Genomic DNA, 57,671 nt, shown 5'->3' with positions numbered 1-57,671 from the left:
ACACCATATAATACTTATACAATTAATGGGTTACCACCAACTCCAATTGCTTTACCAAGTCAAAAAGCAATTGAGGCTGCATTACATCCAGATGACTCAAATAATGTTTATTTTGTAGCAACTGGCAATGGTGGCCATAAATTTACGGCAAATTTGCAAGCGCATAATCAAGCGGTTCAAGAGTATTTATCCGTGTTGAGATCGAAGAAATAAGGAAGAGAGATGTTTATTAGCTTTGAAGGCACGGAAGGTGTAGGCAAGACTACGCTTATTCGAAAAATTCATCAGCATTTTGAAGAACAAGGTAAACAAGTTGTTTTAACGCGAGAGCCTGGCGGTACACCACTAGCTGAACAAATTCGTTCAATGCTTTTGGCTGTTAATCATGATGAAAATATGAGCCATGATACTGAGTTACTTTTGATTTATGCTGCACGCGCACAACATCTTCAGCAAATCATTGTGCCTGCTTTAGAAGCCAATAAAATTGTGTTAAGTGACCGTTTTACAGATGCAAGCTTTGCTTACCAATGTTCTGGTCGTGGTTTAAGTCAAGATAAGTTACAACTGTTAAATACGAACTTTGTTTCACACATGCCAGAAGTGACTTTTTGGTTAGATGCGCCGATTGAATTAGGCATGAACCGTGCACGTGAACGTGGTGCTTTAGATCGTTTTGAACAGGAAAAGTTAAGTTTCTTTACTAAAGTTCGTGAGGGTTATGAAACTTTGTGGAAAGCTGAACCTGAACGTATTAAACGTTTAGACGCTACGCAAAGCCCAGATCAGGTGTTTGAGCAAGCGTTGCAATATTTAGGATAAGCAATTGGATGAGCCACTCTTATAAAATATGGGAGTGGTGAAAAATGACGTTAATTCTGATTTAAAACGTCATAGAAAATATCTGCTATTTTCTTATGCTATCTTACATATGATTTATAGATTGAAGAATAACAAGGATGAAAAGCTCAAAAGAAGAAATCGTGGCATTTCTTGAAAAGGAATTTCCACCCAGTCTTGAACATTGCACGATTGAATCAGTCACGCCTAAAGCTGCTGTTGTTTACTATCACGTAGATCAAAGACATCAACGTCCGGGTGGTACCATATCTGGCCCAACTATGATGACTTTGGCAGACTTTGCTTTGTATATTGCAATACTAGGTGAAATCGGAATTATTGGTTTGGCTGTGACGACGAACTTTAATATTAATTTTTTGCGAAAACCCGCAGGTGATAAAGACCTACGCAGTGAATGTAAACTCATGAAAGTAGGAAAGAGTCTGGTTGTTGGTGAGGTTTGGATTTATTCGGTTGGGCTGGATGAACCCGTGGCACATGTGACCGCGACGTATTCAATTCCTCCTCGATCATGAAAATTAAAGTTATAAAAAAGCACGGTATGAACCGTGCTTTTTTATAACGAGATTATTTAAACGCTGGTATTTACCAAAGGTTGCTCTACTGCAAAGTTTGGAGGTGTTAAAACAGTTTTTCGAATCTCGCTTGAAGTTTCCGGATAATCAAGTGTGTAGTGTAAACCACGCGATTCTTTACGTTGCATGGCACAGCGCACAATCATTTCCGAAACGAGTACAAGATTACGCAGTTCAATCAAGTTTTTACTGACACGGTAGTCTTGATAATATTCAGTGATTTCACGCTTTAACATTTCAATACGGTGTAAAGCACGTTCTAAACGTTTCGTGGTTCTTACAATACCGACATAGTTCCACATGGTTGAACGTAGCTCATCCCAGTTTTGTAAAATCACAACATCTTCATCAGGATTGGTGACTTGAGAGTCATCCCAAGTGGGTACATTCGGTAGTTTAAAACTTTCATCAAACTTATTTTCGATGTCTTTTGCTGCACTCATGCCATAAACGAAGCACTCAAGCAATGAGTTACTCGCCATACGGTTTGCACCATGTAAACCTGTATAAGAGGTTTCACCAATTGCATAGAGACCTTCAATATCCGTCTGGCTATTTGAGTCAACTACCACACCACCACAAGTGTAATGAGCGGCCGGCACTACTGGAATCATGTCTTTAGTAATGTCGATACCTAACTCAAGCAATCTTGCATAAAGTGTAGGGAAGTGCTCTTTAATAAACTCAGGTGACTTGTGCGTAATGTCTAACCATACATGTCGAATACCAAGACGTTTAATTTCATGGTCAATGGTACGTGCCACAATATCACGAGGAGCCAATTCGGCACGGTCGTCAAAACGCAGCATAAAACGTTCGCCATCTGGCAAGCGCAAGTAAGCACCTTCACCACGCATCGCTTCGGTAATTAAAAAAGAACGCGCTTGCGGATGGTACAGGCAGGTTGGGTGGAACTGGTTAAATTCCATATTGGCTACACGGCAACCTGCACGGTAAGCCATGGCAATACCATCGCCTGTAGCAATATCTGGATTAGATGTATAAAGGTAAGCTTTCATCGCACCACCGCAAGCAAGGGCGGTAAATGGTGCAAGAAAGGTATGAACCTTTTCTGAATTTTCATCTAATGCATACAAACCAATAGCGCGATTCGCTTGATCAGTATGTCCCAACTTATGTGAAGTAATTAGATCAATCGCAATATAGTTTTCAAAAATAGTAATATTTTTACGTTCTTGTGCACGCTCAACCAAGGTGGTTGAAATAGCTTTACCTGTTGCATCGGCAGAATGAATAATGCGGCGTTGTGAATGGCCACCTTCACGGGTTAAATGAAGCTGTTCATCTTCATCTAAGGTAAACTGTACACCTTGTTTCAAAAGGAAATCGACAGAAGGACGTCCACCTTCTACCGTATGTTGAACTGCATCCATTTCACATAAATGAGCACCTGCAATCATCGTGTCATTAATGTGTTGTTGAATAGAATCAGTTTCATCAAGAACTGCAGCAACACCACCCTGAGCATAGAAGGTACTTGCTTCGGTTAAGGCAGCTTTAGCTAAAACTGCAATATTAAAATGACTTGGTAACGATAAAGCCAGACTTAAACCAGCGCCGCCGCTGCCCACAATAATCACGTCAAAGTGGTGAATTGTCTGTTGATTAGGCATGTCCATTCGCAACAATTTAAAACGTCCGCTAATGACACCCCTTTTTATCTAAAAAGGCAAGAGCTTAAGCGCTCTAACTCAGAGAAAAATTGCAATTGGTTTAAAAAATTGCAATGCGTAAAATAATCATTGTGATGATATCTGATAAATAAACATATTGTTACGCACAACCCCAAGGCGTTGTGCTACAACAGTTTTATTCTTATTTTCGTAGACCAATTGTGGGTGAGCACCGAATGAAAACTCGCTATTTACAACAAGGAATGTATGCAGCGGTATTTACAGTTGCCGCTGTTCAAGCAAATGCTGCTGTTGATTTTTCAAACCTCGTTGAACAAGTTAGTCCGGCTGTGGTGAGTGTAAACGTCGTAAAAAAAATGACTCAGGATGAACTGTTACAACAGCAAGTACCTGAAATTTTAAAACGTTTCTTTGGTAATCAGGTCATCATTCCGCAGCAACAAGGTCCACAAGAGAAAACCGCGTACGGTAGTGCTTTCTTTATTAGTAAAGATGGTTACTTACTCACAAACCATCATGTGATTGAAAACGCTTCCCGCATTAGTATTACTTTAAATGACCGTCGTGAGATTGATGCAACGGTGGTAGGTAGCGATGAACGTACTGATGTTGCATTATTAAAAGTGAATGGAAGTAATTATCCTGCCTTAAAAGTTGGCAATGTTGACCGCTTACGTGTGGGAGAACCAGTTTTAGCAATTGGTTCACCATTTGGTTTTGACTACTCAGCTTCAGCAGGTATTGTCAGTGCAAAATCACGCAACATGAGTGGCGAAACCTCTGTACCGTTTATTCAAACCGATGTGGCATTAAACCCTGGTAACTCAGGTGGTCCATTGTTTAACCAAAATGGTGAAGTTGTCGGGGTAAACTCACGTATCTTTAGTGGTACTGGCGGTTATATGGGCTTGTCTTTCTCTATTCCAATCGATGTTGCGATGGATGTAGCTGAACAGCTTAAAACAAAAGGGAAAGTTACTCGTTCATATTTGGGCGTCATGATGCAAGACATTGACCGTAACCTTGCCGATGCTTACAAGTTACCTAAACCTGAAGGTGCATTAATTACCCAAATTTCTCCGAACTCGCCTGCACAAAAAGCAGGGCTTAGAGCGGGTGATGTGATTTTGAAATATAACGGCAATCCAGTACCGCGCACCAGTGAATTACTCTACGCACTAAACAAAGTACAGCCGAATCAAACTGTTCAGTTTGAAGTATTACGTGATGATAAAACCCGTAATATTTCTGCGACTTTAACGACCGCTCCAGATGAAACACCTGCCACAGGTGCGCAAGGTGCTGTATCTAAAGGACCAGTTTTAGGCATGAGTATTCGTGATTTGGCTGAACCAGAAAAAAGTGCTTTAAGTGTAAAAGGCGGTATCTATGTGCAAGATGTTCGCCGTGGTGGCTTAGCATCATTGTCAAATATCATTCAGGGTGATGTGATTATTCAAGTCAACAATAACCAGATTTTAAATAGTCAGGATTTTGCAAAAGTTGTTTCTAACTTGCAAAAAAATACAGTAGCACGTGTTGCGATTATTCGTCAGGGACAACGCGCGATGCTTGGTTTGCGTATCCAGTAAACTTAAAAAAGACACAATGAGCCACCCTAAATATGGGTGGTTTTTTGTTATTTATCTTGAGCGTATAGTGATATCTACCTACACTTATTTCAGTTTGAAAGTTAATCAATAAGAGTGAACATTTGTGAGTAGTATTTTTGATTTACATATTCAGGTACAGCCACATCATATTGATGCGTTAGGACATGTGAATAATGTGATGTATGTACAGTGGATGCAAGATGTAGCTGCTGCTCATGTAGAAACGTTAGGGGTAGGGGTAACTAAATATCTCGAATTAAAACATGCAATGGTCGCTGTTGAGCATCATGTGCAATATCGTAAAGCTGCATTTGAAGGCGAACAAATTGTATTACGCACATGGTTAGATGATATCAACGCTCTTTATTCGTTCCGCCAGTATGTATTTTTCCGTCCGTCCGATCAGGCTGTATTATTTGTTGGAAATACGAAATGGGCTTGTATTGAAATCGCATCTGGTCGTCCGAAGCGGATGTCTCCAACTTTTACTCAAGCATATCAGCCGCTTGAATCAAGCATAAATCCTTATGATTTTACCGTTTCTTATGCAAGAAGTTTCTCAAGCTAGAATTGGGTTGCTGGGCCTTTTTTGAACACAAGTAAAAGGTAATGATTATTTTGGATACTTTAAAATATCCATCTGTTATAATCGCACGCAATTAATTTAACTGCTTTGGCTGTGTATTAAAACAAGCTACATAGCACTCTATATTTTCTCAAGGTAACCCATGGCGCAAGCTAAAAAATCCGTCGATATCAAAAATATACGAAATTTCTCGATTATTGCTCACATTGACCATGGTAAGTCTACATTGGCTGACCGTTTTATTCAGATGTGTGGTGGTCTACAAGATCGTGAAATGCAAGCTCAAGTTTTGGACTCAATGGAGCTTGAGCGCGAACGTGGGATTACCATTAAAGCCGCTTCTGTCACGCTATATTATACTCATCCTAATGGTCAGGAATATCAACTTAACTTTATTGATACTCCTGGACACGTAGACTTCTCATACGAAGTTTCTCGTTCATTAGCCGCGTGTGAAGGTGCGCTGTTGGTTGTAGATGCTGCACAAGGTGTAGAAGCACAATCAGTTGCAAACTGTTATACCGCGATTGAACAAGGTCTCGAAGTTCTTCCTATTTTAAATAAAATTGATTTACCACAGGCTGAACCTGAGCGTGTAATTCATGAAATTGAAGAAATCATCGGGATTGAAGCAACGGATGCCCCAACCTGTTCAGCAAAAACTGGTTTGGGTGTTGAAGGTGTTTTAGAGCGGTTAGTCGATGTTATTCCAGCGCCTGAAGGCGATCGTGATGCTCCATTGCAAGCATTAATTATCGACTCATGGTTTGATAACTACCTAGGTGTAGTTTCTCTTGTACGTATTAAACAAGGTCGTATCCGTAAGGGCGACAAAATGTTGGTTAAATCGACAGGACAAACTCATCCGGTAACTTCAGTAGGTGTATTTAATCCTAAGCATACTGAAACAGATATTCTTGAAGCTGGTGAAGTAGGTTTTGTTATTGCGGGTATTAAAGATATTTTTGGTGCACCAGTAGGTGACACTATTACCCTTGCTGCTACACCTGATGTTGCAATTTTACCCGGTTTTAAAAAGGTTAAACCACAGGTTTATGCTGGTTTGTTCCCGATTGATGCGAGTGATTTTGAGCCATTCCGTGAAGCGCTACAAAAATTGCAGATCAACGACTCAGCTTTATTCTTTGAACCAGAAAGCTCAGATGCATTAGGTTTTGGTTTCCGTTGTGGCTTCTTAGGGATGCTACACATGGAAATTGTACAAGAGCGTTTAGAGCGTGAGTATGATCTTGACCTAATCAGTTCTGCACCTACCGTAATTTATGAAGCATTAACCAAGAAGGGCGAAACGATTTATATCGATAGTCCATCGAAAATGCCAGATGGATCGACTGTAGAAGACTTGCGTGAGCCGATTGCAGAATGTCATATCCTTGTTCCTCAAGAGTACTTAGGGAATGTAATGACCCTATGTATTGAACGCCGTGGTGTTCAAAAAGATATGAAATTCTTGGGTAATCAAGTTTCTATTACCTTTGAAATTCCGATGGCTGAAGTCGTTATGGATTTCTTTGATAAGTTAAAATCATGCTCTCGTGGTTTTGCATCGCTAGACTATAACTTTGTGCGTTTCGAAAGTTCAGCTCTAGTTAAGGTTGATGTATTAATTAATAGTGACAAGGTTGATGCCTTGGCTATGATTTGTCACCGTAATGACGCGCGTCATCGTGGTATCGCATTGGTTGAGAAAATGAAAGATTTGATTCCTCGCCAAATGTACGATGTTGCTATTCAAGCGGCTATCGGTGCACAAATTATTGCTCGTTCTACTGTAAAAGCAATGCGTAAAAACGTATTAGCGAAATGTTATGGTGGTGACGTTTCACGTAAGAAAAAACTACTTTCTAAACAAAAAGAAGGTAAGAAACGTATGAAACAAGTGGGAAGTGTTGAAATTCCACAAGAAGCGTTCTTGGCTGTATTGAAAGTAGAAAGATAAGAAATGAGGGTGGGGGAAGTACGAGATTGCTTTTCCCTACTTTAAGACAAGCAGCTAGGCTGCGAGTGAGGTCATGTGGATTTTGATTTTAATTTAATTCTTGTTCCAGTTACGCTGATTCTATTTGCAGTGTGGTTGTTAGATAAACTTGTATTCAAACAGCGTGCAAATAAAGGGCGCGGGAACGAAAATTTTGTTATTACATGGGCCTATGACTTTTGGCCAGTTTTAGCTGTAGTACTTGTGCTTCGTTCATTCCTTTATGAACCATTTAATATTCCATCAGACTCTATGGTACCTACTTTAGAAACTGGTGATTTTATTTTGGTTAATAAATTTGATTATGGTGTGCGTTTACCTATCGTTAATAAGAAAATTATTGATGTAGGAGAACCAAATCGTGGTGATGTGATTGTATTCCGTTATCCACCTCAACCTACCATCAGCTATATTAAACGTGTCATCGGTTTGCCGGGTGATCATATTGTTTACGATCATGGACAATTGATTATTAACGGACAAAAAGTACCGAAAGTATTAACACAGTTTAGTCGTGAAAAAGATGTGTTAGATACCCCAACGTCTATTTACCACAAAGAGACGATTGGTACGCATACCTTTAGAATGCGTGAACTTGAAGGCGTAAATGTGGCGCGCCAAGCACCGTTTATCAACTATGTTGAAAATGGTAAATATTCAAACCAAGACGGTTTATATTGGGAAGTGACTGTTCCAAAAGGGCATTACTTTGCAATGGGGGATAACCGTGATCAAAGTGCAGACAGTCGTTTCTGGGGCTTTGTACCTGAAGAAAACTTAACAGGGCGAGCATTCTATGTATGGATGCATAAAGAACCGGGCTTACATCTTCCTACCTTTGGCCGAAATGGAAAAATAGATTAAAAACAACCATTAGGAAAAAAAGAAATGCGTAAGGCACAACAAGGTACTTCGTATTTAGCAATTTTATTTGGGGTGGTTATATTTGCGGTTGCAGTAAAAGCTGTACTTGCAGTTTGGCCAGCATATTGGGATGATCGATTGATTAATAATCAAATAGAAGAGCTTTTAAAAGAAAGCTCTTCTGAGATCACACCACAGAAGTTTGTGACACAAATGGATCAGCGACTGGAAATGAACAATATTCGTGATCTTCATTTTAAGGAGATCGCACAAGTGTTTAATGAGTCTGGTCTAAAAGTCCAAAAGAAATATGAGGTAAGAAAACCTTTCTTATTAAATATTGATTTAGTTTTAACATTTGAGAAGAGTTTTGATAAAACATCAGTTCAAACTAAGTGATCCTCGCTTATTGAGTCGAATAGGATATCAATTCAAGCAGCTTGAATTGTTGCAGTTAGCTTTGACTCATCGTTCGGTGAGTCATAAATACAATTACGAGCGCTTGGAGTTTTTAGGCGATTCATTATTAGGCATGATTGTTGCCAATTATCTATATCATGCCTATCCAAATGAAAATGAAGGTCGTCTAACGCGTATGCGAGCGACTTTAGTTCGTCAGGAAGCTTTAGGTAAGATTGCAACAGATTTGCAACTTAGTCGGTGTTTAATATTAAGTACGGGTGAGTTGAAATCTGGTGGTCATCATCGCGAGTCAATATTGGCTGACACGGTAGAAGCGATTATTGGTGCAATTTATATTGATAGTGGTGATCTCAACTTACTTACAGATATTGTGCTAAAATGGTATGTACCCTATTTAGACCATATTGAACCTACGGATCAACTTAAAGATCCGAAATCACGTTTACAAGAGTATCTACAAGCACGTAAAAAACCTCTCCCTGTTTACGAGGTTGTAGATATTCAGGGTGATGCACCTCACCAACACTTTAAAGTTGAATGTTTGATAGATGGCTTATCAAAGATTTATGGTGAGGGTTCAAGTCGTCGTTTTGCCGAGCAGGCAGCAGCGGCGGAAATTTTAAAGTTATTGGAGCAATAACCTGCATGTCGATGCATTCTGATCAAATCAATCCAGATTCAAATGATAACCAAGATCCTAATAATCTGATTGATCAATTTTTTAGTTCCAAAGGCGTAACAATTCCTTCGGATTTTAAGAGCGGATTTGTGGCGATTGTAGGACGTCCAAATGTGGGTAAATCTACCCTCATGAATCATTTATTAGGTCAAAAGCTCTCTATTACCTCGCGTAAACCTCAAACAACACGTCATAAAATTATTGGTATTGATTCGCGCGAAAAAATGCAGGCGGTATATGTAGATACCCCAGGTATGCATAAAAAAGAAGTGCGCGCTATTAATAAAATGATGAACCGTGCAGCTCATTCTGCATTGCGCGACGTTAATTTGGTCTTATTTGTTATTGATGCTTATAAGTGGACCCCAAATGACGACTTAGTACTTGAAAAACTCAAGAATGCTGAAATGCCAGTTATTTTGGTGATTAACAAGGCTGATACTTTTGAAGATAAAAGAGATATTCTTCCTTTGATTCAAGAGCGTGCCAAGCTTATGAATTTTGCCGAGATTGTTCCTGTATCTGCATTACGTGGAGCAAATCTGGAACACTTGAGTGAAACGATTGAGAAGTATCTTCCTTATCAAGCGCCTTTGTATTCATTTGATCAGATTACTGACCGTTCTGAACGCTTTTTGGCTAGCGAAATTATTCGTGAAAAAATCATGCGCCAGTTAGGTGAAGAATTACCTTATGATTTAACAGTACAAATTGAATCTTTCAAAACGGAAGAAGAAACTGTTAATGAGAAAACTGGTCGTTTAAAACCAGCTTGTACTTATATTGATGCAACGATTTTTGTAGATCGTGCGGGCCAAAAAGCGATTGTGATTGGCGAAAAAGGCGCCAAGCTTAAAACAATCGGTATGGATGCCCGAAAAGACATGGAAAAGATGTTTGAGCAAAAAATTATGCTCACACTTTGGGTGAAAGTGAAGGGTGGCTGGTCTGATGATGAGCGTGCCTTAAAAAGCTTAGGATATAGTGATATCTAAAGGATAGGATACTGGTATGAAAACAATTACATCATTGGTCGCTATAATTGGATGTACATTGATGTTACAAGGTTGTGTATATAAGCTTGTAACCGTACCAGTAGGTATCGCCTATAAAACTACAAAAGGTGTTGTCAAAGGTACAGCTGCTGTTATAGGTGCGGTGATCCCTGATGGTGATGATGAGGATGACAAAAAAGAAAAAGAATCTAAGGAATAGTTTCTTTTTATGATGCGCAATGAAGTCCTCCATGGATATATGATTCATCACCGTAAGTACCGTGAAAAAAGTCATATTGTGCATCTTTTTACTCAGGAGTATGGGCGAGTTGATGGTATTTTAAGACAGACTCCGCCCCCTCAGTATCAACCTATCCGATTACAGGCAACAGGTAAAAGTGAACTGAAGAACTTTACTAAGCTTGAAATCTTAAATCAGCCAGTTTTCTTTTTTGGTGATGCTTTTTTTGCCGGATTTTATTTAAATGAAGTTGTTCTTAGACTTTGTCCGTTAGAAGAGGCAATGCCCCAAACTTTTGAGCAATATCAGTTAACATTACTGCAATTACAACAATTATCTTCTCACGAAAATCCTGATCTTTTTCTTAGACAAATATTACGACAGTTCGAACATGCACTTCTTCCTGAACTTGGATACGCAATTGACTTTTCAATTGATACTCAGCAACAGTCAATTCAGGAACATCAGTTTTATCAATTTCAAGTGACCGAAGGCTTTGCACCTGTTGCTCAGGCGAGCAGTTCTTCTGTGTCTGGAAAAGCAGTTTTGTCTATGTTGGACTATGAACAAGGGCATGATTTTTCTCACGATCAACTGCAATTATTAGGTAAACTATACCGTCAAATGATTACATCGCTTTTAGGAGATCGTTCCCTAAAAAGTCGACAGTTGTGGATTCAAAATACTCAAACTCAATCGTAATTAGGATTTATTTATGGCTGCATTGCTTGGTGTAAACATAGACCATGTTGCTACTTTAAGACAGGCGCGCGGTACTACTTACCCAGACCCTGTAGAAGCTGCGCTCATTTGTGAACAAGCTGGTGCAGAGGGAATTACCTTGCATTTGCGTGAAGACCGTCGCCATATTCAAGATGATGATGTACGCCGTATGCGACCATTACTAAAAACACGCATGAATCTAGAGTTGGCTGTAACTGATGAAATGGTCGCGTTTGCGAAGGAAATTCAGCCACAGCATGTTTGTTTTGTTCCAGAAAGACGTCAAGAAGTAACAACAGAAGGCGGCCTAGATGTGGTCGGTAACTTTGATAAAGTAAAAGCTGCAACACAAGTTTTAACTGCTATTGGCTGTGATGTGTCTTTGTTTATCGATGCTGATTTAGCTCAAATTGATGCTGCTGTTGCATGTGGCGCACCTACGATTGAGTTGCACACGGGTGCATATGCAGATGCGGCAACAGAGCAAGATCAAGAGGCTGAATTGGCACGTATTATCAAAGGTGTTGAATACGCAGCTTCAAAAGGTTTGATTGTAAATGCTGGTCATGGTTTGAACCTGAAAAATATTGCTCCAATTGCAGCTATTCCACAAATTCACGAATTAAACATTGGACATTCAATTATTGCTGATAGCGTTTTCGTAGGTCTGGTTCAAGCTGTTAAAGATATGAAAGCAGCCATTCAGGTGGCAGGTTAACTGGTTATGTCGAGTATCAATTACGATGAATTAATGCAACCTGTATTGGCTTTTTTAGGCTGTCAAACGCCAAATGCATGGTTAGATGAGGCAATCAATAATTTAGATATTTTGATGCAAGATCATGCTAATTGTGAAAAAAAAGCAGCTAGTACCGCAATGAACTTAATGTTCCGTTATAGCTTTTTCCCTGATTTGCAAGTAAAGCTTGCACAACTGGTACGGGAAGAAATGCTTCATTATGAACAAGTGCTTGAGCTAATGGCTAAGCGTGGTCAGAAATGGGATGGGTTAAGTGCAGGGCGCTACGCAGGTGGGTTACGTAAAGAGATTCGTACTTATGAGCCAGAAGCTTTAATTGATGTGCTAGTGGTGGGTGCTTTTGTTGAGGCTCGCTCATGCGAACGTTTTCATGCACTTGCTCCACGTGTAGATGAAGAGTTGGGACGTTACTATCGCTATTTGCTTAAGTCAGAGTCTCGTCATTTTGAAGATTATTTGTCACTTGCTCTTGATGTTGCACAAACTGCAAAAATGAAAAATCCTAAAGAGGATATTCAGCAGCGCATTGAGCATATTCGCGAGGTTGAAAAGAATCTGATTTTAACACCTGATGATACTTTCCGCTTTCACAGTGGCGTGCCTGCATAATCTTGAATGCTTCAATTTAAAAAAGTTTACCTTTCACGGTAAACTTTTTTATTAGGTGAGCTTTATTTTTTCGGTGGTGGGCATGTTCTGCTTTTAGTTTTTTAATGCATATAATCATTTAATAAATATATTTTTTATAGATTTTAATTTCTCTTAAAATTTTTAAAAAAACTTTTATTTTTTTAGGCTAATAATAAATATTGTGTAAATATAAAGGCTGATATGTTCATCATGAGTTCAACTGAAATAGTTGATCATTTCTAAGGATATAAGAATGTTAGCATTAGTTACAGGTGCATCGGCAGGTTTTGGTTATAGCATTTCAAAAAAACTGATTGAGTTAGGCTATAAAGTTATTGGTTGCGGAAGACGGGCAGAAAAACTAGAAGAACTAAAACAAGAGCTTGGTGAAAAATTCTATCCCTTAGTATTTGACATGACAGATGTGGCAGAAAATATAAATAAGGCATTGGTTGGTTTACCAGCCGAATTTCAAATCAGCCAAATTGATTTATTGGTAAATAATGCTGGATTGGCATTAGGGTTGGAGTCAGCTGATAAATCAGATTTAGATGATTGGTACACCATGGTTGATACCAATATTAAAGGCTTGATTACAGTTACTCGGTTAATTTTACCGAATATGGTGAAGAAAAAATCCGGTTTAATCATCAATATGGGGTCAATTGCAGGTACATACCCATATCCGGGTGGTAACGTTTACGGTGCAACCAAAGCATTCGTGGAGCAATTTAGTTTAAACCTTCGAGCTGATCTATCAGGTACGGGCATTCGAGTAACTAACATTGAGCCAGGGCTTTGTGGTGGTACAGAGTTTTCTTTGGTACGTTTCAAGGGCGATCAAGAAAAGGTAAATAGTCTTTATGATAAAAAGAACCCAATTTTACCCGAGGATATTGCAAATACGGTAGCGTGGGTTGCATCACAGCCGCCACATATTAATATTAATCGTATTGAAATGATGCCGACCACCCAGTCTTTTAATCCTTTAAAAGTTGTTGAAGTGGAATAGGTAGTTTTGAAATGATCTAAGAGGGAATAAAAGGTGATACGCCATTTAGTTTGGAATTGGGTCATTAAAGCAAACGATTAATCTAATAATGAAAATTAAATCCTCTATATGTTGATAGGGGATTTTTTTATAGGTATTGATAATTTTATGGCAAAAAAAAGCCCGCTTTAATGCTGCGGGCTTTTTCGTATTTGGCTCTCCCACCTGGGCTCGAACCAGGGACCTGCGGATTAACAGTCCGTCGCTCTACCGACTGAGCTATGGGAGAATCTGCATGCGATTATAAGGAGATTTTGAGAAGGGTCAAGTCTAAATTGTCATGTTGACTACATTTTTGTGCTGTATGCTTTTTATTTGATCAGTTGAGGGTTGGGGCGAAAAATTTCTTGCGCTTTAAAAATTCAATTGTTAGATTCAATAAAGAACAAACGTTTGGAGAAATCCAGACAGTGTGGATTTAAAACCAACTTGCCAGCACTAAAATGGCTAAATCGGAGATAAGTATGAAAACGCTTACTGTTGCTTCTATTTTTTCTAATTTTAATTTTTATCAACGTAATTATCTCAATATTTTAAGTCGACCAGAATCTTATTACACACCTGTAGAGGGTGCATGGATTGATGCATATCCATTTAAAAAACAAACTTTGTATTTGGGTGATTTATTGCAGCTTTGGCTAAGCTCCAAATGGAATGTGCATAGTTCACTAAAAGTTTTAAAAAGTTCAAAAGTATTAAGCCCTTCTAAATCTTTATATATTTTTCAATTAGAAGGGGAGTTATTGCTTGGCAGAAATAAAGTTCTAGCTTGGTCTATTGAACATCAAGAAGTTATAGAACTTCAACTTAAAAATATTTGGGCACCGTATGTGGTTGCACAAACCTGTGACCGTCCAAATAATTCAGATTACTCAATAAAAAAGGCAGCGGTTTAAAGCTGCCCTTAATGACTAGGGACGGATAACCATGCAGGTTGCTGTTGCATAGGCATACAGTTTACCTTCCTCATCAATAATCTTTCCTTCGGAAATACCCAAATTTTTACTTAAGTTAATGACTTTGCCTATCGCAATTAAAGGAAAGTTCTTAGGAATAGGACGGCACATTTTTACGTTAAGATCGATTGTTCCGTAGCCTACGCCGGCAGGTAACATCGTATGTATTGCACAACCAGTCACAGAGTCTAAAACTGTAGCAGCAAAGCCACCATGTACACCACCGAGTGGATTTAAATGGTTATGATCTGCTTGTGCTTTAAACGTAACAGCCCCTTCTGAAATTTCAGTAGGTTGCATAGGTATGGTTTTACTAATACTTGCTGCTGGAATATGGCCATCTATCATAGCTTGTAAAAATTCGAGACCAGTCATTTCCATAGGATTTTTCATTTTTTGAGTCCTTTAATTTAATAAGTTCTAAAATGGAACTTATTGTTAGCCTATTATTAAGCCATCGATATGTCAATTCTATGAGTGAAGGATTGAACTGATGAGTTGAATACTTAAAAGCTTACCTATTGAGGATAAAACCTCTTTATTCTAAAAACAGGAATAAATTAGTTGCATAATGAATTAGATAGATAAGTGGTTCTTCTTATACACTATAAAAAAAATAGCAGGAGCATAGGGATAATGCTTTTAAAAATTGCACTTGTGATGGTGGCTTTTGCAGCGAATTCTGTGTTGTGCCGTTTGGCTTTAGCAGGGCATCATATCGATCCAATGAGTTTTAGCCTAATACGAGTAGTGAGTGGTGCAGTTGTTTTATTGGGGATGTTTTTTTATTACAGATCGCCTCAAACTCATATTCATTGGAATTTTAAGAACGCATTTTTTCTAGCGGTTTATGTTTTAGCATTTTCATGTGCTTATCTTCAAATAGATGCGGGTATTGGTGCTTTACTATTATTTGGTGTTGTACAACTTACCATGGTGCTTTACGGTTATTGGCATGGTGAGCAAATTGGCATGTACCGTAGTATCGGTTTATGTATAGCTTTAGCTGGAATGATTGTTTTGCTATTACCGGGTACTCATGCACCTCATTGGGGGTATGCGCTACTTATGATGGTGTCAGGTTTGGCATGGGCTGGGTACAGCATTGCTGGTCGTAACATGACACAGCCTGTTGGTAGTACATTGGCAAATTTTATATTGGCTGTACCAATCATTTTGTTGGCAAATATATTGTTTAATCAAGAGCGGTATATTGATTTACAAGGTTGGGTATTAGCAATTTTGTCTGGTGGCGTGACTTCAAGTGGGGCCTATGTCGTTTGGTATGCGATTTTGAAGCATATTGATCGAGTGACTGCCAGTACCGTGCAGCTGAGTGTGCCATGTTTGGCAATTTTAGGTGGTAATCTATTTGTTAATGAAGCTATAACTGGGCGAGTTATTTTGTCTAGTTTTATGGTTTTGTTTGGAATTTTTCTAGTTATTTATATGATGCCGAAAAAAAGAAAAGCATAGATCAATTAAAAAAGGGCTCTCTCCAAAGAGAACCCTTTTTTATACAAAATGCAGATTATTTTGCAGCTTTTTCAGCTTCAATAGAAGCAATTGCAGCATCTACACCGTCAATTGAGTCAGCAGCTTTTTTGATACGCGCTAACGCATCAACGAGTACTTCATCAGCAGTCGCATATGAAATACGCATAAAACCGCCTAAACCAAATGCATCACCAGGAACTACTGCTACACCAGTCTCTTCTAGTAACCATTCAGAGAACTCTGTACAAGACTTTAAGCCTTTTGCACGAATGAGTGGACGAATGTTTGCATAGGCATAGAAAGCACCGTCAGCAGGTAAGCAAGAAATCCCTTTAATGTCATTCAAGCCATTTACAACTAAGTCATGACGACGTTTGAAGGCTTTAATCATTGGCTGTAAAACATCTTGTGGACCATTCAATGCAGCTTCAGCAGCAACTTGTGAAATAGAAGTTGGGTTTGAAGTTGATTGAGATTGGATTTTTTTCATTGCACCAATGATTTTTGCTGGACCGGCTGCATAGCCAATACGCCAGCCTGTCATTGCATATGCTTTAGACACACCATTTAAAACGATAGTGCGGTCATATAAATCTGGAGCAACAGTTGCGATGTTGTAGAACTCATCTTCCCAACGAATTGGTTCATACATGTCGTCAGATGCGACAAATACTTGTGGATGACGACGTAATACTTCCGCTAAAGCTTCTAATTCAGCTTTGCTATAGATCATACCTGTTGGGTTAGATGGGCTGTTTAATACAACTAAACGAGTGTTAGGAGTAATAGCCGCTTCTAATTGTTCAGGTGTAATTTTAAAACGTTGGTCTTCACCACATTTCACAATGACAGGAGTACCTTCAGCAATAATGACCATATCTGGATAGCTTACCCAGAAAGGTGCTGGAATGATAACTTCATCGCCTTTGTTTAAGAGAGCAAGCGCTAAGTTAAAGAAGCTTTGCTTACCACCACATGAAACCAAAATCTGATTCGCTTGATAATCAAGATTATTATCACGTTTAAATTTAGCAATAATTGCTTTTTTTAATCCAGGAGTACCATCTACAGCCGTATATTTGGTGAAACCATTATTAATCGCTTCAATTGCAGCATCTTTGATGTGTTGAGGGGTATCAAAATCTGGTTCGCCAGCACCTAAACCAATCACATTCTTGCCAGCAGCTTTAAGTTCAGCAGCCTTGTTGGTTACAGCAAGTGTAGGGGACGGTTTGATAGCATTGACACGATCAGAAAGACGTACGTCCACGGCAATATTCCTCTTATGGGATTAAAAATAAAAAGCACTCTATCTTATCGCAAAAATTAAGCAATTTGCGGATGTGGGCCTTTTCAGATGTAAAAAAGTTTAGTTTAGTAAGAATGTTAAGCAATATTTATTCAATTGAAGCTTTCTTAGAAAGAAATGAGAAAATCATTTATAATAGGTCGCAATCGAAATTTCGAGAATGAATCATGACTGAGCAACAGCCAAAACAGAAAAAGGCTTTGGTGAAATTGCCATTCCCAATGCCGAATGATAGCAATGACGCTGACGATGTAGCACACAACCAAGTGCGTCCAAAACCAGAGCAGTACGCAGATAGAACTTGGATGCCTCCGCGCGGTACTCGTCGCTCTATGGGCAAACGCTAATCTAAAAAAACAGGCAATATGCCTGTTTTTTTATTAATTAAATTTAATTTCCTGATAATAATTTTTCTTCTTTTGATACATATGATGGTCGGCACGCTTTAACATATCTTCGATTTGTTCATTTGTCTGAGTGGTTGCATGTCCAATTGCAATGCTAATTGGATGGCTTGAATAATATTGGTTGTCGATATTAAAAAGCTCTTGAATGGTTTGAAGCATAATTAAAACATTCGATTCATCTGCACCTTGCATCAAAATAACGAACTCATCGCCACCTATTCTTGAAGCCGTATATGCTGTATTTGTAATAGCTTGATTTAGAATTTTCCCGACACGGCGTAATAAACCATCACCAATATCGTGGCCAAATTGATCATTTATTTCTTTTAGACCATTCATATCTAAGAAAATTGAAGAAACAGGCCTAATAATATTTCGGTTTAAACGGTTGAGTTCTTCTGTAAAGAAAGCTCGGTTATATAACTGGGTAAGGACATCATGTTGTCCCAGATATTCAAGATAGTTTTCGGCTTTTTTTCGAGCTGTGATATCTGTAAGTGCTACCTGAATGAGTCCCCATGTCTCTTCATAACCTGGAAAAACCGTAAATTGGAGTAATACATTTCTTATCTGCCCATCTAAGGCATAGTTAATTGCTTCACGTTTATGGTGAATATTACCTTCCCATAGCTCAATAAGTTGCTCTCGAAAGGTATCAACCATCTCTTCGGCAAAAATTTTATGTGTATTCTTCAATAGCGTAGTTTTGTCAGGGGCTTTAAATAAATCTAAAGTTGCCTGATTCACGTCTAAAATCAGAATATCTTCTATACATTGGCGAACAAATTCAGGATGGACATCTAAAAAAGTTCTAAAGTCTTCAATCCCTAATAGCCTAAGTTGGTCAAGCCTGGTTTTGATTCGACTAAAATCTTCCACCCAAAGTGAAGTAGGAGAATAGATAAACATTGATTCAGCTAGGCGGCGGTTTTTTTCTTCTTGCCGAAGTGCATTTTGATAGGGGGTAATATCTTCTGTCGTAATCAATAGCCTATTAAATGTAAATTCAGAGCCAGTTAAAATAGCTCCTCGTAACTGAACATCAATACGTTTGCCCGATAACGTGTAATTTACAGTGGTACTTGAGAAATGGGTTTTACCATTCCAGAGTTCTTCTAACTCATAGATATGTGACTCGAACATTTCTTTTTTAAAAATAAGATTTAAATTTGAACAGAGTTCTTCTTGTGTCTTTGCTTCGAAAAGTTCTAATGCCTTTTGATTAACTTTAATAATTTTGATTTTATGGGCGCATTCAATCACTAAATTTTTATTTTGACTTAAAAAATCAAGGAGATTTTCAACACCTTGATTTCTCCATACATCAAATTGTTGTTTAACGTCACTGAAATCTTCAATCCACATGGGAATTGGGCTTAAGTCAAAAATCGAAGAATCTAAAGTTTCCATATGTTTCTTTAAGTATTCAGTTTGCCTTAAAGTATAATGAGAAAAATTAAGATTTGGAAAGATAAAGGTTTTAAATTTATTAGAATAGTTAAAAAATAAAAGTATTAACTGTAAGGAAAAATAAAATAATGAGAAAGCAGAGATTATCTGCTTAGCTCATAAATTTTTAAAATAATTTAACGGTTAATTGGATGGTCAATATTTTTCTCACCACGCCAAAGTTTGATGAAGTCTTGCTCGTCAAAATCGTAAAGTTCCATGAGTGCAACGACTGCACTAACAAAAATCATGGCACCCTCAGAATTTCCGTGTAGATCAAAAATTTTACCATTGAGCTTACCTAAAATATCACTAAGCTCATGATCACGGCCTCGCCCGTAACGATCTCGAGGGTACAGCTCTTCATTTAAAACAATAAAGGCAATGGCTTTTTCGGCACTCGATAAATCGGTTTTATCTAAGGCTTCTTCAAAAGATTCACTGCCATGATTGAAGTAAAAAATAACTTCATCATTAATAAAACTTTTTACCATCTTTTGAGTTAATGTTGGAAATTGAGAAACTGCATTATCTTCAACATAAGGCTTAAAAGATTCTGGAAAAATAACGTTGTGATGAATATCTTTAAACAATGGGGCAATTTCAGAAACTTTATAACCCGCAATGCCACAACCTAAAGCAGTGACAAAATATTTCATTTTAGGATGATTTTTGGCATATATTTTAAAGTCTTCAACATAGTGCTCAATTTGTGAAAGAGGCATTTGTTGAATATGTTCATTTAAGGTGGGAATTGCAAAGCTTTGACCAGCCCAGCCACGACCTACACCTTCAACTGCCCCAAAGTGCTGATGTGCAACACGAGCTGCGCCACTACCGTGCTGTCCAGCAAGATTACTTCCAAATACAAAAACTGTATCTTCGGGAAGTTCGGTTACAATACTTTCATCATGATATTGATAGGTCATGGTTATGCTTTTTATTTAATGGATAGCTTCATGTTGCAACTGATTAGGGTATTGGTCAAGTGTTAAGATGCTTAATCTTTTACATTGAATTTCAAGTTCAATTTGCACTTTAAATTAAGATAAAAATCCCCATTAATGAGGGAGACATTCAATTCAATTTTTTCATAAAGAGAGATAACTTTGAACGAAAATCAACCTTTCGATTTGGTCACTCATTATCAGCCTGCGGGTGATCAGCCACAGGCGATTGAAAAGCTGGTAAATGGTATCGAGCATGGTTTTCGTAATCAGTTATTGCTAGGTGTAACTGGCTCAGGTAAGACCTATACCATGGCAAATGTAATCGCCCAAACACAGCGACCTACAATTGTGATGGCCCATAACAAAACTTTGGCTGCCCAGCTCTATGGCGAGTTTAAATCTTTCTTCCCCAATAATGCGGTTGAATATTTTGTAAGTTATTACGATTACTACCAACCCGAAGCTTACGTTCCATCTTCTGATACGTTTATCGAAAAAGATGCGGCGATTAACGACCATATTGATCAGATGCGATTATCTGCAACACGAGCTTTATTAGAACGTCGTGATGCAATTATTGTCGCATCGGTGTCTGCAATTTATGGTTTAGGTGACCCGAATGCTTATATGCAAATGTTGCTGCATGTGGTTGAGGGTGATCGAGTAAGCCGCGATGAAATCATCCGCCGTTTAGTTGAAATGCAATACACACGTAATGAGCTTGAATTCTTGCGTGGTACTTATCGTATTCGCGGCGAAATTATTGATATTTTCCCAGCTGAATCTGATCAACATGCAATTCGCATAGAACTATTTGATGACGAGGTCGACTCAATCCGTTGGTTTGACCCGCTAACTGGTAAAATGGTTCGTAAAGTTTCTCGGGTAACAATTTATCCGAAAAGTCACTATGTGACACCAAAAGATCATTTGACTCGTGCCATTGATACGATCAAGGATGAATTACAAGATCAGCTCAAATTCTTCCGTGAACATGACAAGTTACTCGAAGCACAGCGTATTGAACAACGAACACGTTACGATCTGGAAATGATGCAACAGTTGGGTTATACCAATGGTATCGAAAACTATTCACGTCATTTGTCAGGGCGTCCATCTGGTGAAGCGCCGCCGACGTTATTCGACTATATTCCAGAAGATGCTTTGCTCATTATTGATGAATCACATGTTACGGTTCCGCAAATTGGAGCGATGTATAAAGGTGACCGATCACGGAAAGAAAACTTGGTGAATTATGGATTCCGCTTACCAAGTGCGCTTGATAACCGTCCAATGAAATTTGAAGAGTGGGAGCGTATTGTACCGACGACCATTTTTGTAAGTGCAACACCTGCTAAATATGAATTAGAAAAGTCAGACCAAATCGTTGAACAGGTGGTACGTCCAACAGGTCTCATCGACCCTGAAATTGAGATTCGTCCTGTCTTAACCCAAGTAGATGATGTTCTTTCTGAAATTAATATTCGTAAAAACTTGAATGAAAGGGTGTTGATTACTACTTTAACAAAGCGTATGGCAGAAGACCTGACCTCTTATTTAAAAGAATATGGCGTGAAGGTGGCTTATCTCCACTCAGATATTGATACGGTTGAGCGTGTCAAAATTATTCATGAACTACGTACAGGTATATTTGATGTTTTAGTCGGTATTAACTTGCTACGTGAAGGTTTGGATATGCCAGAAGTTTCTTTGGTTGCTATTTTAGATGCAGATAAAGAGGGCTTTTTACGTTCGGAACGTTCACTCATTCAGACAATTGGTCGTGCTGCGCGTAATGTAAAAGGTAAAGCAATTTTATATGCTGACCGAATTACCGATTCTATGCAAAAAGCAATAGATGAAACGGATCGCCGTAGAGCCAAACAAATCGAATTTAATGAACTGCATGGTATTACACCGCGTAGTGCTGTTCGTCAGGCTGTCAAAGAAATTGACTCGGGTGAAGTACTTTCAGATGACGAGATTGATGAAAAAGTACTTGAACAAGCAAAAGCCTTGAGTGCCGATGAAAGACACATTCTTTCAGATCCAAAATTGTTCAGTAAGCATATTACTAAGCTTGAAAAAGATATGTTAAAGGCCTCGAAAGATTTACAGTTTGAACAAGCAGCGCGTATTCGTGATGAAATTCTTCGGTTAAAAGCGCAAATGTTGCAATAAATGAATACATAACGCTACATAATGTGTTTAAAAAACAAGCTAGTGTAGATATTTAAGTTCTTTTGTATTCACAACTAATCGTTGAGGGCAACAATGGCATTTCGAAATAATGTTCCGCAGGCCAGTTGGCGTTTAGCTAAAATTGCGTTGGGCGGAGTCGTTTTGGCTGGTTTAGCTGTTGGAACGTATGTTTATGCTCAGCCTAAGCCTTTACAAACTGTTTATAAAGTTGAACTGGATCGATATTTAGGTGTCTGGTACGAAGTAGCGCGTAAGCCTGCATTTTTCCAAAAAAAATGTGCTTACAACGTATCAGCTACCTATACATTAAATGAAAATGGAAATGTGGTTGTAGATAATCGTTGTTATGACAATAGAAACCAACTACAGCAATCTATTGGTGAAGCTTTTGTAGTAAACCCACCATACAATACGAAATTGAAAGTGAGTTTCTTACCAGAGGCTGTGAGATGGATTCCGGTCATTCGTGGTGATTACTGGATTTTAAAAATAGATGAAGACTATCAAACTGTTTTAGTGGGAGAACCTTCTCGTAAATATCTTTGGGTTTTATCGAGAACACCTCATCCTGAACAAGAAGTAGTTGATGAATATCTGAATTACGCTAAAACATTAGGCTTTGATATTCGCGATATTATCCGCACAGAACATAAAGAATAACTGTAAATGTGTGCTTAAGAAAAAACCATGTTTTACATGGTTTTTTCTTTTTTATAGTGGATAAATCAAGTATTGTGGTGAGCTGTTTTTACTAAAGTATAAGAGGGTGATGATGTTTAAGGGCGTGAGCTTGTCTGTCATGGCATCTGTCACTTTTGGCGTACTTTATTTTTATACTCAATTGTTAAGTCAGCTTGATAGCCAACAAACTTTTGGATGGCGGATTATTGCAACAATACCATTTTTAACTTTGTTTATGTGGTGGAGTGGTGATTTAGCATATATCAAAAATATCTACCAACGTATTTTGGCTAAACCCTCTTTATTATTGCTGTTAATCACAACCTCCGTTTTAACGTCAGTACAACTTTGGCTGTTTTTATGGGGGCCTATGCATGGGCGAGGCCTACAAGTATCTTTAGGATATTTTCTATTGCCGCTCGTTCTTGTTTTAGCCGGAAGTGTGCTTTATGGCGAAAAAATATCAAAATTTCAATGGGTCGCAATTATTCTTGCCGTCATTGGAGTGGGCCATGAGATATGGCGTTTAGGAAGTATTGCATGGGAAACTGCACTGGTTGCGGTTGGCTATTCTGCCTATTTTTTATTACGTAAGACCATTAAAACAGACAATTTAGGCGGCTTTTGGTGGGATTTAGTCATTATTCTACCGATTGCAATTTATTTAACTCATACAGGTTTACTTCCTTATAGCAAATTTGTAGACCAACCAACGCTTGGTTTAGTCATTGTTGGGCTAGGAGTTTTAAGTGCTATTGGTTTAGGAAGTTATATTCTGGCAAGTCGTTTTTTACCATTAGTCATTTTTGGACTTTTAGGATATTTAGAACCAGTATTACTTGCTTTGGCCTCTCTGGTTTTAGGGGAGAGTATTGGCCAAGAAGAATGGTTCACTTATATTCCGATTTGGTGTGCAGTATTTGTGTTAGTTTTAGAAGGTGCAGTTCACCTTTATCAGCAACGACAAAAAGCCAAAAATTTGCAGCTAAACATCGCAAAATATCAAAAAAGATTAAAAAATGATGAGTTTGATTAGCAGCTGAGAATCTAAAAAGTAAGAAAAAGCAAAAATTTAGCTGCTTTAAACAATAAAATAATAAAAAATAATTATAGGTATTTTATGAATTTATGATGAATTTTAGGAAAATCTAATCACTAACGTCAGCTTTTGATTCATTCTTGCCAATAATTCCATTACAATTACGGGGTTTAAAAAATCACGCCTAGATATAATTAATTAGAGGACGTATCTGTGAGCAAAGACACTATCATCGCCCTGCATGCTGAACACCAAGGCCGTTGGAAAAACCGTGAAGAAATCGCGGAACGTATGATTGCATTAATCGGACAATTATACCGTGAAAAAAATATTGTCGTATCTGTTTACGGTCGCTCTTTAATTAACCGTTCTGTTATTCAAATTTTGAAAACTCACCGCCGTACACGTGTTGTAGACGTTGAGCTTTCTGTTGTAAATACATTCCCAATTTTAGAAGCTTTAGCTCAGCTTGAAAATATCGGTTCGGCAGAAGTTGATATTGGTAAACTTGCTGTTGAATATAAAGAAAAAGGCGGTGATGTTAACGCTTTTGTTGCTCAAGCAGTTGAGTCAATCAAAGGTAGCGCAACTTCTGAACAGCCTAAAGATGTCGTTCTTTATGGTTTTGGTCGTATTGGCCGTATCTTGGCTCGTTTAATCATTAGCCAATCAGGTTTAGGCCGTGGTTTAAGCCTTAAAGCAATTGTTGTGCGTAAATCTTCTGATGGTGATTTAGCAAAACGTGCTTCTTTACTTCGTCGTGACTCTATTCACGGTACTTTCGCTGGTACAATCTCTGTTGATGAAGAAAATGAAGCAATCATTGCAAATGGTAACTTCATTAAAGTGATTTATGCATCTAGCCCAAGTGAAGTTGACTATACTGAATACGGTATTTCAAACGCACTTTTAATCGACAATACTGGTAAATGGCGTGATGCTGAAGGTCTTAGCCAACACTTGAAATGCCCAGGCGTTGCACGTGTTGTATTAACTGCACCAAGTAAAGGCGAAATGAAAAACGTTGTATTTGGCGTAAACAACACAGACATCTTAGATGAAGACAAAATCATCTCTGCTGCAAGTTGTACAACAAATGCAATTACTCCAATTCTTAAAGTATTGGATGACAAATATAAAGTTCTTAATGGTCATGTTGAAACTGTTCACTCATTCACAAATGACCAGAACTTGATTGATAACTACCATAAAGCAGATCGCCGTGGCCGTGCTGCTACTTTGAACATGGTAATTACAGAAACTGGTGCAGCTAAAGCAGTTGCTAAGGCATTACCTGCATTGAAAGGTAAGTTAACTGGTAACTCTGTACGTGTTCCTACGCCAAACGTATCTCTTGCTATCTTGAACTTAACGCTTGATAAAGAAGTTGATCGTGAAGAAGTGAACGAATACATTCGTCAAATTTCGATTAACTCTAGCCTTCAAGGTCAAATTGGTTATACCAACTCGACTGAAGTGGTATCGAGTGACTTTATCGGTTCTCGTACTGCTGGTGTATATGATGCTCAAGCAACGATTACTTCTGGTAACCGTTTAACTGCTTATGTTTGGTACGATAACGAAGTAGGCTATAGCTGTCAGGTGTTACGTATTGCTGAGCAAATGTGCGGCGTAAGCTACAAAAAAATTCCTGCAGAAATGAATGCTTAAGATCATTTAACGATCTATAAAAGTTTTTCACAAAAAGACCCAGTTTAGACTGGGTTTTTTTACAACCGTACAAAATATATGCTGACTATTTTTTGTAAATAAATGAGAATACGAATTAAGGAAAAAAAGAAAATAGTAAGGGATTGGAATTGTCGCAGTTTAAACGTTTACTGGTCGTTTTTATATTCATCATTATTGCCAATTTATGTGGTGTACTCATTGCAATATGGGTTTTTAAGCATTTTAATATTTATATTCCATTGAAAAATCAGGCAGTTGCTATCGATTTACAAGAGCCTCTACAAGTTAAGGTTAAAGTTCAAGATGCGTTAAATGTAGATGTGAAAGGGCGGGTAAATGCAAGTATTCCCATCGATGAGCAACTGAATATTCCTTTAACACAAACGTTAACCCCTCGCGTTTACTTCGATAATATGGTTCCAATTAGCACCACAATTCCTGTCAAAGAAACATTAAAAGTAGAGCAAAATTTACCAATCGATACGAAGGTTCAGGTTAGAGTTTTAGGGCGTGATATTACTTTACCTTTAAAGGGAACAATTCCATTAAAACTTGATGTTCCAATTGATATTCAGGTCCCTCTGGAACAAAAGGTTCATTTAAAATTTGATGCGCCCGTGCGAACGGTATTAAAGGAAAATTTACATATTCCTTTAAAAGCAAGATTAAATACGAATATTCCAATTGAAGGTAATTTGAATGTACCTGTCAAAACAGCGTTAAATGCTTCAGTTGATGTGAAAAATACTTTACCTGTTAAGATCGCAAATGGTGAGTTAAAAATTCCTCTGTCCAGTATGCGATTAAATCGGGTATTAGATTCAGAAATTTCACAGACAAAAACTGATCAATAGGGTGAATGCTAATGTTTCGTTCACTCAAAAGTATGTTGATCAGTTTCTTTTTAATGATGATACTTGCCGCTGTTATGTTTTGGGTATATCTCAATATTCAAGCAAATTTAGTGGTTTCGGCTCATAATGCTGATATTAGTTTACCTGATTCTTTAGAAACAAAAATTCATGTCGGTAATACTTTAAAAGTTCAGTCGATTGGCAAGCTTGATACAATTCTAGATATAAACCGTCAACTGACCCTGCCGTTAAAGGGGAAATATTTAGCAGATATAAGTTTTGCTGTAGAAACGCCCGTTACCGTAAATGTTGATTATACAACGACTCTAAAAATTGATCAGGTCATGCCTCTTGAAACGACTACAGATCTAATCTATCAAAATAAGTTTTTACCTAAATTTCCACTTAAACTTAATATTCCCATAAAGTTAGATGTACCTTTTCAATTAAAGCGTAGTTATACCATTCCAATTAAAATTGTTTTTGATGGTCCTGTTTATTTTGAATTTGATGAGCCAGTAAATTTATCGGTTAAACATCAGTTTAGACCAAGTTTAGAGGTTAACGACCCAATGGAAATGGGAAATGTTTCGTCATTTAATGCGATTATGTATAACTCGGTTCCTAAAACGAAAGCGAATCTTGATATGCAAATGACCTTACCTCTACGGAATGTTCATCCTTAAAAATTAAATCGTCATCCTGCATTTTATTTTCAATATAGCCTGTATTTGTGAATCTAAAATGCTTCTGATGACTTAAATATAAAAACAGATCGTTATAAATGGGAATTGTCCCATTTTCTATTCGAGAATTTTATGAAAATATGGCAGAATAGGCGGTTTTAGAGTTTTTAGAGGATTGGCAGATGCGCTTTGTTGATGAAGCAGTCATTACCGTAGAGGCTGGCGACGGTGGCAATGGCGTAGCCAGTTTTCGCCGTGAAAAATTTGTACCATTTGGTGGCCCAGATGGTGGTGATGGCGGACGTGGTGGAAGTATCTATATTCAAGCTGATGATGATACGAGTACGCTAGTCGATTACCGTTACACACGTAAGTTCCGTGCTGAGCGCGGAAAGAATGGTGCAGGCGCTAACTGTACCGGACGTGGTGGTGAAGATGTGGTTTTAAAAGTACCTGTGGGTACAACAATCGTTGATACAGATTCAGGCGATATTATTGGCGATTTGGTTGAAGACGGCCAAAGAATTTTAGTTGCAGGTGGTGGTGACGGTGGTTTGGGGAATACCCACTTTAAATCATCAACTAACCGTGCCCCGCGTAAATGTACAACAGGCATCAAAGGTGAATTTCGTGAAATTCGTCTTGAATTAAAAGTATTGGCAGATGTTGGTCTACTGGGCATGCCAAATGCTGGTAAATCAACCTTTATTCGTGCTGTAAGTGCTGCAAAACCAAAAGTGGCAGACTATCCATTTACAACTATGGTTCCAAACCTAGGTGTTGTAGATGCTGATCGTCATCGTTCATTCGTAATGGCCGATATTCCAGGATTGATTGAAGGTGCAGCAGAAGGCGCTGGTTTAGGAATTCGTTTCCTTAAACATTTGGCACGTACGCGTATCCTTTTACACATTATTGATGTGCAACCAATTGATGGTTCAGATCCGGCGCATAATGCAAAAGCAATTATGAACGAGTTAGCTAAGTTTTCTCCTACTTTAGCTAAACTACCGATTGTTTTAGTACTGAACAAACTTGATCAGATTGCTGAAGAAAGTCGTGAAGAGTGGTGTCAGCATATTCTAGGTGAACTAGAGTGGACTGGACCTGTCTTTAAGACATCAGGTTTATTAAGCGAAGGAACAAAAGAAGTTGTTTATTACTTAATGGATCAGCTTGAACAACAACGTGAACGCGAAGTTGAAGATCCTGAATATGCAGCAGAAGTAAGAGCTTTCCGTGAACAACTAGAAATTGAAACACGTGAACAAACCATTGCGGCAAAAGAAGCATATCGCGCTATGCGTCGAGCACAACGTCTTGAAGGCATGTTGGGCGATGATGATGATTTTGACGATGATGAAGACGACACTGATGTAGAAAGCATCTACGTTCGTGACTAGAAAACCGAGGAAAACATGATAGAAGTGGTCGATGGGCAACGTCAGCTCAGTGAGTGTAAACGAATCGTTGTTAAAATCGGATCATCTTTACTCACAGCCAATGGGCAAGGTTTAGATTTGAATGCTATTTCGCACTGGGCGAAACAGATTGCAGATCTACACAAGGCCGGACACGAAATTATTTTAGTGTCGTCTGGAGCTGTGGCTGAAGGTATGGTTCGTATGAAGCTTGCGAGTCGACCCACCGATCTACCCAGTCTACAAGCCTGTGCTGCGATTGGGCAGATGGGTTTAATTCATACTTGGTCTAGTGTGCTTGAAGAACATGGTATTCGTACTGCTCAGGTTTTACTGACACATGATGATCTAGCGGACCGACGTCGTTATTTAAACTCATGTGATGCTTTGCAAAACTTGATTGATTGGCATGTAATTCCAGTCATTAATGAAAATGACACGGTATCTACCGATGAGATCCGTTTTGGTGATAACGATACTTTAGCAGCGATGGTTGCAGGTCAGGTTCATGCGGAATTGCTGATCATTTTAACGGATCAGCAGGGTATGTTTGATTCAGATCCGCGTCACAACCCCGATGCGAAATTACTCTCTACTGTTCGTGCTATGGATGATGTTCTATTCGAAATGGCTGGCGGTGGCGGTGTACTCGGCAGAGGTGGTATGGTAACTAAGGTTCGTGCCGCACGTTTAGCTGCTAAGTCTGGTTGTCCAACGCTCATTGCGAGTGGTGAAAGTGATAATGTCTTGTCACGTGCGATGGCAGGTGAAATGTTAGGTACGTTGTTTACTACAGATAAAGACCGTATGACTGCTCATCAACAGTGGCTCGCTGCTCATTTGCAGACAGCAGGCCGTCTCGTAATTGATGATGGCGCTGTTGAAGCGATTAAATTGAAACATCGCAGTTTACTCCCTGTTGGGGTTAAAACTGTTGAAGGGCATTTTGATCGTGGTGATGTGGTTGAATGTGTAGATAAACAAGGTAAACGTATTGCCGTTGGTCGAGTGAATTTTAGTTCACGATCTGCTGAAATTATTAAAGGCTTAGCCTCTGATAAGGTTTATCAAGTACTTGGTGAAGCCCGTTCACTTGAAATGATTCATCGTGATCATATGGCGATTTACTAAATTATTGTAAAACTAAAAAAGCTCGCTTTATGCGAGCTTTTTTTCTGGCGTTAAACGAGGTAGAACACGATCTTCACCCACCATATATGGGTGTGTAGCAAGACTCAACATATCTAGGTCTTCTGAGCTATTACCATAAGCATAAATTTGATGATAATGCTGTAGCGTATATTGCTGATGTATTCGTAACTTCTTTTGTTCACTACTACAATCTGGGGTTGAATAGTAACCCGTTACCATGCCATTTTTAATTTGAGTTTCAGTACAAATTAAATCGATATCGAGTAACTTGCAAAGTGGGGCAAGGTAGACATCAATTGAGGCAGAAACAATTACCACCCGATCACCACGTAACTGGTGCTGTTGTAACTGTGCGAAAAGTTCAGGTGAAAGTGCAGAGACTAACTGTTGTGCGTATTCTTCACCTAATCTTCGCAGTTCAATTGCGGAGGTATCTTTGAACATGCTGCGAAATAACTTGGCGCGCATAGCATGGGCAGGATAAAAGTTAAGATAGTAGGCTTGAATCCATGGCAGGATTTTCAAGCTTTGTTTAACAATATGGCGTTTAGATAAAGCATAAAAGATAAACCCTGTAAAACTGTCTTTGCTACACAAGGTTCCATCAAAATCGAACAGGGCGAGACTCTTTATAGTCTTATTCGTTTCGCTCGTTGCATACATGATTCATATCTTCCGTTTACGCGGGTTGCATACCAGTTGGTATTATAGTCACGACTTAATTTAGGCCCAGAAATTATCACTTGAGGCATCATTGCATAGATAGGTTCTTTACCAGTCTTAGCTTTATAAAGTTTAGTCAAAGCGATATAAGTTTGGGTACTCTCAAACTTTTTCTCTTTTTCTAATTTCAGATCATCACGAAGTTGTCTTGGTGTAATTAAAACATTATTTTTAGTAAATACATTCATTAATTCTTTTTCTGATTCACTCAGAACTGCGCGTGGATCACCAGCTTTATCGTAAAGTAGTAAATCACCATCTAAAGTAAGCTTAGCCTCAGTAAGATCATCTAGCATGCTTTGAAAAGCAGCATTACGGCTTGAATACATGCCTGAGTTATAATCGGCAAAACGGTAAATGGCTTTGTCATAGTCTGCTGGATATACCATCAAGCGATGAATACCATAATATAGACCACCATATTGTGTATAGAGATCATTTCTAAGATCATTAATATTCATACTAGTGCGCTTATGTGCTTTAGCATAATTAATATGAACTTGCATTGAACCCAGTGTAGTGATTGGATTCATTTTTTCACCAATATCTTGTCCAACCAGTTTAGCAGCACCAGTTAAAGCACTGACATGATAATGTTGAGTCATAAAATCAAAAATTTGGCGATAAAGTAAGTCAAGATCTTTTTCAGTTTTAACTTTACCCATCTGACTCATATAGTTGTTGTCAGGAGAAGGCTGGTTTTTTAATACTTCTTCAAAATAGCCTGCGACAGTTCCACCAACTTTCTGGCCAAGTTTGTCTTCAAACTTTTCATTTAAACGAGTACTAACTTCTTCAACTGCTTTTTTACCTAGGCCCGGCACTACAGGGTTAGCGACAAAGTTAGATTCCTGATCCACAATTGCGACGATACTACAGACATTCTGTTTGGTTTTAGGAATTTTTAATTCCTGCATAATATCATCAATATCTTTTGCCCATGACTCGCGATCATGTACACGTGGTGGAATTAATTTTTTAATGTGTTGGCTTTCTAAAGCAGGCTCATCATTTTTTGACCACCAGCCTTTATCTCCACAAGCGGCTAAACTCATGCATACGGCGACTACACCGAATGATTTTAATAAAAAACGGGAAGATAGCGGTTTGTTCATGGCGAGGAGAGCACCTGCATAAAAAGATGAGCCGATCAAGCGGATGAAGTATACTATGTTGATCATCAATTGTATGAATATATATGTATATTGGTCCCTATCAACTGTCAAATAATTTAATCGTTGCTCCTATGGCTGGCGTAACAGACCGCCCATTTAGAACGCTCTGCAAGTATTTTGGCGCAGGTCATGCAGTGAGCGAAATGATGACTGCCGATAAGACTTTGCGGATGAGTAAGAAAAGCCTCTATCGTGCAAATTTTGATGGCGAACTCGCACCGATTTCTGCACAAATTGCAGGTTCTGATCCTGAGCAGTTAGCAGAGGCTGCACGTTATCAAGTGGCAAATGGCGCACAAATTGTTGATATTAATATGGGATGTCCTGCTAAAAAAGTATGTAATAAACTCGCAGGTTCAGCACTATTACAAGATGAAGACTTGGTGGCACGAATTCTTGATGCGGTGGTCGCTGCTGTTGATGTTCCTGTTACGTTAAAAACCCGTTTAGGATTTTTAAATGGACACGAAAATATTTTAAGAGTAGCAAAAAGAGCAGAAGAAGCGGGAATTGCTGCATTAGCCTTACACGGCCGGACGCGTGAAGACATGTATTTAAATACAGCACGTTATGATTTGATAAAACATGTTAAAGAATTAATCAATATTCCACTTATTGCGAACGGTGATATAGATAGTCCTGAAAAAGCAAAATATGTGCTGGATTACACTGGAGCAGATGCAATTATGATTGGCCGCGCAGCTCAGGGCCGTCCGTGGATTTTTCGTGAAATTTCTCATTATTTAAAAACTGGAGAGCACTTAGCGGCGCCTAATATTGAAGAAGTTAAGCACGTGCTACTTGGGCATTTATCAGAGCTTTATCAATTTTATGGGGAATATTCTGGATGTCGTATTGCTCGTAAGCACATCGCTTGGTACACCAAAGGCTTACGTTCGAGCAATGAATTTCGCCAAAATATGTATAAAGTTGAAAGTACTGCTGAGCAAGCATTGGTGGTTGAGAGTTATTTCAATCAATTATTAGCTGAAGGCAATTTGATGAGTGATGTGCAAGTCGAGCAAGTTAACTTATTGCAGACGCATTAAATAAAAAAGCCAGTCATAAGACTGGCTTTTTTATACTTTAGTCATCATCTAGCATTTCTACAACTAGTTGGTTAACTAGATCGGCAGCATCTAATTCTCTTATTTGCGATACGTTGCTACCTGCCCAAAACGCGCCAAAACCATAGTCCTGATGTTTGCTTGCAATTGTATTTAACTGTTTCGCTAAATCATAAGCATATGGATATTCTGGTTGAGGAGGGCGATTAGGTAAGTCAATTTGTGTATGCCAGTGGTTGAGTAGGCCGCGGGCCGGACGACCAGAAAGGCTTGCACTAATTTGTGTTACTGGTTCATTAAATAAAGCTTTACGGTATTCAGTAGATGCATTGGATGTGAGGCATTGAACAAATGCTGTTCCAAGTTGAACAGCAGAGGCTCCTAAGCTCAACATATGTCTGGCTTGCGATCCATTCATAATACCACCAGCAGCGACTACAGGTGGTTTGCAGTGTTTTACAATCAGTTGTACTAAATCACTTGTTTTGATGGCTGCATCAAAAGTTTTATTAAAGATTCCTCGGTGGCCACCTGCTTCAATACCTTGAGCAATAATAATATCTATGCCGGCGGCTTCGATTGCTTGTGCTTCAACTAAATTAGTTGCAGAAACCATCGTTAGAATTCCAGCATCTTTTAACGCTTGAATTTGATGAGGATGAGGAATTCCAAAATGAAAACTAATTGCTTTGGGTTTTGTTTCTAATACCACATTTAAAAAGTCATCATTATCAAGAAAACTTGGATAAATACAGTTTAATGTTTGTGGAGGTTTTACGCCGAATTTTTCGAATTGTGGTCGTAAATATTCAATCCATTGGTTCGATGTTTGAGGGTTCAATTGTTCAGGTTGATGGCAGAAAAAATTAACCTGAAATGGATTTTCGGTTAGCGTTTGTGTTTTTAAAATTTGTTCTCGGGCACTTTGCGCCGTGTTTGCACCCAATCCTAAAGACCCGAGTCCACCTTGATTAGAAACTTCGGCAGCAAGTTCGGGCGTAGATACGCCTGCCATTGGTGCAAGAAAAATAGGATGTTTTATTTCAAGTTGTTGTAACAGGGTCATTTTATTCACCTCATTTCTTTCTCTTCACCATAACGTGAAATCAGAACCTAGAGCAAATAATATTGGCTATTTCGTTTTTAAATACTTTAGCTAATATCCTTTAAAACCTATTTTTTATAAAGGAGTCACATTAAATAAAGAACCGATCCAGCTTGCAAAAGCCATTGCTAAAATTCCCCATAACGTAATACGTAAACTACCTTTGATTTTAGATGTACCTGCAAAATAACTAGAAAGTGCACCTAAGATAGCCAGTGCTGCAATACCCGTAATAAGTACACTTGGTGTAATTAGATGTTCTGGGCTAAATAAGATGGCAAGCATTGGGAGAAATGCCCCAAATGAAAATGAAGCCGCCGAAGAAAGTGCTGCTTGAATAGGATTGGCTGCGGTATTTTCATGGATACCGATTTCGTCTCGAGCATGAGCACCTAAAGCATCATGAGTTGTCAGCTGCAAAGCAACTTCTTGAGCTAACTCTTTAGATAGGCCTCTAGAAATATAAATATGAGTTAATTCATCTAATTCTTTCTGAGGATGTTTTGAAAGTTCTTTTGCTTCAATAGCTAGATCTGCTTTTTCAATATCTTCTTGAGATTTTACTGAAATATATTCTCCGGCAGCCATCGAGGTTGCGCCTGAGATTAATCCAGCTATACATGTAATTAATAGAGTGTGTGAGCTGGCTCCACTTGCTGCCATGCCCATAATTAAGCTAGTGACGGAAATAATTCCATCATTAGCCCCTAATACTGAAGCTCTTAACCAACCTGAACGGTGAATTGCATGATGCTCTGTATGATGTGGAAAAGCCATGTGTTTTACCTAGTGGTGGTTATAAATTTTTATCTTATCCTATAAGATTATTTACAATAATACGATTAAAAAATGTGTCATTATAGGAAAAACAATCAGATAAATACTTTTAAAACAAAATATAAACAAGAGAGGAAATGAATCAATGATAGAACATGCCAGCTTGCATAACATAAATAGGTTAATTGATTAATTTAATTATTATATTGATTGAATTTTAACTGTATTTTCCGAATAGTTTTATCCACTTTTTTACTCTAGAGGTCTCAATGAATAGCAAAACAATAAAATCTCTAACCCGTTCGTTTATCGTTATCGGTTCGATGTGTCCTGCTCTGGGTTTAATCACTATTGAGACTACCTTTGCCCAAGAGAATGTGAGTCAAGAATATAAACCCGGAAACCCGATTTATGATAAGTGGGATCAATTTTATAAAATAGAAAAAACGCAACCTGAGAATGCCGAAAAAATATTACTAGAACTTGGTGAGATGACACCCACAGATATTAAAGTCTGGAAAAGTTTAACCTACTTACAAATTAGGATAGGAAAGCAAGATGCTGCTTTGCAAAGTTTAAGGAAAGCGGAGGCTTTAGAGCCGACAGATGACACATTGAAACTACAAGAAGCATATCTGCTTAATTCGCAGAAAAAAAATAAAGAAGCTTTAGTGATTTTTAAAGATCTTACTCAGTCAAAAGATACAGATATCGCTAATAAAGCAACTCAGGCGGTTAAAAATTTAAGCGGGGGTGAAGTTAAGCCATATTTTGGTGATATTTATTTTGCACCATCTTATGAGTCACGTTATGACGATGTTATTTTTCCTTTAAAAGTTCGGTACGGTAAAAATATCGACAATGGACGGGCTCAAGTCTACGGCTTTCTTAATTTAAACCGCGATACTAAATCTCAAGGTGGGGTGCGACCTGAAATTATTGATGAAAATGCTGTAACGCTAGGAGTAGGTGCAAATTATCAACCGTGGACTTCAATTCCTGTCCGAGCTTATGTCGAAGTTGGTGGAAGTTATGACTTGATTGATAGAAATCGGAAAAAATTTCGTGAAAGTGTAGTTGGTGGTGTTACTGGTTATCAAGAGTGGAATTCACAAAATAATTGCGATACCGCGCTATGTTTCAATAATTATTTCAGTGATTTATATGGGAATGTGGCAACTTATTCGAGAGAAGATTATAACGTCATTGGCGATTTGCGCTTACGTACAGGTTTAAATGTCTATAAAGGTGAAACAGGAACTGTTCAGGCATATTTAAAACTCCATGGATTGGCCGACAGCAAAGATGAATATTACAATAATTTATTTGAATATGGCCCCGGCATTTCATGGCAGCCTTTTAATTATCAACCTATAAAATTACGTGTTGAACGTCTATATGGCAATTATTTTAAAGATGTGCCAGTAAATACGAAAGATCATTACAACAATACTCGTGTGGAACTTGTTTTTTATAAGGATTTCTAAGAATGAAGAAAATTTTTATATCTATTGTGTTTGGTACTCGACCTGAATTAATTAAATTAGCCCCTGTTATTTTATTGGCAAAACAAGATCCGCGTTTTGAGGTTGAAGTTATTTTTACTGGGCAACATGATGAATTGGTAAGAGATGCGATAGATTTCTTTAACGTTGAAATTGATCATCGTCTTAAAATTATGAATGCTGGACAAAGTCTTAATCAGCTATTAATACATGGTTTAAGCCAACTTGAACATGTATACACTGATGGGAAAAAAAGAGATGCTATTGTTATCCAAGGTGATACGACCACCGTACTAGCAGCTGGTTTGGTCGCATTTTCAATGAAAATTCCTGTAGCTCATGTAGAGGCAGGTTTACGTTCTTATGATTTAGATCACCCTTTTCCTGAAGAAGGTAATCGTCAGTTAGTTTCCCGTATTACAAAATGGCATTTTGCCCCAACAGAACAATCAAAAAAGAATTTATTAAATGAACAGATACCTTCAGATTTAATTACCGTAACAGGTAATACCGTTGTAGATGCAGTCTACCTTGGACGAAAACTTATTTCTGAAAGGGCAGAGTTAATAAATCAATTAGAAAAACATGGAATTCAATTAAAGCAAGAAGATCAGGTTGTTTTAATTACAGCACATCGTCGTGAAAACTTTGGTGAGGGCATTCAAAACATTTGTAATGCTGTTGAATATCTAGCTCAACAGCATCCTTCGCTACATTTTGTTTGGCCGGTACATTTAAATCCGGCTGTACATGATGTTGTGCATGGTAGGTTTAAAGACCACGCTCAAATCCATCTCGTTAAACCGTTAGACTACCCAAGTTTATTGGCTGTCATAGATAGATCGATATTTATTTTAACGGATTCGGGTGGTTTACAAGAAGAGAGTCCGTCGTTTAATAAACCTGTTCTAATCTTGCGAGATACAACTGAACGCCCTGAGGTTGTTGATGTGGGCGCAGGAGTTTTAGTGGGTACAAATCAGCAAAAAATTATTGAAGAAGCTGAGAAATTACTTACCAATCAGCAGCATTATGACAAAATGGCGCATGTAGAAAATCCATTTGGTGATGGGCTGGCGGCTCAGCGTATTCTTGACCAAATTGCTAAATCTTATGGCGTTGCATAATTTTTACTAAACGATTTGTTCTCACTTATGGTGCTAGGAATACCACCATAAGTGAGTCGATACCACAAGCTAACAATATTGACTGACCAACGGCTCATATAATGAGGCCCATCAAAAATATAGACAGTTTTGCCTTCATATGCTTTCAATTGGGAAATAATTTCCCAAGGATAGGCAGCCCTGAATTTTCCATTCTTTTTAATTCTAAAAGCTTCTAATACGATAATTACTTTATCTTTGCCAAGTTTTTGTTCAAGTTGATTTAAAATATTTTTCGCTTGTTCAGGAGATCGTACGCCTACACCTACGCCATCTTGAAAAAACACTCCGGCATGTTCGGGTAACCAGCTTTTGACCCATAAATCATAATGTTCAGGCTCACTTTCACCACTATAAATGCTTACCCACACAGGTGCTGGAAGTTTTGCCAAAACCTGACCTAAAGCACTTACTCTTAACCACGTTGGATCTGCTTCGACAGGAAAGTAATATCCTTTAGGAGGGCTCTTTTGTTCTTGGATAATTTGGGCAGATTTTTCACCTAACTCAATGACGTTTGCTCGTGCATTAGGTTCATTATATTCACCTGCTAGGCCTAATATCAGATTTTTAGCCCATGGCTCTTGTTTAATTTTTTCTAAGTTAATGGCTTTTTCCCATTGTGGAAGATTTGATTCTTTCCACCATGATTTAGACTCAACCACAGACCATTGGGGCACAAAAGTATTAACACCTAAATAGTGCCAGTTCCCTTTTGGTGGGGTAGTGTCATTATCGGGTTGCCAGAAAATACCCTCAATATGCGGGGCTTGTTCTTGATGTCTAAACAACCCCGCGCCAGCCATGACACTACATATTATTAAAATAATAAAAGTAGTTATTTTAATTGGTATCTGTTTTTTCATTATTCCGTCTTAACCAGTACCACAAAAAGATAATTATTATCATAATTGCAGAGATAATCACAACTAATAAGAAGAAAGAGGATTGTTGTACTAAAGGTGCTTTTTGATTTCCGACAATGAGTTTTTGTAAAACATAAATATTTCCATTTTCTGAAACCAACATTTTTGTCACGTTATTTGGAATTTTATGCTGTATTTTTTCCCAAAGATGCATGAAGCTTTGCGCGCCACCTTCTGAGTCGGTAATCACATCAAAACGGTTATTGTTATAACTGACAATAAAACCATTAACTGCAGCAGGTGCATAAATAATATCTTGATGCATTAACACTTGCTGTTTATAAATATCTTTATTGACCCGAACATTTATTGATTGAGGTGCATTAGGTGAGTAACGTACAAGGTTCAGGGGAATAGGGGCGTCTGTTAACAACATTTTTTTAGCAACTTGGCCCAAAATAATAGCAATATTTAAAGCACCAGACTGATCATCAATCGCAATGGTGGGAGTAGTTGCTAAAGTCATGGAAATTGCAGCTACTCCATTTTTGAGTTTATGCGGTAGTTTTAAAGTAGATTTCGCCGTATCAATCCAGAGTGAACCATGAGCATTCGGTAGACACTGAGAATTAGCAATGACCGAATTCTCAAGCTTTAAACTAAAATTGGTTGTATTTGAAATAGCTTTTGCAAAAATATTGAATTGTCGATTTACAGGGTCTGAAGCAAGGTCAGCTGTTTTCATACTTCCCGCTAACCCGCCATCAATCCAAGCTGTAATATTCGAACCTTGTAGTAGACCACTTTGAATACGAAGTGCAATTTGTCCTTGTAAAATATCGGTTGGTTGCCATACCGATGGGAAGTCAAGAAATAAGTTTTTTTCAGCGTGGTTCAATCTAAAATCATCAATTCCTAAGTCTGCAAGAGTCTCGATTTTTTTAAATTGAGCCCACGCTGGGTTTGAAATAGTCGTTGGGAAAATTGCACTTCCTGTATTAAGTTGCTGTACATAAGAAGGATTAATTAATCCATTTATGGCAGCAGTGAGTTCTTCAGGTGTGTGATAAGTAATTGAAAGAGTGGCTACGCCATCTGCTGGTTTTGCAATTTGTACTAATGCTCCCCCTTTGAGTGGCGTAGCTGAGCGAATCACTTCAATAATAAAATTTGTTTCAGGGTTTAAGTTGGTTTGACCTGAATCAACCCATTCAATTGGCGTTATTGAGGTCCATGAACTTGCTAATCTAGCCAGCATGGAAGCTTCTACAATCTCTTTACGGTTATATTTTAAAATACCAACAAATGGAGTAGGCCGTCTCGCTTGTGGATTAGCTAAAGCATCTGGTAAGTCTTTTAAACGGTATTCATTACGAATAGGCGTAAAATCGAGTTGAGAATTACTTAAATAAGTTAAGTGATCAATATCTTCAGAACAAAAAGAATCCTTAGTTTGATTCAGAGTGGTGGGTTTTGCATATTGTTGAATAATAAAATCTAAACGATGAAAGCCACTCTGACTTGCTGGGATATCAAATTTGAATTGACCGTCCCCGCTCAGCGTAGTGTTATAAATGAGTTTATCATCATATTTTACCAGTAAAGTTGTATCACTTTCAGTGGAATAATCACTTGAAAACTGAATGTTTTGCCACTGAGCACCTTTTCCAATATAGAAAAAATGGGGCTCGACCGTATATTTAGTGGAGGTACTAATATCGTCGAGTTTCCATGTGTACGCATGAGCAGACATGGCGAGCATAAGACTGGTGCTGGCAAGGAGCACTTGAGCTGTTTTGTAAAGATCAAAAGTCTTTTTCATTTATTTTTTCTCCTTGCTACGTTCCGTTTTGTACCATTGAAGGGAGTTGCCCTGTATTTTATTTTTAAGCATGTCATATGCCGCTTTAAATACAATAAATAGAAATATTTGTGAGTAAGTTACATAAGATAAAACAGAGTAAAAATAGAGTTCTGGTTTGGCCCTTTCTAAAGATAAGGTAAACCACATTTGTGCAACGTACAGGCAAAACGAGAGGCCCCACAATAATGTGAACGGACCAGGAACTGAGATACCTGCAATACCGAGTAACCCAAGGGCTAAAGTAATATGACTCCAGAGTAATGCGGGTACGAAAAGTACGTAGCACATAATGTTATTCAGAATTTCAATTCCGATAGGAAAAGGTGTTCTTAACGCTACAGGTAAATATTTACGAGTCACATAAAAATTACCTTGAGTCCAACGTGAGCGCTGTTTAATAAATACACTCAAAGATGGTGGATCTTGCTGCCAACCAATTGCGTAGGGTACCCATTTAATTCGTTTTTGGCCGATAAAAATCCGGAAGCTCATTTCAGTGTCATCGACCAATGATTTCTCATCAAAACCACCTAAGGTTTCTAATGCATCACGCCAAATGACATAGTTGGTACCCATCAATGTCGATAGTTGGAAACGTTGCCAGCGGCCGCCTTGAAATATCCATTGGAAAAAGATGAACTCAATGGCAATAAAGCGAGTCAAAATACTATCTTGCCAATTACGAGTCCTGACTTTGCCATTTACAGCCACTAATTTTTTATCGGCAATTAGCGTTTGAGCTAAGAGACGTACACAATCAGGCTCAGGTGTACTATCTGCATCATAAACAACAATGAGTTCACCTTTGGCATGGGGTAAGCCATTATTAAGCGTTCTAGATTTACCTTTGCCTCCCATTCCTTTAGGAACATTGACAATTTTTATGCAAGGATAAATCTGCGCTAGATTTTCGGCAATTTCTAGGGTGTTATCTTTAGAACCATCATTAATGAGCAAAACTTCATATGCTTCGGCTGGATAATCCTGCTGAGCGATTGCATGTAACGTATCTTCAATCACTACGCCTTCATTATAGGCAGGAATCAAAACACTCAAAACAGGCCATCTATCTGGCACAGGAAGGTTCTGCAACTCTTTTTCTGCTGTTTTTGAATATTTCCAAGCTTGATAACTTAACCAAGCCCAAAATGCTTGTGGAATCCAGATTCCCAAAAAACCAAATAGGAAGAGAATATCAATGGGAGCCATTTGATTTAACCCTCCTAATAATAGACGAGATCAGCAATAACAATAAAATCACTCCGATTACCAAGGAGATCCATGAAATATAGCTGCCGAAGGTACCAAGAAGGTCAGGATAGGTACTGGTTAAAATCAAATCGAGTGGTACTACGACTGTGCTTAAAGCAATAAAGATGTATCCAATAAAACTAGTTTTTACATGTTCGGGCGTACTTATATAATTGATATGATTAAATCGCCATGATATTCCGAGTTGAGGGTATCGAATATTTGTGGTTGGTAAATCAGCAGGAGGATTGATAATAATTTCATAACCTGAAATATGACCATTAAAACTTTTAGCTGAATAAAATAAGTGCTGCTTTTGTTTGATCTCTCTAGAGGGCAGAGGAAGTTCCGGTGGATTAAATTGAACAATATAGCTGCCGGCAGTTTGTGAAATTAAGTTTTCATCCCAACCTGTCGAAACAAAAGCAGCCATAGGCCGTAAACCAATAGCAGTCGAAAATGTAGCTTTGGCCGCAAAATATTGGGGTTGTTCCGATTTAAAATGTGCAATGGGAATAGCACCTTGGCTGACTGCTTCTTTTAATAAGAAATAATGAGAAAAGCTAAAAACTTCATCCGGTAATATGATGCCGGGCTTTATCCCTTTATGAATAAGCCTTTGAAAACTATCTGAATTGATTTGGTCAATTGTAAAAATAGGCCACCATGTGTCTTGATATGGGAAAAACATGGAAAGATCATTAACACTTTGAACTTCGGTTTTTGTTTGTTCAGATTTAATTTCACAATGATAATATTGACGATAGAATTGTTGTAAAGTGCCATCTGGATATTGACTAGAGGCAATAATAATTCCACAAATATTAAGAAGATTAGACATTAAGTAATCTCCTCTTCAGGCGGAATCTGAATAATTTTATATTTTACATCAAGCCGTAAGGTCATAATTTCTTTTAATTTTTTAATAAAGTCAGGTTCTTCTTCCGTTTTGTTCTTACGAAGAACAATGCTGTATATCGTTTCTAGATCATCATCGGCAAATTGGAAAATAATTTCTTGAGGCTGATGCTGGCTCAAAATTTTGATCATGTCATTTTGAGTGGTTTTCCATACATCATCACCTAACATTTCTTTGATTAAGCTTCGATTGAGAACTCTAATTTCAAAAACTTCATAGTCTTGTATGTGATGATGATCGAGAAGTTTAAAGAAGCTACGTTGAAAATACTTTAGTGCGCTAAGTGGGAAAATATCACGACGATAGTTACGGTCATAACTTTGAATATCACGGTATTTTTGGACATTAATTTCAATATTGTGGCGTACAGCACTAAGAAAAAGCGGAATCAGGGGAATAATAAAAAGTAAAAGAAGCTGACGTTCAATGTGTGTCTGTGCACCTAAGTCGAGTAGAAAATATACTGCAACACCTATAAAAGCGAGTAAACCAACAATTAAAGAGGCACCAACTTCTAAAAAAGCACCACAAATTAAAAGAATGAGGATAAAAATCCAGCTTCCTCTAAAACTCACAGGCAACCACTCATATGCCACCATACCCATAAATAGATGAGCTGCAATAATCCATAAGACGAGTGTTCTACCTGGGTTCTTTTGTTGCATGCGAGCTCTGGCTACCTTTTTTTGTAATGTTAATTTTTATACTTTTCTAATGAACTGTGATGTTTTTTGAATTTATTGTTGTGTTTGTCCTTTTATAAATCCCTTTATAATCATTTTTAGAGTAAAGTCACAATATAGTCAAATTTCTCGTTTTTTTTTAATCAAAAATAAACACAAAAGACAGAAGTGGCGTCTAAAGATTCTTGAATGTTTCAATTGCGTTGATACGCGTTTCTTTTAAATCAACAATTGGCTTTGGATAATTCAATTGAAGATTAGTTTTGGTTGAGTAGGGTTCATGAATCATTTTATTGTCTAGATGAGCTAATTCATCCACCCATTGACGAATATAGTCTCCATTTGGGTCAAATTTCTTAGATTGAGCAATAGGGTTAAAAATTCTGAAATAGGGTACAGCATCAGTTCCTGTGGATGCACACCATTGCCAGCCACCATTATTCGCAGCTAAATCACCATCGATTAAGTGTTCCATAAACCATTGTTCACCAACTCGCCAATCGATGAGTAGGTTTTTACACAAAAACATAGCGGTAATCATGCGGACACGATTATGCATCCATCCTGTTTTTTGTAGCTGGCGCATGCCCGCATCAATAATCGGTATGCCTGTTTGGCCATTTTGCCATGCGACCAAATGCTCTTGATTATTTTCCCACTTAATATTTTGAGTATTTTGCTTAAAAGGAAAGTGCTTAGAGACATGCGGGAAATCAAATAAAATATGTTGATAGAATTCGCGCCAAAGTAATTCATCTAACCATGTTTGCTGGCCCTCGTTTGACAGATGAAAGTTGCCATGTTCAGCACGAAAGAGAGCCTGTAAACATTGGCGAATAGATAAAATTCCAAGATTTAAATAAGGAGAAAGTTGGCTAGTACCTTTTAAATTTGGAAAATCACGTTCTAATTTATAAGTAGATAAATGATCTTCAATAAATAAATCGAGCTGCTCCAGAGCAAAATCTTCTCCGAAAGGCCATAAGTCTTGTTGCTCTTTCGAAATTGATGAGTCAAAAAAAGCTTCAATATCTTCTAGATCTAAACTTTTTATAGTTGAATAAGACTCTGGATAGGTATTTTGTTTCTCAGGAATTGGATAGCACTGGGGCAAGCCACTTATATCTAGTTTCGAGTAACAAGCTTTTTTGAATGCACTGAAAACTTGATACGGTTGCCGTGACTGATTACGAATGGAACGTAAAGGGAAAATCGTGCGGTCATGAAATAAAAAAAGCTCTTTACTCTGTTGATTTAAAGCTTGTTGTACAATTTTATCTCTTTTCAACTCATTCACACCTACTTCTATATTTGAGTAAACATTTTCGATATTGAGTTGTTGAGCGAGCTTAGAAATATAGTCTGCAATATCTTTCCAGTAGGGAATGACTTGAATGATAAGTGGAATATTAAGCTGTTCTAATTCTTTTTTGAGTTGTTGAAGCTGGCGTAAATAGAAATTAATTTTTATAGGCGCATCGTGATGTATTTTCCATTGTTCAGGCGACAAAATAATTAACCCAATCGAAGGGCCTTGTTGGCAGGCATGCCATAATGCAGCATGATCCCGAACTCTCAAATCCTGACGAAACCAAATAAGCTGATTTACGCTTGACATGAAAGATACCTTTATAAAGTTGAGTGAGTTAGATTTTTGTTATCAAGATATTATATAAAATAAAGACATAAAAAAAGCAAAGCCGAAGCTTTGCTCTTATCATCTTTACAGATGCATTAGTGGTGATGACCACCCGCACCGTGTACGTGACCGTGATCTAATTCTTCTTCAGAAGCTTCACGGATTTCTACGATTTCAACTTCAAAAGTTAAATCTTGACCAGCAAGTGGGAAGTTAGCATCAACAACAATGTTGTCGCCTTCAACCGCTTTAACAGTTACGATCTGTACGCCGTCGTCTGTTTGCGCTTGGAATTGCATACCAGGTTGAATGTTCTCAACACCTTGGAACATTTGAGCTGGAACTTCTTGAACTAGATCTGGGTTATATTCGCCATAACCTTCAGCTGCTGGTACGTTAACAGTAAATTTTTCACCAACAGTTTTACCTGTTAATGCATTTTCTAAACCAGGAATGATATTGCCTGCACCGTGCAAATAGGCAAGTGGTTCACCTTGAGATTGATCAAGTGTTTCACCCTCAGCGTTTGTTAATTTGTAGTGGAATGAAACCACGTGGTTATTTGCAATAGCAGTCATGTTTTTGATCCATTCAATCAATTAAAGCGTACATCATAAAGTGAAAAATAAATTTTGTAGACTACAAAATTTGAATCTTTAACACTTTTATATAATGCGTTTTTATCTAAATAGGGATGAACTTAAAAAATTCAACTCAATATAGTTTAATTTTTGGACGTACACGTCTTGTAAGTAAATCTTTCATTGTGAGTAGTCCAGCCTGGGTGTACCCGTGAATCGTTGCTTGATGTAAACGATATAAAGATACGTACATTGTTTTGGCAATATATCCTTGCACACTTACATCGCCAAGTAATTCTCCAACGGCTTTATTACGGCTTAAAGACACAAGCGAACCTTTGTCGTTAAAGGTAAACATGGGTTGTGATCGGCCATTAAGTCGAGCAGCCATAGCATCGACTAAAAAGCTCGCTTGTTGGCTTGCAACTTGAGCACGCGGGCCAAGTGGAGGATGTCTTGCATCAAGTTGGCAACGGGCACAATCACCAAAAGCAAATACATTTGGGTCGGAATAGGTTTGTAATGTTGCGTAGACCATCAGGCGGTTAATATTGTCGCGTTCAAAATCAGTAAAGCTTTCTAAAACTTTTGGTGCTTTTACACCAGCAGCCCAGACGGTAATATCACTTTTTAATTGATCACCATTACCAAAATAGATGGAATGCTCATCAATTTTTTCAACGCGATGTTTTGTTAAAACTTCAATGCCCATTTTTTTGAGCTGTTTTGCACTATGCTCAGCCGTTTTTTCACTTAGAGCAGGTAAAATGCGCTCAGAAGCCTCAATTAGGGTAATTTTAACTTGGTTGGGATGAATCTTTTTTAAACCATATCGATAAAAGTTTTTAGTCGTTTCAATGAGTTCGGCAGCAAGTTCTACACCTGTTGCACCAGCTCCAACAATCCCGATATTTAACGTACGTTGATCAGGTTGGTTTTGAGCTTCAATGTATAGATGCAATAAATCTTGCTGGAAGACATCAGCCTGTTTACGACTGTCGAGGAAATGGCAGTTTTCACGCACGCCTGCTGTATTAAAGTCATTTGACACAGAACCAAGCGCTAAAATAAGCGTGTCGTAACTCAATTGCTGAATATTGGTATTTTGTTCTTTAGAAACCTGCGGCGGAATTAAATCAATGAATTTTTTATCTTTATTAACTCCAACTAATGTTCCTAACACAAACTCATAGTGATGTTTTTCTGCATGAGCAAAATAGTTAGTCTGTTCTTCATGCGGATTTAAAGAACCTGCTGCAATTTCATGAAGCAGGGGTTTCCAGATATGAGTAAGATTTTGATCAACTAATGTAATTTTAGCCTTATTATTTTTTCCATAGGTTTCGCCGAGTTGAGTAGCCAGTTCTAAACCGCCAGCTCCACCACCAACGATAACAATATGATGTAATTCTTGGGCCATTTTTATCACCTAATTATTTTTCTATAAAAAAAAGATGGCTGAATTATGCCATCTTTTATATGTAAAATTTATTGTGCCTCTGTGCACAATTTGATGTTTTTAATGCGAATCTACAGGGTAGAGTTTTGCTGCGCTGTGTTCACTTGATGAAAAAATAGAGAAGAGGCTAGAAAACCACATTATGATTTTTTGGAAAATATTAGCTTCTTCAATACGTACGTTATCTTCAATTTGAAGACTACGAATAAGCTGGTTGTTTTGATAAATAGATACTGTCGCCAAACTCATCACTTTTGTTAATGGTGCAGTTAATTGCTTTTCATTTAATTCAATATTTACACGTGTTTGAGTATTTTCTAACGGAGCAATAACATTTGGTTGCAGGTTGTTATCAAGTACTTGAACGCGCTGAGTCACATTATCAAAGGTGTTGAGATCAATTGGGGTCGGTTCAGCATATAAAGAGGTGGTCACAATCGTTGGTTGTTTAGTTTCAACCTTAAACATTTTAAGCGTTGATTTTATAACAGGGAGCTCAGCAATGAGTTTTTGCTGAGGAATGATGACTTCATCGCGTGTATAAGCATAAGCAAGATTCATTAACTTATCTGCAATTTCTGCACGTTTAACCGCACTTGGTGTACCTAAAACGATCACCAATAAACGTCTTTGAGCTAAGTCAGATGAAAATGAAGGACGTGAAGCTGTTAATGCCAAATTATAACCCGCTGCTTTAGTGTAACCAGTTTTTAAGCCGTCAACAGATGGGTCATATTTCAATGCAAGGTTAGTCGCATGGTGAAAGCGTTGATTGTAGCTAAAGCTTGGCATTTTTGAATAATGCAAATATTCAGGAGTTTGTTTAATTAAAGCCTGACCCAATAAGCTAAGATCATGTGCTGTTGTGTAATGGTCAGGCATTGTAATTCCGGGAGGATTACTAAAATGGGTGTCTTTCATACCCAAAGCCTGAGCTTCTTGATTCATACGTTGTACAAAGTGCGGAACATCACCAGAAATTTTTTCAGCTAAAGTCACAGCTGCATCATTAGCAGACATCACAATTAAACCAGCTAATAGCTGATCAACCGAGATCTGTTCGCCAGCTTTGAGATACATTTGAGATTCATCCCATTGCACTACACTAACTACAGGTGTTGCAGTAATGATTTCATCTTTTTTCAGCTTTCCAGCTTTAATCTCTTTTAAGGCAATATAAGCAACCATCATTTTGGTTAAAGATGCTGGTGCGCGTTGCACATGACTATTATGCTCAGCAATGATTTGACCCGATTGAGTATCTACAATAGTCCATGCTGCGGCTTCAACACTTTCAGGTGCAATATTGAGTAAAGCGGCATTGGTTAGGGTAGTGCAGAAAATACTGAACAGGGTAAAAAGAGATAGAAAAAATTTCACGGATGACCTTAACTTTTACTGGCAAATACGGGACACAGATGCACAGCATGCTATGCCTTTTTTTAGTCGAAGGCTAGTGGGAATTGTTGTCAAAAAATACATCTACGCAAGACGATACAAAAAAGTGATAATCTAATGTGAAGCCGTTCTTATTTTAAATTGAAGAATTTATGTTGCATTATCAAATTGAGTTCGATGATTACAAACAGCACCTTGTTCACGTAACAATTCGTTTTTTAGCCAATCCGAATCAGGAACTTTGGCTACCAACGTGGATTCCGGGTAGTTATCTAATTCGAGAGTTCTCAAAACATATTGAATCCGTTAAAGCTTATGATGAAGCTGGACGTATGCTCGATATTAAAAAAACCAGCAAAAATCGCTGGCGTTTATTTAATACAGACCATGAGTTAATGACGCTTGAATATGATGTCTATGCATATGATTTATCTGTACGTGGTGCTTATGTAGACCAGACGCGTTTATATATTAATCCAGCCTGTGTATGTTTGGCTCTGGAAGGACAGGAACAATCTGCTTGTGAGTTGGAAATTTTCTTGCCAGATGAGTTAAAGCATTTTCAGTTAGCGACTGGTTTAAGCTCAAAGAGTTTGGTTAAAGGCCGTTTTACCTTAAAAGCAGATCATTACGACCAGCTTATTGATAGCCCATTTGAGTTGGCTGATCAAACGCGCTTTAGTTTTGAAACACAAGGTATTGAACATGAGTTCGTAATTTCTGGTCAACACAATACCAATCTTGATCGCTTAAAAGCCGATATTGAAAAGATTTGTGCGACTGAAATAAATATGTTCGGTTCAGCACCATTTAAAAACTATACCTTTATGACCATGGCAACAGGGAGTACGTATGGTGGATTAGAGCATTGCAATAGCACAAGCCTTATTACACCACGTGATGATTTGCCAAAATCGAATGAGCCGGCTGAACCTTCTAAAGATTATCAACGTTTCTTAGGATTATGCAGTCATGAATATTTTCATTCATGGTTAGTGAAGTTTATCCGTCCAGAAAACTTTGCAAATTATGATTTGCATCAAGAAAGTTACACCTCTTTGCTGTGGATATTTGAAGGTTTTACTTCATATTATGATGACTTAATTTTATTGCGTAGCGGTGTGATTTCTCAAAAGTCTTATTTGGATTTGTTGAAATCACAAATTGATCGCTATTTACAAAATCCGGGTCGCTTGATCCAGTCTGTTTCTGAATCCAGTTTTGATGCTTGGATCAAATTTTATCGTCAAGATGAAAATTCAAATAACGCAGGCACTAGTTACTACAATAAGGGTGCTTTGGTTGCGTTGTGCCTAGATCTAGGTTTACGTCTACGTGGTTCTAGTCTTGATGATTTAATGCGTCGATTATATGAAAATACTCAAAATGGCGTTCAAGTAAATGAGCGAACCATTTTTGATTTATGTAAAGAGTTGACAGGTGATAACTGGGTTGAACAAATTAATCATTTGATTAATACGACCGATGAATTGCCGCTTGATCAGCTGTTTCCTGAGTTTGGCTTAAGCTATAGAGTTAAAACTGACAAATCTTTGCCATTAGGCTTAAAACTTGTTGATAAACCAGAAGGTGTACTGGTACAGAGTGCTCGCCGTGATAGCGTTGGAGCAAAAGCAGGTATTTCTGCCAATGATGTGATTATTGCAATTGATGGTTTAAAAGCATCCACTAAGCTTATCGAGAAGTATGCAAAACTGGATGGTATTTATACTGTATTTGCTTTCCGTCGCGACGAGTTAATATCTTTTGAAGTTGAGTGTGCTACATCTGATTTAACCGAAGTTGAGCTTGTGGTTGAAGATCAGGCTAAAACTGAAAAATGGTTAGTTAAAAGCTTAGATTAACGCTAATAAATAGTTTATAAAAAACCGATGTTTTGCACATCGGTTTTTATTTTTAAGTCCTTCTAAATGGTGAAATCCGTTTTACCTTTGAGTTTATTTTGAATGAAAAGTATAATAATTGTCAGAACACTGAAAGATATCTCATGTATTTTAATGATGTTTAATGTCTAAAAAGTGATCTGAATGTGCGTATTACAATGAGTTAGATATTAGAAACTTATCTAAAGATTTGAATTATGTATTATTTCGCTACGAAATGTCGTTATCACTGGATATTTCGTTGACTGGAAGACAATGAGAGCCGATACTCTCAGGGTTTTATTTAAGCATATCGGTTCGTAGGCTCTGGGCCAAAAGCTCGGTCCTCAACACTCAATCAAACGGAAGGGGCTATATATGGCTGGTGAAAAGTCAACTATTATTTACACACTGACTGACGAGGCGCCACTATTGGCGACCTATTCGCTACTGCCGATCATTGAGACCTTTACTAAGCCAGCTGGCATCGAGATTATTAAAAGTGACATCTCTGTAGCTGCACGTGTGCTCGCAGAATTCGCTGATTACCTAAGTGAAGAGCAAAAGGTATCCGACAACCTTGCAGAGCTAGGTCGTCTTACACAAGATCCAGATACTAACATTATCAAACTACCGAATATCAGTGCGTCTGTTGCGCAATTAACTGCATGTATCAAAGAGCTTCAATCAAAAGGTTATGCAATTCCTGATTATCCGGAAAATCCTGTAACTGAAGAAGAAAAATCAATTAAAGCTCGTTATGGCAAGTGCCTTGGTTCAGCAGTAAACCCTGTCCTTCGTGAGGGTAACTCTGATCGTCGTGCTCCAGCAGCAGTTAAAAATTACGCAAAAAAACACCCTCATTCAATGAGCGAGTGGAAACAGTGGTCACAAACTCATGTTTCACATATGGAAGAAGGTGACTTCTACCATGGCGAAAAGTCAATGACACTTGATCGCGCACGTAATGTGAAAATGGAACTCATTACAACTAGTGGTAAGAGCATCGTGCTTAAGCCAAAAGTTGCGCTACAAGACGGCGAAATCATTGATTCAATGTTCATGAGCAAGAAAGCACTTTGTGATTTCTATGAAAAAGAACTTGATGACTGTAAAGAAGCGGGCATTTTGTTCTCTTTACACGTAAAAGCGACAATGATGAAAGTTTCACACCCGATCGTTTTCGGTCACTGTGTGAAAATCTATTACAAAGAAGCTTTTGAAAAACACGGTAAGTTATTTGACGAATTAGGCATTAACGTAAATAACGGTATGGCTGGGTTATACGAGAAAATCGAAACTCTTCCAACGTCATTACGTGAAGAAATCATTGAAGATTTACATGCATGTCAAGAACACCGTCCTGCACTTGCAATGGTTGATTCAGCAAAAGGCATCACAAACTTCCACTCACCTAACGACATCATCGTTGACGCTTCTATGCCTGCAATGATCCGTGCTGGTGGTAAAATGTGGGGTGCCGATGGTAAGCAATATGATGCTAAAGCTGTTATGCCAGAATCAACATTTGCCCGTATTTACCAAGAAATGATCAACTTCTGTAAGTGGCATGGTAACTTCGATCCGAAGACTATGGGTACTGTACCGAACGTTGGTTTGATGGCTCAAAAAGCTGAAGAATACGGTTCTCATGACAAGACTTTTGAAATTTCAGAAGCTGGTATTGCAAACATTACCGATCTTGACACTGGTGAAGTGTTATTGACTCAAAATGTTGAAGAAGGCGATATCTGGCGTATGTGTCAGGTTAAAGATGCTCCGATTCGTGACTGGGTTAAACTTGCAGTAACTCGTGCACGTAACTCAGGCATGCCTGCGATCTTCTGGCTTGACCCGTACCGTCCACACGAAAATGAATTGATCAAGAAAGTACAAACGTATTTAAAAGATCATGACACAAACGGCCTAGATATCCAGATTATGTCTCAAGTACGTGCAATGCGTTACACACTTGAGCGTGTAGTACGTGGTCTAGATACTATTTCTGTGACTGGTAACATTTTACGTGACTACTTAACTGACTTGTTCCCGATTATGGAACTTGGTACTTCTGCAAAAATGTTATCTATTGTTCCGCTTATGGCGGGTGGTGGTATGTACGAGACAGGTGCGGGTGGTTCAGCGCCAAAACACGTACAGCAACTTGTTGAAGAAAACCACTTACGTTGGGATTCGCTTGGTGAGTTCCTTGCTCTAGCAGCTTCTTTAGAAGAAATGGGTATTAAAGAAAATAATGCTCGTGCTAAGTTACTTGCGAAGACGCTTGATGAAGCGACTGACAAGTTACTTGATAACGGCAAGTCTCCATCACGCCGTACGGGTGAAATTGACAACCGTGGTAGCCATTTCTACTTGTCACTTTACTGGGCTGAAGCGCTTGCTGCACAGAGCGAAGATGCTGAGTTAAAAGCTAAATTTGCTCCTCTTGCAAAAACTTTAGCTGAACAAGAACCGAAAATTGTTGCTGAACTTGCTCAAGTACAAGGTAAACCAGCTGACATCGGTGGTTACTATGCAATTGATAAAGCAAAAGTAGATGCTGTAATGCGTCCAAGTGCTACATTTAATGCAGCTCTTGCAACTGTTGAAGCTTAATTACTAACTCGTTAGTAAATAGCTAAAAAGCCGGTGTATAAACACCGGCTTTTTTACGCTTATAAAAATAAAAGTCATTAAAAAAGCCCACCTAGGTGAGCTTTGAAAATTTACATCTTATCGATCATTACGGCCACGACCACGTGGTGCTTTCGCATTTGGACGAGTTGTACCATTGGTTTTACGACGTGGTTTTTCACTTTCATCCATCTGCCAGATACGTTTTGTACCAGACTTCTTTGTAGAACCATCTTTATTCTTACGAACCATTGGTTTACCGCCAGTACCACCTGGTTTCTTCACATATGAACGTGAACGATAAGGTTCTTCAGCAGGAACATCTTTAAAGTCAGGGTAAAGCAAAGGCTCAATTTCTTTCACATCCCCAGGTTTTAAGCCGAGTTGGACTAAATCAATTGAACCAATTTTAGTACGAATTAAACGTAAGGTTGGAAAACCAACCGCAGAAGTCATACGACGAACTTGACGGTTACGGCCTTCGCAAATTGAGATTTCGATCCAAGATGTTGGAATATTTGCACGAAAACGTACAGGTGGGTTACGTTCCCATAACCACTCTGGTTCACTTACTTTAATGGCTGTTGCAGGAAGCGTCATACCATCATTAAGTTCTACACCTTTACGAAGCTGTTCAAGAGCTTCTTCAGTCACATCGCCATCAACTTGAACTAAATACGTTTTGTATTTCTTATTTGCAGGGTTAGTAATGAACTGATTCAAGCCACCATGATCAGTTAAAAAAACTAAACCCTCAGAGTCCATATCAAGACGGCCTGCCAAACGCAAAGTCGGGTCATCAACAAAGTCAGAGACGGTCATATGCGCTTCGTCTTTACGAAACTGGGAGAGAACGTCATAAGGTTTGTTGAGAATGACAATTTTCATAAAAAATGACTTCTTCTTTCAAATAACTAGAGAAAACATTGAGGTTTATTTAAGTGAGAAATTTTATTATTTCTCATATAAATCCCAAAAATGATTAAATTCAATTAAGCTATTATGCGTTAAGAAGAGTTGAAAGTATTGTGTATCGATAATTATTTTTGGTTAATTAAGTATTATAAAAAGGGAGAATTCACATAATGGGTTATCAGAAGATCGTGGTTCCTGCAGATGGCGACAAAATTAAAGTAAATGCAGACCTGTCACTGAATGTACCAAATCATCCAATTATTCCTTTTATTGAGGGTGATGGTATTGGTGTGGATATTACGCCAACCATGAAAGCAGTCGTAGATGCTGCGATTTTAAAAGCATATGGTGGCAAGCGTTCGATCGAATGGATGGAAGTGTATTGCGGCGAAAAAGCAAATAAAATTTATGGCAACTATATGCCAGAAGAAACTTTTGAAGCACTTAGAGAGTTCGTTGTATCAATCAAAGGTCCTTTAACGACACCGGTGGGTGGGGGTATTCGTTCACTCAACGTTGCCTTACGCCAAGAATTAGATTTATATGTTTGCGTTCGCCCAGTACGTTGGTTTAAAGGCGTTCCTTCACCAGTTCAACACCCAGAATTAACTGACATGGTAATTTTTCGTGAGAACTCGGAAGATATCTATGCAGGGATTGAATGGAAAGCCGATTCTGAAGAAGCTAAAAAAGTAATTAGATTTCTTCAAGAAGAAATGGGTGTTACAAAAATCCGTTTCCCTGAAGGATGTGGTATTGGAATTAAACCTGTATCGAAAGAAGGTTCGCAGCGTTTAGTCCGTAAAGCCATTCAGTTTGCAATTGAAAATGACAAACCATCGGTAACCCTTGTTCATAAGGGTAATATCATGAAATATACCGAAGGGGCGTTTAAAGAATGGGGGTATGAGTTAGCGCTAGATCGATTCGGTGGCGAACTGATTGATGGCGGCCCATGGGTTAAAATTAAAAACCCTAGAACTGGTAAAAACATCATCATTAAAGATGTGATTGCAGATGCTTTTTTACAACAGATCCTGATGCGTCCTGCTGACTACTCAGTGATTGCAACGCTTAATTTAAATGGCGATTATATTTCTGATGCCTTGGCAGCGGAAGTAGGCGGAATCGGTATTGCGCCCGGTGCAAATATTGGTGGGGCAATAGCAGTTTATGAAGCAACGCATGGTACGGCACCTAAATATGCCGGACAAGATAAAGTAAACCCGGGTTCTATCATTCTATCTGCGGAAATGATGCTTCGAGATATGGGATGGATAGAAGCTGCTGATTTGATCATTAAAGGGATTTCGGGAGCGATTGCCGCTAAAACCGTAACTTACGATTTTGAACGTTTAATGCCGGGTGCAACCTTGCTACGTTGCTCTGAATTTGGTGATGCAATTATTAAACACATGGACGATTAAATAAATCTGCCATGAGAAAGCCCCTCAATAATCGGGGCTTTTTTTATTGCATAAATTCAGGATATTTTGCGGGTTTTGGAAGTTCGATTTTCTTTTGATAACTCTGGTCTAGGGCCTGAACAACGAGAACAAAAGCAATTAAAAAAAGGGGCAAGAACAGAGTTTTCATGATTCGGTTTCTCCGAGAGTTGAGATGTAGGAAGGGCGTACGGGAAATAAAAGGCAAATCGCAAGAAATAGGACGATTCCACCTAAAAGAAAGAGATGTGCGTAAGACCAATGCAAATGATGCAAAGTACTAATGACCACGCCACCTAAAAGCTGAGTGCTAGCAAACCCAATTGTGGCGAGGCTCCATAGCTTTTGATAACGCTGCTCATAAATCTGTAGCAGAATATAAGAGCTAATAAACACCGTTGCAGGAGTGAGTAATCCAGTAAGAAAGGAAGACAACGCGAGCAAAGACGTGGTCTGGGAAAAGAAAGGTAAAACAACAGCGAGACAATAAATGGCATATAACCATTTAATGGTTTGTAAATACCCGATTATTCGGCTCAAGCAGTAAGCGACAAATGCACCAATGCAGCTTCCTACTCCATAGAGAACCCAAAATAAATTCCTTTGCTGTAATGGAAAATGTAGGGTTCCTGATAAGTAATCCATCCAGAATAATGAGTGCGGAATATAAGCAAAAGCACTACACATATAGGCAATAATAATGACCAGACCCAAACGTGATTTTTGTGAGGTTTGTAAAGTTATCGATTGCGATTTAATAATCTGAGCAGTATTAAGGCTTAATAATTGATAAAGAGTTAAGCTTCCTAATAGAGAAAGTCCTGCCAAAATCTCCCAGACATATTGGACAGACATGTTTTTAAGTACAGGAATAATGATGGTCTCAGATAACACGCCTACACCAATCCCGCTAAATCCTAAAAAATTAACTTTCAGTCTTTGATGAGTCGCAATATTTTTCATGGCAAAGCTTGGAGCCAAAATCATGAGTAGGCCGCCTGCAATACCCGAAATGGTGCGCCAGAAAATGAACCAAACTAATGGCATTTGAGTGAAAGCACAGCATAGTAGACTTAAACTGCCTACGACTGCCGACCCAACAATAATCGAAGCAATAGATTTTTCTTTAATGCGAAAGAGTGCCCATAACGCACCGAGAAGATAGCCTAATAAATTTGCACTACCTAAGAAACTCGCGAAATCATGGGGCCAGTGATATTGCTCGATCATCATTGGCATGAGCGCAGTATAGGAAAATCTGAATACTCCAATACCTAAACAAGTCGCTAAAAAGACAAGCAGGCTCATTCGATAAAATGTAGACATGAGAAAGCACTCAATTTTTTTATTATTAAAAGCGAGTTTATTCATCTTTAAAAATGATTTAATATGATAGTTGGTATCTTGTTTTGAGATAGCATTATGTTGCTTAAGTCTCTAGAGTTTTTTTTAGCAGTCGCTGAGAGCGGAAGTTTTTCTATAGCGGCACAAAAAATGTATACGGTTCAATCGAATATCACGAGCCATGTAAAAAAACTCGAAGAAGAATTAGGGGTGATTTTATTAAATCGCCATAATCCAGTGACTTTGACTAATGCAGGGCATCAGTTGCAAACTTATGCCGTTCAAATGCTTGCATTACATCAGAAAGCAAAAAAAATCTTTCAAGAAGGTGGTATTGATCCTGAGGAAAAGATCAAACTTGGAAGCATGGAAACAACTGCTGCAATACGTTTGCCACAATTGCTAAACCAATGCATGCAGCAATATCCGACTTTACCTATTGAGCTTCAAACTCATCCAACAGGTCATTTGCTGAATGCTGTACATGGGGGAGAATTGGACTGTGCTTTTGTGGCATCTAAACATTCCATTCCCGAGTTGTATAGCATTCCTGTGTGGCATGAAGAGCTGGTTCTAGTTTGTCCTAAGCAACAAGAGAGCTTTCCAGAAAAAGCGACTCTAGCAAAAACTAGATTTATTGCATTTCGACAGGGTTGTTCATATCGACATGCAATTGAACTTTTTTTAAATGATTCTGGAATTCCGCCTTCACAAATTATGGAAATGGGAAGTCTTGAAGGAATCGTGAGTTGTGTAGAGTTAGGTGTTGGTTTTGCTTTATTACCAAAATCGTATCTTTCGAAAATTACAAATAAAGTGTCAGTCAATTGTTTTGGGCTAAATACGGACTCTGCTCATTTCACTACATATTTAGTTGCCCAGTTACCAGAAACATGGGGAACCAATTTAAAGCAGTTTATTTATTTTATTGAGCAACAATATGAATTAAAGGTTGCTTAGGTGGTGGTTGATTTTTATGCATAAATATCCTACTTAATCTATGAATTAAAAGTGATATATATGTATTTAAAAGTCATTTTATATTCTCACGCAGGTTTGTAATCATCTTGAGGCTATAAAATTGTTGAAAAGGGTAGTTTATATAGGCCGGCTATGGTCAAATATGCCCCCTTGAAAGATGACACAAGCAATAATTTGGAGTTTGGGAATGAATATACCCTTAATCATCAATATTGTGGTTTTTGTCGGGTTAATATTTTTACTCGCCCAAACACGTAAAACTGACTGGAGCTTATCAAAAAAAGTTCTGGCTGGCTTAGTTCTAGGTGTAGTGTTTGGTTTAGGACTACATTTGATTTATG

The 57,671-nt window shown here is 38.2% G+C and carries 55 protein-coding genes and 1 tRNA gene (2 of these 56 cut by a window edge); 34 read left to right on the top strand and 22 right to left on the bottom strand.

From position 1 onward, the window contains the following. From mltG to I5515_RS03235, 3 genes are all read left to right on the top strand, one after another. On the top strand, positions 1–213 hold the end of the coding sequence (gene mltG, locus I5515_RS03245; RefSeq protein WP_199964724.1) for an endolytic transglycosylase MltG. It extends 858 nt beyond the left edge of the window; only the last 213 of its 1,071 coding nucleotides appear in the window; the start codon falls outside the window, past its left edge; its stop codon occupies positions 211–213. A gap of 9 nt (positions 214–222) precedes the next feature. After that, positions 223–822, top strand: coding sequence for a dTMP kinase (gene tmk / locus I5515_RS03240; protein WP_199964723.1), 600 nt, complete (start codon positions 223–225; stop codon positions 820–822). A gap of 137 nt (positions 823–959) precedes the next feature. Then, positions 960–1,376: a PaaI family thioesterase gene (locus I5515_RS03235; RefSeq protein WP_199964722.1), complete on the top strand. Its 417-nt coding sequence runs from the start codon at positions 960–962 to the stop codon at positions 1,374–1,376. Positions 1,377–1,432: 56 nt separating this feature from the next. On the opposite strand, the gene nadB is transcribed toward I5515_RS03235, so the two are convergent. Further along, positions 1,433–3,076, bottom strand: coding sequence for an L-aspartate oxidase (gene nadB, locus I5515_RS03230; protein ID WP_199964721.1), 1,644 nt, complete (start codon positions 3,074–3,076; stop codon positions 1,433–1,435). A 230-nt stretch (positions 3,077–3,306) separates the two neighbouring features. Here nadB and I5515_RS03225 point away from each other — a divergent pair, with 230 nt between their 5' ends. The 12 genes from I5515_RS03225 (at position 3,307) to I5515_RS03170 (ending at position 13,616) form a co-directional block, all read left to right on the top strand. Further along, positions 3,307–4,683, top strand: a complete 1,377-nt coding sequence (locus I5515_RS03225) for a Do family serine endopeptidase (protein ID WP_199964720.1) — start codon at positions 3,307–3,309, stop codon at positions 4,681–4,683. A gap of 124 nt (positions 4,684–4,807) precedes the next feature. Further along, a complete protein-coding gene (locus tag I5515_RS03220) occupies positions 4,808–5,272 on the top strand; it encodes an acyl-CoA thioesterase (RefSeq protein ID WP_199964719.1) in 465 nt (154 codons plus the stop codon). Positions 5,273–5,432: 160 nt separating this feature from the next. Continuing rightward, on the top strand, positions 5,433–7,250 hold the full coding sequence (gene lepA / locus I5515_RS03215; RefSeq protein WP_003650302.1) for a translation elongation factor 4: 1,818 nt from the start codon (positions 5,433–5,435) through the stop codon (positions 7,248–7,250). Between the two features lie 75 nt (positions 7,251–7,325). Beyond that, positions 7,326–8,153 carry a signal peptidase I gene (gene lepB, locus I5515_RS03210; protein ID WP_199964718.1) on the top strand — a complete coding sequence of 276 codons (828 nt, stop codon included), beginning with the start codon at positions 7,326–7,328 and terminating at the stop codon, positions 8,151–8,153. Positions 8,154–8,177: 24 nt separating this feature from the next. Continuing rightward, entirely contained in the window at positions 8,178–8,552 is a 375-nt protein-coding gene (locus tag I5515_RS03205) for a DUF4845 domain-containing protein (protein WP_199964717.1), read from the top strand. Next, entirely contained in the window at positions 8,524–9,216 is a 693-nt protein-coding gene (gene rnc / locus I5515_RS03200; RefSeq protein ID WP_004643662.1) for a ribonuclease III, read from the top strand. The genes I5515_RS03205 and rnc overlap by 29 nt, the downstream gene beginning before the upstream one ends. 11 nt (positions 9,217–9,227) lie before the next feature. Continuing rightward, entirely contained in the window at positions 9,228–10,250 is a 1,023-nt protein-coding gene (era, locus tag I5515_RS03195) for a GTPase Era (RefSeq protein WP_081400221.1), read from the top strand. A gap of 16 nt (positions 10,251–10,266) precedes the next feature. Next, complete coding sequence (locus tag I5515_RS03190; RefSeq protein WP_199964716.1) at positions 10,267–10,470, top strand: NF038104 family lipoprotein; 204 nt, start codon at positions 10,267–10,269, stop codon at positions 10,468–10,470. Between the two features lie 9 nt (positions 10,471–10,479). After that, positions 10,480–11,193 (top strand): DNA repair protein RecO, encoded by a 714-nt coding sequence (gene recO, locus I5515_RS03185; RefSeq protein WP_199964715.1) that lies wholly within the window; start codon positions 10,480–10,482, stop codon positions 11,191–11,193. Positions 11,194–11,206: 13 nt separating this feature from the next. Then, positions 11,207–11,932 carry a pyridoxine 5'-phosphate synthase gene (gene pdxJ, locus I5515_RS03180; RefSeq protein WP_199964714.1) on the top strand — a complete coding sequence of 242 codons (726 nt, stop codon included), beginning with the start codon at positions 11,207–11,209 and terminating at the stop codon, positions 11,930–11,932. 6 nt (positions 11,933–11,938) lie between these two features. Then, entirely contained in the window at positions 11,939–12,583 is a 645-nt protein-coding gene (locus tag I5515_RS03175; protein ID WP_199964713.1) for a tRNA-(ms[2]io[6]A)-hydroxylase, read from the top strand. 274 nt (positions 12,584–12,857) lie between these two features. Continuing rightward, positions 12,858–13,616: an SDR family oxidoreductase gene (locus tag I5515_RS03170; protein WP_199964712.1), complete on the top strand. Its 759-nt coding sequence runs from the start codon at positions 12,858–12,860 to the stop codon at positions 13,614–13,616. 192 nt (positions 13,617–13,808) lie between these two features. On the opposite strand, the gene I5515_RS03165 is transcribed toward I5515_RS03170, so the two are convergent. After that, positions 13,809–13,884 (bottom strand) — tRNA-Asn (locus I5515_RS03165). Between the two features lie 235 nt (positions 13,885–14,119). Between I5515_RS03165 and I5515_RS03160 the strand changes: the two genes are divergently transcribed. After that, positions 14,120–14,551 (top strand): hypothetical protein, encoded by a 432-nt coding sequence (locus I5515_RS03160; RefSeq protein ID WP_199964711.1) that lies wholly within the window; start codon positions 14,120–14,122, stop codon positions 14,549–14,551. Between the two features lie 15 nt (positions 14,552–14,566). On the opposite strand, the gene I5515_RS03155 is transcribed toward I5515_RS03160, so the two are convergent. After that, on the bottom strand, positions 14,567–15,004 hold the full coding sequence (locus I5515_RS03155; RefSeq protein ID WP_199964710.1) for a PaaI family thioesterase: 438 nt from the start codon (positions 15,002–15,004) through the stop codon (positions 14,567–14,569). A gap of 243 nt (positions 15,005–15,247) precedes the next feature. Between I5515_RS03155 and I5515_RS03150 the strand changes: the two genes are divergently transcribed. Beyond that, complete coding sequence (locus tag I5515_RS03150; RefSeq protein ID WP_199964709.1) at positions 15,248–16,087, top strand: DMT family transporter; 840 nt, start codon at positions 15,248–15,250, stop codon at positions 16,085–16,087. A gap of 55 nt (positions 16,088–16,142) precedes the next feature. Here the strand turns inward: I5515_RS03150 and I5515_RS03145 are convergent, their stop codons facing one another. Beyond that, entirely contained in the window at positions 16,143–17,378 is a 1,236-nt protein-coding gene (locus tag I5515_RS03145) for a pyridoxal phosphate-dependent aminotransferase (RefSeq protein ID WP_199964708.1), read from the bottom strand. A gap of 206 nt (positions 17,379–17,584) precedes the next feature. On the opposite strand from I5515_RS03145, the gene I5515_RS03140 reads away from it, so the two are divergent. Next, complete coding sequence (locus I5515_RS03140; protein WP_199964707.1) at positions 17,585–17,764, top strand: hypothetical protein; 180 nt, start codon at positions 17,585–17,587, stop codon at positions 17,762–17,764. A gap of 33 nt (positions 17,765–17,797) precedes the next feature. Here I5515_RS03140 and I5515_RS03135 read toward each other — a convergent pair whose 3' ends face one another. After that, positions 17,798–19,234, bottom strand: a complete 1,437-nt coding sequence (locus tag I5515_RS03135) for a diguanylate cyclase domain-containing protein (RefSeq protein ID WP_199964706.1) — start codon at positions 19,232–19,234, stop codon at positions 17,798–17,800. A gap of 176 nt (positions 19,235–19,410) precedes the next feature. Beyond that, a complete protein-coding gene (locus I5515_RS03130) occupies positions 19,411–20,202 on the bottom strand; it encodes a hypothetical protein (protein WP_199964705.1) in 792 nt (263 codons plus the stop codon). A gap of 180 nt (positions 20,203–20,382) precedes the next feature. Between I5515_RS03130 and uvrB the strand changes: the two genes are divergently transcribed. The 8 genes from uvrB to proB all read left to right on the top strand — a co-directional run bounded on the left by uvrB (position 20,383) and on the right by proB (position 29,929). Continuing rightward, the gene (uvrB, locus tag I5515_RS03125) at positions 20,383–22,404 is read left to right on the top strand and encodes an excinuclease ABC subunit UvrB (protein ID WP_199964704.1); all 2,022 of its coding nucleotides are present in this window, start codon (positions 20,383–20,385) and stop codon (positions 22,402–22,404) included. A gap of 93 nt (positions 22,405–22,497) precedes the next feature. Beyond that, the gene (locus tag I5515_RS03120; protein WP_199964703.1) at positions 22,498–23,085 is read left to right on the top strand and encodes a lipocalin family protein; all 588 of its coding nucleotides are present in this window, start codon (positions 22,498–22,500) and stop codon (positions 23,083–23,085) included. A gap of 109 nt (positions 23,086–23,194) precedes the next feature. After that, positions 23,195–24,142 carry an EamA family transporter RarD gene (gene rarD / locus I5515_RS03115; RefSeq protein ID WP_199964702.1) on the top strand — a complete coding sequence of 316 codons (948 nt, stop codon included), beginning with the start codon at positions 23,195–23,197 and terminating at the stop codon, positions 24,140–24,142. A gap of 216 nt (positions 24,143–24,358) precedes the next feature. After that, on the top strand, positions 24,359–25,816 hold the full coding sequence (locus I5515_RS03110; protein ID WP_199964701.1) for a glyceraldehyde-3-phosphate dehydrogenase: 1,458 nt from the start codon (positions 24,359–24,361) through the stop codon (positions 25,814–25,816). A 149-nt stretch (positions 25,817–25,965) separates the two neighbouring features. After that, positions 25,966–26,691 (top strand): MFS transporter, encoded by a 726-nt coding sequence (locus I5515_RS03105; protein ID WP_199964700.1) that lies wholly within the window; start codon positions 25,966–25,968, stop codon positions 26,689–26,691. A gap of 11 nt (positions 26,692–26,702) precedes the next feature. After that, on the top strand, positions 26,703–27,377 hold the full coding sequence (locus I5515_RS03100; RefSeq protein WP_199964699.1) for a hypothetical protein: 675 nt from the start codon (positions 26,703–26,705) through the stop codon (positions 27,375–27,377). A gap of 182 nt (positions 27,378–27,559) precedes the next feature. After that, entirely contained in the window at positions 27,560–28,780 is a 1,221-nt protein-coding gene (gene cgtA, locus I5515_RS03095; protein ID WP_199964698.1) for an Obg family GTPase CgtA, read from the top strand. 15 nt (positions 28,781–28,795) lie between these two features. Continuing rightward, positions 28,796–29,929 (top strand): glutamate 5-kinase, encoded by a 1,134-nt coding sequence (proB, locus tag I5515_RS03090; protein ID WP_199964697.1) that lies wholly within the window; start codon positions 28,796–28,798, stop codon positions 29,927–29,929. A gap of 27 nt (positions 29,930–29,956) precedes the next feature. On the opposite strand, the gene I5515_RS03085 is transcribed toward proB, so the two are convergent. Continuing rightward, positions 29,957–30,613 carry an HAD-IB family hydrolase gene (locus I5515_RS03085; protein ID WP_199964696.1) on the bottom strand — a complete coding sequence of 219 codons (657 nt, stop codon included), beginning with the start codon at positions 30,611–30,613 and terminating at the stop codon, positions 29,957–29,959. After that, complete coding sequence (locus I5515_RS03080; RefSeq protein WP_199964695.1) at positions 30,580–31,788, bottom strand: DUF1615 domain-containing protein; 1,209 nt, start codon at positions 31,786–31,788, stop codon at positions 30,580–30,582. Before I5515_RS03080 ends, I5515_RS03085 begins: the two co-directional genes overlap by 34 nt. Before the next feature lie 83 nt (positions 31,789–31,871). On the opposite strand from I5515_RS03080, the gene dusB reads away from it, so the two are divergent. Then, complete coding sequence (gene dusB / locus I5515_RS03075; RefSeq protein WP_199964694.1) at positions 31,872–32,897, top strand: tRNA dihydrouridine synthase DusB; 1,026 nt, start codon at positions 31,872–31,874, stop codon at positions 32,895–32,897. Positions 32,898–32,934: 37 nt separating this feature from the next. Here the strand turns inward: dusB and I5515_RS03070 are convergent, their stop codons facing one another. Further along, positions 32,935–33,981 (bottom strand): NAD(P)H-dependent flavin oxidoreductase, encoded by a 1,047-nt coding sequence (locus I5515_RS03070; protein ID WP_199964693.1) that lies wholly within the window; start codon positions 33,979–33,981, stop codon positions 32,935–32,937. Positions 33,982–34,095: 114 nt separating this feature from the next. After that, positions 34,096–34,797, bottom strand: a complete 702-nt coding sequence (locus tag I5515_RS03065; protein ID WP_199964692.1) for a VIT family protein — start codon at positions 34,795–34,797, stop codon at positions 34,096–34,098. A gap of 269 nt (positions 34,798–35,066) precedes the next feature. Here I5515_RS03065 and I5515_RS03060 point away from each other — a divergent pair, with 269 nt between their 5' ends. Then, positions 35,067–36,284 carry a tetratricopeptide repeat protein gene (locus I5515_RS03060; RefSeq protein ID WP_199964691.1) on the top strand — a complete coding sequence of 406 codons (1,218 nt, stop codon included), beginning with the start codon at positions 35,067–35,069 and terminating at the stop codon, positions 36,282–36,284. Positions 36,285–36,286: 2 nt separating this feature from the next. Beyond that, positions 36,287–37,429 (top strand): non-hydrolyzing UDP-N-acetylglucosamine 2-epimerase, encoded by a 1,143-nt coding sequence (gene wecB / locus I5515_RS03055; RefSeq protein WP_199964690.1) that lies wholly within the window; start codon positions 36,287–36,289, stop codon positions 37,427–37,429. On the opposite strand, the gene I5515_RS03050 is transcribed toward wecB, so the two are convergent. The 9 genes from I5515_RS03050 to I5515_RS03010 all read right to left on the bottom strand — a co-directional run bounded on the left by I5515_RS03050 (position 37,414) and on the right by I5515_RS03010 (position 48,110). After that, positions 37,414–38,334 carry a hypothetical protein gene (locus tag I5515_RS03050; RefSeq protein ID WP_199964689.1) on the bottom strand — a complete coding sequence of 307 codons (921 nt, stop codon included), beginning with the start codon at positions 38,332–38,334 and terminating at the stop codon, positions 37,414–37,416. The genes wecB and I5515_RS03050 overlap by 16 nt on opposite strands. Continuing rightward, positions 38,312–40,156 carry a hypothetical protein gene (locus tag I5515_RS03045; protein WP_199964688.1) on the bottom strand — a complete coding sequence of 615 codons (1,845 nt, stop codon included), beginning with the start codon at positions 40,154–40,156 and terminating at the stop codon, positions 38,312–38,314. Before I5515_RS03045 ends, I5515_RS03050 begins: the two co-directional genes overlap by 23 nt. Further along, entirely contained in the window at positions 40,157–41,407 is a 1,251-nt protein-coding gene (locus I5515_RS03040) for a glycosyltransferase family 2 protein (RefSeq protein ID WP_199964687.1), read from the bottom strand. It abuts the gene before it with no gap. Then, positions 41,394–42,290: a hypothetical protein gene (locus tag I5515_RS03035; RefSeq protein WP_199964685.1), complete on the bottom strand. Its 897-nt coding sequence runs from the start codon at positions 42,288–42,290 to the stop codon at positions 41,394–41,396. Before I5515_RS03035 ends, I5515_RS03040 begins: the two co-directional genes overlap by 14 nt. After that, entirely contained in the window at positions 42,290–43,033 is a 744-nt protein-coding gene (locus tag I5515_RS03030) for a hypothetical protein (protein ID WP_199964684.1), read from the bottom strand. Before I5515_RS03030 ends, I5515_RS03035 begins: the two co-directional genes overlap by 1 nt. 193 nt (positions 43,034–43,226) lie before the next feature. Then, complete coding sequence (locus I5515_RS03025; RefSeq protein ID WP_199964683.1) at positions 43,227–44,669, bottom strand: cryptochrome/photolyase family protein; 1,443 nt, start codon at positions 44,667–44,669, stop codon at positions 43,227–43,229. A 116-nt stretch (positions 44,670–44,785) separates the two neighbouring features. Next, the gene (locus I5515_RS03020; RefSeq protein ID WP_003650377.1) at positions 44,786–45,268 is read right to left on the bottom strand and encodes an FKBP-type peptidyl-prolyl cis-trans isomerase; all 483 of its coding nucleotides are present in this window, start codon (positions 45,266–45,268) and stop codon (positions 44,786–44,788) included. Positions 45,269–45,404: 136 nt separating this feature from the next. Then, positions 45,405–46,691, bottom strand: coding sequence for an NAD(P)/FAD-dependent oxidoreductase (locus tag I5515_RS03015; RefSeq protein ID WP_199964682.1), 1,287 nt, complete (start codon positions 46,689–46,691; stop codon positions 45,405–45,407). A gap of 99 nt (positions 46,692–46,790) precedes the next feature. Then, positions 46,791–48,110: a D-alanyl-D-alanine carboxypeptidase PBP6B gene (locus I5515_RS03010; RefSeq protein WP_199964681.1), complete on the bottom strand. Its 1,320-nt coding sequence runs from the start codon at positions 48,108–48,110 to the stop codon at positions 46,791–46,793. A gap of 170 nt (positions 48,111–48,280) precedes the next feature. Here I5515_RS03010 and I5515_RS03005 point away from each other — a divergent pair, with 170 nt between their 5' ends. Continuing rightward, on the top strand, positions 48,281–49,993 hold the full coding sequence (locus I5515_RS03005) for a M61 family metallopeptidase (protein ID WP_199964680.1): 1,713 nt from the start codon (positions 48,281–48,283) through the stop codon (positions 49,991–49,993). A 396-nt stretch (positions 49,994–50,389) separates the two neighbouring features. After that, complete coding sequence (locus I5515_RS03000; RefSeq protein WP_199964679.1) at positions 50,390–52,627, top strand: NADP-dependent isocitrate dehydrogenase; 2,238 nt, start codon at positions 50,390–50,392, stop codon at positions 52,625–52,627. A 117-nt stretch (positions 52,628–52,744) separates the two neighbouring features. On the opposite strand, the gene I5515_RS02995 is transcribed toward I5515_RS03000, so the two are convergent. Then, complete coding sequence (locus tag I5515_RS02995) at positions 52,745–53,533, bottom strand: rRNA large subunit pseudouridine synthase E (protein WP_199964677.1); 789 nt, start codon at positions 53,531–53,533, stop codon at positions 52,745–52,747. A 197-nt stretch (positions 53,534–53,730) separates the two neighbouring features. Here I5515_RS02995 and icd point away from each other — a divergent pair, with 197 nt between their 5' ends. Then, entirely contained in the window at positions 53,731–54,987 is a 1,257-nt protein-coding gene (gene icd, locus I5515_RS02990; protein WP_199964676.1) for an NADP-dependent isocitrate dehydrogenase, read from the top strand. Between the two features lie 43 nt (positions 54,988–55,030). On the opposite strand, the gene I5515_RS17475 is transcribed toward icd, so the two are convergent. Beyond that, complete coding sequence (locus I5515_RS17475; RefSeq protein ID WP_227562610.1) at positions 55,031–55,156, bottom strand: hypothetical protein; 126 nt, start codon at positions 55,154–55,156, stop codon at positions 55,031–55,033. Beyond that, the gene (locus tag I5515_RS02985) at positions 55,153–56,331 is read right to left on the bottom strand and encodes a YbfB/YjiJ family MFS transporter (RefSeq protein WP_199964675.1); all 1,179 of its coding nucleotides are present in this window, start codon (positions 56,329–56,331) and stop codon (positions 55,153–55,155) included. The genes I5515_RS17475 and I5515_RS02985 overlap by 4 nt, the downstream gene beginning before the upstream one ends. Positions 56,332–56,427: 96 nt before the next feature. Between I5515_RS02985 and I5515_RS02980 the strand changes: the two genes are divergently transcribed. Beyond that, positions 56,428–57,309 (top strand): LysR family transcriptional regulator, encoded by an 882-nt coding sequence (locus I5515_RS02980; protein WP_199964673.1) that lies wholly within the window; start codon positions 56,428–56,430, stop codon positions 57,307–57,309. A gap of 208 nt (positions 57,310–57,517) precedes the next feature. Next, positions 57,518–57,671, top strand: the start of a protein-coding gene (locus tag I5515_RS02975; protein ID WP_199964672.1) for an L-cystine transporter. Its footprint extends 1,241 nt past the window's final position; the window shows 154 of its 1,395 coding nt (coding positions 1–154); its start codon is at positions 57,518–57,520; its stop codon lies beyond the right edge, outside the window.

Origin of the sequence: Acinetobacter calcoaceticus, assembly GCF_016508255.1 — a bacterium.
In the GTDB taxonomy this organism is placed as follows: domain Bacteria; phylum Pseudomonadota; class Gammaproteobacteria; order Pseudomonadales; family Moraxellaceae; genus Acinetobacter; species Acinetobacter calcoaceticus_E.
Note: the sequence above shows the minus strand (reverse complement) of the source record. Positions and strands in the feature narration are given on the sequence as shown.

What these genes read in the sequence shown, in the direction of transcription:
- I5515_RS03130 (WP_199964705.1), bottom strand. Translation starts at nt 20,202, where the DNA reads ATGACCTATCAATATCATGATGAAAGTATTGTAACCGAACTTCCCGAA.
- I5515_RS03025 (WP_199964683.1), bottom strand. Translation starts at nt 44,669, where the DNA reads ATGTCAAGCGTAAATCAGCTTATTTGGTTTCGTCAGGATTTGAGAGTT.
- I5515_RS03100 (WP_199964699.1), top strand. Translation starts at nt 26,703, where the DNA reads ATGTTTCGTTCACTCAAAAGTATGTTGATCAGTTTCTTTTTAATGATG.
- I5515_RS03140 (WP_199964707.1), top strand. Translation starts at nt 17,585, where the DNA reads ATGACTGAGCAACAGCCAAAACAGAAAAAGGCTTTGGTGAAATTGCCA.
- rarD (WP_199964702.1), top strand. Translation starts at nt 23,195, where the DNA reads ATGATGTTTAAGGGCGTGAGCTTGTCTGTCATGGCATCTGTCACTTTT.
- I5515_RS03030 (WP_199964684.1), bottom strand. Translation starts at nt 43,033, where the DNA reads ATGCAACAAAAGAACCCAGGTAGAACACTCGTCTTATGGATTATTGCA.
- I5515_RS03150 (WP_199964709.1), top strand. Translation starts at nt 15,248, where the DNA reads ATGCTTTTAAAAATTGCACTTGTGATGGTGGCTTTTGCAGCGAATTCT.
- dusB (WP_199964694.1), top strand. Translation starts at nt 31,872, where the DNA reads ATGTATATTGGTCCCTATCAACTGTCAAATAATTTAATCGTTGCTCCT.
- I5515_RS03120 (WP_199964703.1), top strand. Translation starts at nt 22,498, where the DNA reads ATGGCATTTCGAAATAATGTTCCGCAGGCCAGTTGGCGTTTAGCTAAA.
- I5515_RS03065 (WP_199964692.1), bottom strand. Translation starts at nt 34,797, where the DNA reads ATGGCTTTTCCACATCATACAGAGCATCATGCAATTCACCGTTCAGGT.
- I5515_RS03170 (WP_199964712.1), top strand. Translation starts at nt 12,858, where the DNA reads ATGTTAGCATTAGTTACAGGTGCATCGGCAGGTTTTGGTTATAGCATT.
- I5515_RS03040 (WP_199964687.1), bottom strand. Translation starts at nt 41,407, where the DNA reads ATGGCTCCCATTGATATTCTCTTCCTATTTGGTTTTTTGGGAATCTGG.
- recO (WP_199964715.1), top strand. Translation starts at nt 10,480, where the DNA reads ATGATGCGCAATGAAGTCCTCCATGGATATATGATTCATCACCGTAAG.
- I5515_RS03050 (WP_199964689.1), bottom strand. Translation starts at nt 38,334, where the DNA reads ATGAAAAAACAGATACCAATTAAAATAACTACTTTTATTATTTTAATA.
- I5515_RS02995 (WP_199964677.1), bottom strand. Translation starts at nt 53,533, where the DNA reads ATGAAAATTGTCATTCTCAACAAACCTTATGACGTTCTCTCCCAGTTT.
- cgtA (WP_199964698.1), top strand. Translation starts at nt 27,560, where the DNA reads ATGCGCTTTGTTGATGAAGCAGTCATTACCGTAGAGGCTGGCGACGGT.
- I5515_RS03035 (WP_199964685.1), bottom strand. Translation starts at nt 42,290, where the DNA reads ATGTCTAATCTTCTTAATATTTGTGGAATTATTATTGCCTCTAGTCAA.
- proB (WP_199964697.1), top strand. Translation starts at nt 28,796, where the DNA reads ATGATAGAAGTGGTCGATGGGCAACGTCAGCTCAGTGAGTGTAAACGA.
- I5515_RS03070 (WP_199964693.1), bottom strand. Translation starts at nt 33,981, where the DNA reads ATGACCCTGTTACAACAACTTGAAATAAAACATCCTATTTTTCTTGCA.
- I5515_RS03085 (WP_199964696.1), bottom strand. Translation starts at nt 30,613, where the DNA reads ATGTATGCAACGAGCGAAACGAATAAGACTATAAAGAGTCTCGCCCTG.
- I5515_RS02980 (WP_199964673.1), top strand. Translation starts at nt 56,428, where the DNA reads ATGTTGCTTAAGTCTCTAGAGTTTTTTTTAGCAGTCGCTGAGAGCGGA.
- I5515_RS03205 (WP_199964717.1), top strand. Translation starts at nt 8,178, where the DNA reads ATGCGTAAGGCACAACAAGGTACTTCGTATTTAGCAATTTTATTTGGG.
- I5515_RS03160 (WP_199964711.1), top strand. Translation starts at nt 14,120, where the DNA reads ATGAAAACGCTTACTGTTGCTTCTATTTTTTCTAATTTTAATTTTTAT.
- I5515_RS03020 (WP_003650377.1), bottom strand. Translation starts at nt 45,268, where the DNA reads ATGACTGCTATTGCAAATAACCACGTGGTTTCATTCCACTACAAATTA.
- I5515_RS03155 (WP_199964710.1), bottom strand. Translation starts at nt 15,004, where the DNA reads ATGAAAAATCCTATGGAAATGACTGGTCTCGAATTTTTACAAGCTATG.
- pdxJ (WP_199964714.1), top strand. Translation starts at nt 11,207, where the DNA reads ATGGCTGCATTGCTTGGTGTAAACATAGACCATGTTGCTACTTTAAGA.
- I5515_RS03060 (WP_199964691.1), top strand. Translation starts at nt 35,067, where the DNA reads ATGAATAGCAAAACAATAAAATCTCTAACCCGTTCGTTTATCGTTATC.
- icd (WP_199964676.1), top strand. Translation starts at nt 53,731, where the DNA reads ATGGGTTATCAGAAGATCGTGGTTCCTGCAGATGGCGACAAAATTAAA.
- I5515_RS03005 (WP_199964680.1), top strand. Translation starts at nt 48,281, where the DNA reads ATGTTGCATTATCAAATTGAGTTCGATGATTACAAACAGCACCTTGTT.
- I5515_RS03045 (WP_199964688.1), bottom strand. Translation starts at nt 40,156, where the DNA reads ATGAAAAAGACTTTTGATCTTTACAAAACAGCTCAAGTGCTCCTTGCC.
- I5515_RS03000 (WP_199964679.1), top strand. Translation starts at nt 50,390, where the DNA reads ATGGCTGGTGAAAAGTCAACTATTATTTACACACTGACTGACGAGGCG.
- I5515_RS03175 (WP_199964713.1), top strand. Translation starts at nt 11,939, where the DNA reads ATGTCGAGTATCAATTACGATGAATTAATGCAACCTGTATTGGCTTTT.
- I5515_RS03225 (WP_199964720.1), top strand. Translation starts at nt 3,307, where the DNA reads ATGAAAACTCGCTATTTACAACAAGGAATGTATGCAGCGGTATTTACA.
- lepA (WP_003650302.1), top strand. Translation starts at nt 5,433, where the DNA reads ATGGCGCAAGCTAAAAAATCCGTCGATATCAAAAATATACGAAATTTC.
- I5515_RS03080 (WP_199964695.1), bottom strand. Translation starts at nt 31,788, where the DNA reads ATGAACAAACCGCTATCTTCCCGTTTTTTATTAAAATCATTCGGTGTA.
- I5515_RS17475 (WP_227562610.1), bottom strand. Translation starts at nt 55,156, where the DNA reads ATGAAAACTCTGTTCTTGCCCCTTTTTTTAATTGCTTTTGTTCTCGTT.
- I5515_RS03135 (WP_199964706.1), bottom strand. Translation starts at nt 19,234, where the DNA reads ATGGAAACTTTAGATTCTTCGATTTTTGACTTAAGCCCAATTCCCATG.
- wecB (WP_199964690.1), top strand. Translation starts at nt 36,287, where the DNA reads ATGAAGAAAATTTTTATATCTATTGTGTTTGGTACTCGACCTGAATTA.
- I5515_RS03015 (WP_199964682.1), bottom strand. Translation starts at nt 46,691, where the DNA reads ATGGCCCAAGAATTACATCATATTGTTATCGTTGGTGGTGGAGCTGGC.
- tmk (WP_199964723.1), top strand. Translation starts at nt 223, where the DNA reads ATGTTTATTAGCTTTGAAGGCACGGAAGGTGTAGGCAAGACTACGCTT.
- era (WP_081400221.1), top strand. Translation starts at nt 9,228, where the DNA reads ATGCATTCTGATCAAATCAATCCAGATTCAAATGATAACCAAGATCCT.
- I5515_RS03235 (WP_199964722.1), top strand. Translation starts at nt 960, where the DNA reads ATGAAAAGCTCAAAAGAAGAAATCGTGGCATTTCTTGAAAAGGAATTT.
- I5515_RS03190 (WP_199964716.1), top strand. Translation starts at nt 10,267, where the DNA reads ATGAAAACAATTACATCATTGGTCGCTATAATTGGATGTACATTGATG.
- I5515_RS02985 (WP_199964675.1), bottom strand. Translation starts at nt 56,331, where the DNA reads ATGTCTACATTTTATCGAATGAGCCTGCTTGTCTTTTTAGCGACTTGT.
- nadB (WP_199964721.1), bottom strand. Translation starts at nt 3,076, where the DNA reads ATGGACATGCCTAATCAACAGACAATTCACCACTTTGACGTGATTATT.